We start from the raw sequence: 55,140 nt of genomic DNA on the forward strand, positions 1-55,140 counted from the left end.
CGGGTCGAGGAACAGCGCCAGGAAGCTCGCCGACGCACCGGCCTGCGCCACCAGTGCCGGCCGCACGAGTGCCACCGCGATGTCCGGGTTCTCCTGCGCGAACCGCGCGACCTCGCTCTCCACTTCGGACTTCCCCGCACCGTAGCTGGAGCCGGGAATGCCCGTCGTGGCGGCACTTTCGTCCACCGGTGCCGGCGCGGGCGCGTAGGCCGCGATCGAGGACCCGTGCACGACCTGCCGCACACCGGCCCGCCGCGCCGCCCTGAGCACCGCTGTGGTGCCTTTGAAATTGGTGCGCTGCAAGCGTTCGCCATCGCGCACCGGCTGGAACATCCACGCCAGGTGCACGACGGCGTTGGCCCCGCGCATCGCCTCCTCCAGCACGTCCGGCGCCGAGTCGTCGGCCAGGTCGCACTCCACCCAGCGGACCGCGGCGTAGGGTGCGACGGCATCCGGTGGCCGGCGGCAGACGCCGATCACCTCGTGGTGGGTGCTGTCGGCGGCCAACGCGCGCACCAGCCCGGTGCCCACGTTCCCCGACGCACCGGTGATCACGACCTTCACGATCGACCTTGATCCGCTCCGGCGTCCACTTCCGTCCTACGGCGTGTACCCGTGCGATTTCCCGGTATGCGCCGTCACCCCGTCCGGGTGCGAGTCCCGCGCGCCGTCCAGCACGGCGACCGCCCAGGACGACTCCGGCCCGCTCTCGACCGGCACCTCCACCAGGCCCTCCCCGCTCACGGCCGGGCTCACCCCGGTCTCACGGGCCCGTTCGGCCAGCTCCCGCAGGTTCGCGCCGACCGCCGTGTAGAACCGGTGCTGCGCGCCCCGGCCGAACACCGCCCACCCCAGCCGCACCAGCGGGTGCGCCCGCGGGTTCACCTGGTTGTAGCTGTTCACCTCCAGGGTGACCACACCGGACTCCAGGTGCTTGACCACGCGGTAGTCGACCCGTCCCCGTTCGAGGTGCCCCTGCAGCGTCTCGTAGCTCCAGCCCCAGCTGTACCGCACACCGTCCTCGTCGAACGCCGTCTCGGTGATCCGCACACCCATCAGGAACCGGGCGAACGCGAACCGGCCCACGAGCAGCAGGTTGCGCCCGAGCAGCGGCTCCTCGGGCACGTAGTGGGCGCGCAGGAGCTTCTTCGGCGTGAACGTGTACGCACCCAGCTCGCGGCAGGCGTGCCACCACAGCGACCCCTCCTCCGGCCGTCCCGCCGGGTCCTGCCCGAGCACGAACCGGTGGTGGTCGAAGTGCCAGGTGGACGCCCGGATCTCGGCCGGGTCGTAGTTGAGGCTCTTCTCCCGCAACCCGAGCACGACCTCGCGCACTGGCACGTTCCCCGCCCGCATCAGGCGCATCGTGGGCATCTCCTCGGCTCGTCCTGGTCGGCCGGACGACTGCGGGTACCCGCTGCCCGCCGAACGACTCGGCTTCGCGCCAGCGGGTGCACCGGTTACCGTCGAAGATCCACACCCGAGCCCGGAGGACACCCGTCGTGGACGACCTGCTGGAGATCGCCGCCGCCCTGCTGCCCGGCGTCAACCTCGACCGGGCCGTCCTCGCGACCGAGGGCAACGTCCACCGCGTGCTGCTGGTCCCCGGCACCGCCGCCGTCCGCGTCAGCAAGCGTCCGCTGGCCGCGGCCACCATGCCCCGGCGCGTCGCCGTGCTGCACGCGCTGGCCGCCGCCGACCTGCCGTTCCAGGTCCCGGTGCCGCTGACGCCGGTCACCCCGTTCGGTGACCGGACCGCGGTCGCCGTGTCGTGGCTCGACGGCACTCCGCTGCCGAAGGGCGAGGGCTCACCCGCCCAGGTCGCCGAGGTGCTGGAGGCCGTCCGCTCCGTACCGCTCGACGCCGGCCTGCTGGCCGCGGTCGACGGCCGCGCCGAAGGCAGGCACTGGTCGGACGTCATCGGCACCGACGTCGTGCCCCGCCTGCCTCGGCGCTGGCAGGCCGAGGTCTTGCGCCGCCTGGACGCCGCGCTGGCCCTCGACCCCGTCCCCGACGCCTTGGTGCACGGCGACCTCGGCGGCGGCAACGTGCACTGGTCGGCCGACGGCAAGCTCCTCGGTGTCCTCGACTGGGACACCGCCATGCCCGCCGACCCCGCGATCGACGCGGCGCTGATGGCCTGGCACGGCTGGGACACCGTGCGCAGGGCCGTGTCCGCGCAGACCTACCACCGGGCCCGCACCTGGGACGCGCTGCTCGGCGTCGGCCACCTCGTGGCGTGCCTGAACGGACGGCCCATGACCAATCCCGACGGTTTCGTCCAAGCGGTCGTGCCGTGGCTGGAGGCCGACGGTCAGCCTGCGGCGGAGTAGGGCGTCACGCCGGTGGGCTCAGCGCGGTGATCCTCCTCAGCCCGACCCGAAGGCGGTCCGGCGTGTCCTCGGCCAGCGCCGCGGTGAGCTCGTCGAGCAGGTCCCAGTAGCGCCACTTCTCCCGCCACTCCAACGGAATCGACGCAACCCGCACAGCGCACATGCGCACCGCCACCCGCGTGCGCACGACCGCGTGCTCCCCGTCGTACGCGGGTGCCTCCCACAGGCTCTCCGCCGCGGACAGTTCCGAGACCAGCGCGGCGTGCTCGTCCCGGACAGCGCTGTGCCGGCCCTGCCTGGTGCGTTTTCCCAGCACGTGGTCCACGCTCATCTGCAAGGCGGCGGCGACCAGCGCGACGACCCCCGTCTTGACGACCTCCTTGAGCACCGACTCGCTCACGGCGAACGCGCCCGAGGCCGCCGAGGCGAGGACGACGAACCCGAGCAGGACGAACTTCGACACGAACGCCAGCAGCCGGTCGAGCAACGAGTGGTCCCGGGTGGCCACCACCTGCCGCAACTGGCCGCGCAGCCACCTGATCTGCTCCAGCGCCCGCTGCCGCTGGGCGGGACTGATGCCACCGTGCCGGGCCAGCGAGTCCAGCACGGCCGCGACCCGGTCGGGTGGCAGGTCGAGGAACTCGCCCACCTCCGCCCAGGGCAGCGCGGAGATCGCGGAGATCGCCACGAGGTGCGGCATGGCCTCCCGCACCCGTTGCCGCGACCTGCGGCGGGAGGTCTGGCGCAGGTGGTCCTCCACGCTGTCCAGCAACACGTCCAGGTCTTGGACGACCCCGACGAGCGCGGTGGCCGCGAGCCGCAGGTCACCGGAGGCCCGCGCCGCCGCGCGCTCTTCCTCGTGGTGCAGCAGCAGTTCGAGCACGGGCGGCGCAGCGGCAGCCGGCTCCTCCTTCTGCCGCAGCGGTCGTGCGACGACCCTGTCGTCCGCGGGAGGTGCGGGGAGCTGCTCCGCCGCCTGCCGCGCCTGGGCGACCACCGACGTGTCCTCCTGCCGCTTCTCGCGGTGGAAACCGTCGTCGCGCCGGAACGGGGTGGAGTAGCTCATCGCGCTCCTCTCACAGCACGCCCAGCCTACTGACCGGCGCTCCGGTTCGGAGGCGAACGATCGTTCCGGGGCATCCACCTGACGGGGACGTCCCCCACCACTCGGGGGTCCCCTTACCCCCTGAGGTGTACCGCTCTTCAGACCGCGGACCGATGTGCGCGCAGCGGCTGCTCCGGTGAACTGTCCGCAAGTCCACCGTCGAGCCACCGCGCCGACGCCTGCCGCGGGAGAGTTCATGGCCTTCTTGACCGACGCCCTCGAAGGCCTGGCCGGTCTGCCGCAGCCCGCCGTGCTGGCGGTGACCGGTGCGCTCACGCTGGCCGAGTGCACGCTCGGCGTGGGGTTCCTCGCGCCGGGGGAGACCGCGTTGCTGCTCGCCTCGACGACGGTGACGAGCGTGCCCCGGTTCGCGGTGATGTGGCTGGTGGTCACGGTGTGCGCGGTGGCGGGCGACAGCATCGGCTACTACCTCGGGCGCCGCTACGGCGACCGGCTGCGCGACAGCCGGCTGGTCCGCAGGATCGGGCGGCAGCACTGGGACAAGGCGAGCGACCTGCTGCGGCGGCGCGGGGCGTGGGCGGTGTTCGTCGCCCGGTTCATGCCCGTCGTGCGGACGCTCGTGCCGGCGTCGGCGGGTGCGTCGAAGCTGGAGTACCGCAGGTTCCTGCCTGCCTCGGTCGCCGGTGCGGCGTGCTGGTCGGCGCTGCACATCGGCATCGGCTCGGCGGCGGGTGCCTCCGCGAAGTACGTCGAGTCCGTCTTCAACGGCGCGATGTGGGTGCTGCTGGGCATCGCGGTGGTGGTCGGCGCGGTCGTCGTGCTGCGCCGCCGCGGCAAGGCAGCGGCGGAACCGCGGGAGCTGGAAGAGGTCGCCTGAGCCGTCGCTCACGCCGGGGCGAGGTGCTCCCAGGCTGGGCCGGGCGTGGTGAGGCTCAGCAGGAGGGCCTCGAGGTCGACCAGCGGCTGCCGGTCGGGGTGGTGGTGCCAGGTCGGGATGGCGCTGATCCCGTCGGCCGCGGCCATGACCAGTGCGGTGACGTGCGGCGGGAGGCCGTCGGCCGCGAGGTCGCCGTGCCAGCGCAGGGTGTCGTCGCGAGCGAGGTCGATGATCTCCGGGATCGCGACCAGGTGGCTGAGCAGCGGCACCAGGTCGCGGAAGTTGCCGGGGTCCTGCGAGAAGGCGGCGCTGACCCGGACGTAGGCGCGGGTGAGGCGGCCCGGCCCGGTGTCGGCGGGGTCCACGGCGGCGAGGACGTCGGCGCGGAACCGGTCGAACAGGTCCTGGGCCAGGGCCCGCACCAGGTCGTCCTTGGTGGCGAAGTGGTGCAGGAGACCGCCCTTGGACACGCCCGCCTCCCGCGCGATGTGGTCGAGGGTGGCGGAGGTGCCGCGGGCGCGGATGCACACGCCCGCGGCGTCCAGCAGCGCGCGGCGGGTGTCCTCGGGGGTGCGCCCGGCTACACGCGGCATGGACTACTCCTCGATCGGGGCCGTGGTGGTGCCGCTCTTCCTACCGGAGGGGATCGTGCGCCAGGCGATGAGGGCGGCGATCACCGTGGTCGCCGCGGCGACGACGGACGTGACCTGCATGGCGGTGGTGAACGCCACCCGTGCCGCCTCCAGCACGCCCGCGTTGTCACGGACGGTGTTGACGGCCGCCGCCAGCGAGTCCTCCACGGCCGCCCGTGCCGTGCCGGTCAGGCCCGCGGGCAGCTCCAGCGCCGCCCGGTAGACCAGGCTCACCGTCGAGCCGAGCAACGCGATGCCGAGCGCGCCGCCCAGCTCGAAGGCCGTCTCGGAGATGGCCGAGGCCGCACCGGCGCGTTCGGACGGCACCGCGGAGACCACGGCGTCGGTGGTGAGCGTCATCGCCACGCCGATGCCCAGCCCCAGCGGGACCAGCGCCGCCGCCAGCCACAGGACGTGGTCGGAGCTCTCGGCGACGGCGACGAGCGCCAGGCCGAGCGCGGCGAACAGCAGGCCCGCCGCGACGGCACGGCCGGTGCCCAGCCGTGCCACCAGCACCCCGACCACCGCCACGGCCAGGATGGACGCGACCGTCGTGGGCAGCTCGACCAGCCCGGCGGCGAGCGGGCGCAGGCCGCGCACGAGCTGCAGGTACTGGGAGAAGAAGAACAGCACGCCCATGAGCGCGAAGATCGCGACGAAGTTGGCCAGCACCGCTCCGCTGAACGCCCTGTTCCCGAACAGCCCCACGTCGATCAGCGGCGTCTCCAGCCGCCGCTGGCGGCGGACGAACAGCACGCCCGCGGTCACCCCGGCCGCCGCGGTCAGCACCGCGGCGAGGTCCACCCCGGAGCCGATGGCGTGCTTGACCGCGTACACCAGCGGTACGACCGCGGCCATCGACAGCGCGGCGGACAGCAGGTCGAACCGGCCGGGCCGCGGGTCGCGCGACTCCGGCAGCAGCACCGCGCCCGCCACCAGGAACACCAGCACCACCGGCACGTTGATCAGGAACACCGAGCCCCACCAGAAGTGCTCCAGCAACACCCCGCCGACCAGCGGCCCCAGCGCCATCCCGCCGGCGGAGGCCGCCGACCAGATCGCGATCGCCCTGGTGCGTTCGGCCTGGTCGGGGAACATGTTCCGGATGATCGACAGCGTCGACGGCATGATCGTCGCGCCCGCCACGCCCAGCAGCAGCCGTGCCGCGATCAGCATCTCCGCGTCCGGCGCGAACGCCGCCAGCGCCGACGCCGCACCGAACGCCGCGGTGCCCGCCAGCAGCACCCGCTTGCGCCCGAGCCGGTCGGCCAGGGTGCCCGTCGTCACCAGCAGACCTGCCAGCGCGAGCGCGTAGACGTCGCCGATCCACAGGACCTGCGTCGAGCTCGGGGCCAGGTCGGCGGTCAGCGACGGCACGGCCAAGTACAGCACCGTGCCGTCGATCGCCAGCAGCAACATCGAGCCGACCAGCACCGCCAACGCCGCCCACCTGCGGCGATAGAGAGTTGGCACCGTCGCCGCCGCAGGGGTGTTCTCAGGAGTCACGGACTTATTGTACCGGCTGGACGGTTTAATACCGTGGGTGTCGCCGGTCCGTTCGCCCTGACGAGTGTCAGCGGATCAGGACGAGGAACTTCAGGCGGGCCTTGCCGAACGCCACCCGCGGCAAAAGCGGTGGACGGAGAACGCGCCGGGCTTGTAGCTTCCCGGCGAACGTGACGCTGACCGAGGAGGTGAGACCCATGACCGCAACGCCGTGGGCGCTCTCCCTCCCGTCACGGCCGGGCGACTGACGCAGGTGTCGCCGGGAGCGCCTCGACCACCGAGCCACTCCCGAAAGGCCCCACTGATGCATCCCACCGGCCATCCCACCGACCACCCCGACGTGATCATCGCCGGCTGCGGTCCGACCGGCGCCGTGCTGGCCGCCGAGCTCCGCCTGCACGACGTGCGCGTGCTCGTCCTGGAACGCGACACCGAACCCGCCTCGGTCGTCCGCATCGTCGGCCTGCACGCCCGCACCCTCGAACTGATGGCCATGCGAGGCCTGCTCGACCGCCTCCTCGACCGCGGCCGCCGCCGGCCGGCCTCCGCGTTCTTCGCCGCCATCGACAAGCCGGCACCCGCCGGCCTCGACACCGCGCACCCCTACCTGCTGGGCATGCCGCAACCGGTCGTCGTCGACGTCCTCGAACGGCACGCGGCCGACCTGGGTGCCCTGGTCCGGCGCGGCTGCGCGGTCACCGGACTCGACCAGGACGACGACGGCGTCACCGTCGAGCTGGCCGACGGCGAACGGCTGCGCGCCCGCTACCTCGTCGGCTGCGACGGCGCGCGCAGCACGGTCCGCAAGCTGCTCGGTGTCGGCTTCCCCGGCGAGCCCTCGCGCAACGACACGCTGATGGGCGCGCTGGCGGTGAGCGCCCCGCAGGACGAGATCGACGCCAAGGTGGCCGAGGTCAGGCGGACCTGCCGGTTCTTCGACGTCAACCCGTTCGGCGACGGCGTCCACCGCGTCGTCGTCCCCGCCCCGCACGTCAGCGACCGCAGCGAACCGCCGGTGCTCGACGACTTCCGGCAGGCGCTGCTGGCCATCGCCGGCACCGACTTCGGCGTGCACTCACCGCGCTGGCTGTCCCGCTTCGGCGACGCCACCCGGCTCGCCGAGCGCTACCGGGTCGGGCGGGTGCTGCTGGCCGGCGACGCGGCGCACGTCCACCCGCCCGCCGGTGGCCAGGGCCTCAACCTGGGCGTGCAGGACGCGGTCAACCTCGGCTGGAAGCTCGCCGCGCAGGTCCGCGGCCAGGCACCGGAGGGGCTGCTGGACACCTACCACTCCGAACGGCACCCGGTCGCCGCGGACGTCCTGGACAGCACCCGCGCCCAGGTGCTGCTGGCGTCCCCCGAACCGGGCGCGCGGGCGTTGCGCCGGCTGCTCACCGAGCTGATGGACTTCGACGTGGTCAACCTCCACCTGACCGAGAAGACCACGGCGATCGGCCTGCGCTACGACCTCGGAGGGGGTCACGACCTGGTCGGCCGGCGGCTGCGCGACCTCGACGTGGCACAGGGCCGGCTCTACGACCGGCTGCACCGCGGCCGCGGCCTGCTGCTCGACCGCACCGGGCGCCTCGGCGTCGGCGGCTGGGCGGACCGGGTCGACCTCCTCGCCGATCCCTCCGTGGACGTGGACGCGCCGTGCGTGCTGCTGCGTCCCGACGGGCACGTGGCGTGGGCGGGGGAGGACCAGCACAACCTCGACGCGCACCTGGCCCGCTGGTTCGGCCCGGTCACCGCACCAGCCTCTCCCTGAACGCCGGCAGTGCCTTCACCCCGGGGGTCTCCGACTTGATCGCAAGGCCTTGACCGCCGTCCTCACCGTTGTCACCCGCCGAACCCGATCGGCGTCCGCGGAGAGCCCGAGGTGCTGTTGGTAGTAGCTACGAGCCTGTTGATGTTGAGTTGGTGGTACTTGCAGATGCCGGTAGAGGCAGGGGTGGGCGCGGCGCTCGACCCGCCCCAGCGCGTCACCAGGGAACGGGGCCTCCGTCGTCGAAGAACCCGCCGCGCGGTCCGTCGTCGGGCAGCGTGGCGAGCCTGATCGCGATCGCCGCACCCTGCTCGGGCGTCCGCGGTGCGTTGAACCCGGTGAAGTCCGTCGCGACGTAACCCGGACAGACGGCGTTGACGATGACGTTCGTGCCGGCGAGCTCGCGCGCGTACTGCGCGGTGATGCTGTTGAGCATCGACTTCGACGGCGCGTAGGCGGCCAGCACCGGCCCGGTCTGCAACGTCAGCGAGCCCATGGTGCTGGAGATGTTGACGATCCGCGGCGACTCGGCCCGGCGCAGCAGCGGCAGCACCGCGTTCGTCACGCGCACGACGCCGAACACGTTGGTGTCCAGCACGGTCCGCATGACATCGAGGTCCAGTGTGGACGGGTTCTGCGCGCCACCGTCGAAGCGGCCGGCGATGCCCGCGTTGTTGACGAGCACGTCGAGCCCGCCCGCGGTCTGCTCGATCGTCTTCGCCGCAACGGTGACGCTCTCGCCGGACGTGACGTCCAGCGCCACCCCGAACGCGTCGATGCCCTCATCTTCCAGGCGCGCAACGGCTTCCTCGCCTCGTGCGCTGTCCCGTGCAGCCACCGCCACCCGGAACCCGATCGTCCCGAGCCCGCGCGCGATGGCGAAACCGATTCCCTTGTTCGCGCCGGTGACCAGCGCGGTCTTCTTGTTCACACCACCCATGCTCAGCGCCGCCGCGGACGGTGTCCAAGATCGATCCAGTACCTCGTGGTACTCCACGGGTATCAGCGCGCGTACGCTGGACGGGGTGCACGACGTCGAGACCCGCGAGCTGCGCTACTTCGTCGCAGTCGCGGAGGAGCTGCACTTCGGTCGCGCCGCCGACCGCCTCGGCATCGCCCAGCCGCCGCTCTCGCGCGCGATCCGGCAGCTCGAACACCGCCTGGGCGTCCAGCTCCTCGACCGCGACCGCCGCGGCGTGGCCCTCACCGAACCCGGTCGCGTGCTGCTGCACGAGGCCCGCCTGGCCCTCGACGCGGTCTCGGCCGCCGTGCGCCGCACCCGCCAGGCCGCGGGCGAACGGCGCCCGCTGGTGCTCGTGACGAAGGCCGGCGCGTCCCACGACCTGCTGCGGCGCCTGCTCGACGCCGTCGGCGGCGCCCCCGAACCGGTGCCGGTCGAGGTGCTGCTGTGCGAGGTCGGCGAGCAGGCCGGGCTGCTGCGCGACGGCAGCGCGGACGTGGCGCTCATGCACCGCCCCTACGACGACCTGGCCGGGTTCGACACCGAGGACCTGGTGGTGGAGGGGCAGGTCGCGATCCTGCCCGCCGCCCACCCGCTCGCGGCCCGCGCGGAGCTCACGCTCGCGGAGGTCCAGCACGTGCCGGACCTGCCGATCGCGCGCTGGCCGCGGCTGGACGGGTCCTATCCGGACGGTCCGGGGCCGGAGGTGCGCACCCAGTCGAAGCTCGCGCAGCTCGTGGCGCTCGGCAGGACGCTGCTCGTGATCCCCGCGTCCAGCCGGGCGTGGCAGTGGCCGGAGCACGTGGCGGTGCCCGTCGTGGACGCGCCGGAAGTCACGACGGTGCTCGCCTGGCGGCCCGGCAACCGGTCGCCGGCGCTCGCGTCGTTCGTCCGCACCGTCACCGAATCGGTGCGAATCCCAGGGTGAACCGTTTCTGAGTCGATTTCTCGGGTATCGCTATAGCGGCGGATGACCCGGTCGTGTCGAGAGGAGACGGGAATGTCCCGTGATGGTGCCGGTGTGGTCATGACACGTGTGCTGGGTGCGGTGACCGCCGCGTACAGCGCCGCGTTGATCGTGTCCCCGCGGATCTTGGCCAAGCCCACGGGCCTGACCACGCGGGGAGATGACGTGCCGGGACCGGTGCGGACGCTCGTCGCCGCCATCGGGGCCCGTGACACCGCGATCGGCCTGGCGATGGTCCTCGCACCTACGGGGCGACCGCTGCGCACGGCCGTGGCCACGCGCGTCGCTGCGGACCTCTCGGACGCGGCGGTGTTCGGCCTGACGCTGCCCGACCCCGCGGCACGGCGCAAGGTCGCGGTGTTCGCCGTGACCTGGGCGGTGCTGTGCGGGTTCTTCGGCCTGCGCCGCTGATCACCGCGCGCACCGGTCGTCCGCGTCCGCCAACGCGTTCACCTCAACCGCAGGGAGTTCCGAGCATGAGCACGATCACCAAGTCCGTCGACGTCGAGGCGGACGTGACCAGCGTCTACAACCAGTGGACCCAGTTCGCGGAGTTCCCGCGGTTCATGGAGGGCGTCGACCGGATCGACCAGCTCGACGACACCCACACGCACTGGACGGTCAGCATCGCCGGCGTGAAGCGCGAGTTCGACGCCACGATCACCGAGCAGCACCCCGACCAGCGGGTCGCGTGGCGCTCCGACAGCGGCCCCGACCACGCCGGTGTGGTGACCGTGCACCGCCTTGACGACCGCCACACGCGCGTGACGGTGCAGATGGACATCGACCCGGAGGGCTTCGTCGAGAACGTCGCCGACAAGCTCGGCGTCCTCGACCGCCGCGTGCAGGGCGACCTCGACCGGTTCAAGACCTTCATCGAGGAGCGCGGGGGAGCCGAGACCGGTGCGTGGCGCGGTGACGTCGACCGCCCCGGCCAGACCGCGCCCGGCCAGACCGCGCCCGGTACCGGCCAGCTCTGACCGGGTCGCACGAGTCCGCCGCGGTGTTCCGGCCACGGCCAGGTGGGGCCTTTCCGTGGCCCTGGGAACACCGCGGCACCCTCGTGTCCCCGGCCGGTGTCTTGCCGGCCGCTTCCCGGCCCGCCACCTCGGCGGCCCGTCAGCCTGACCCCGGCTCGCCCCCACCGCCCTGACCGGCGCGGGCGCGGGCCTTCTCGCCGAGCTTCGCCTCGATCCGCCGCAGCGTCGAGATCATCGACTCCACGTCGTCCTCATCGGACACCGCGTCGTCGAGCAGATCGCTCCACAGCACGCTCAACCGCCGCAGGTTCTCCTGCGCGCGGGCGGTGGGGTAGAGGCGCACGCGCCGCGCGTCCTCCGCGTCCGCCTCGCGGTGCACGAGCCCCTTCTTCTCCAGGCTGCGCAACGCCCGGCTGAAGTTGCTGGAGATCTGGTGGGTGGCCTCCGCCGCCACCCCCGCCGACGTGCCGGGGTTGCGGTCGATGAACCGCATCGCGGCGATCTCCACCGGTGTCAGCGGTTCCCGGTGCAGCACCTCCTTGGCGGCGTGGATCTGCCGTCCGACCGCCGCGATCAGGTCGGCGAGCTCGAACAACCGCGCCTTCTGGTCCTCGTCCACGGCCACATGATAACTTCGCTGTCAGATGATAGCTATCAACCGATAGGAGAGTGCGTGGACACCCCCGCGCGCGGCGCCGTCCCCACGCCGCTCCTGCTCGTGCTGGCCCTGCTGGCAAGCGTCGCCCCGTTCGGCATCGACCTCTACCTGCCCGCGTTCCCGCGCATGGCCACCGACCTCACCACCACCGACACCGCCGTCCAGCTGACCCTCACGACGTTCCTGCTCGGCCTCGCCGCCGGCCAGCTCGTCTTCGGTCCCCTGTCGGACCGCTGGGGCCGCCGCGGCCCGTTGCTGGCAGGCTCGGCGGTGTTCGTGGCCGCGAGCCTCCTCGTCGCCACCGCACCGACGATCGAGGTCCTGCTGGCCGGCCGCCTCTTCCAGGGCCTGAGCGCCGCCGCGGGCATGGTCATCGGCCGCGCCGTCATCGCCGACCTCGCCACCGGCCGCACCGCCGCGCGCGCGTTCAGCCTGATGATGATCGTCAGCGGTGTGGCACCCGTCGTCGCCCCGCTGCTGGGCAGCCTGCTCATCGACGGCATCGGCTGGCGCGGCGTGCTGTTCGTCCTGGCCGGTCTCGCCGTCGCGATGCTCGCCGGTTCCGCGGTCGTGGTGCGCGAGACCCACCCGCGCTCACGTCGGGGCTCCGCGCGGTCCGGCGGCTTCCGCGCGTTGGGGCGCAAGGCCTATCTCACCGCCACGGCCACGTTCGTCTTCTCGTTCGCCGTCCTCATGGCCTACATCTCGGCCTCGCCGTTCCTGTACCAGGTCGTCATCGGCATGGGGCCGGTCAGCTACGGCCTGCTGTTCGGGCTCAACGCGCTCGGTCTGATCACGAGCAGCGCGGTCGCCTCCCGCCTGCTGCGTCGCGGCAACCCCCGCCGCATCCTCACGATCGGTGTCACGTGGCTCTTCTCGGCCGCGGTGGTGCTGCTCGTGCTGGCGCTGCTGCCCATCGGCGCGGGCTGGCTGGTGGTGCCGATCTTCTTCGCGGTCGCGTCCCTCGGGTTCGTGCTCGGGCCGGCCACGGCACTGGCCCTCGACGCCGTTCCGCAGGCGGCGGGCACGGGGTCGGCGGTGCTGGGGGCGTCGCAGTTCGGGCTTGCCGCGGTCGTGTCACCGTTGGTGAGCGCGGGGGAGGGCCACTCGACGTGGCCCATGGCGGTCACGATCGCGGTGCTGGCCACGATCGCGGCGGGTTTCTGCGCGCTGCTGCGCCGTGCGCCCCGGCGGGTGGACGCGCCCGAGGTCGACCGCCTGCCCGTGCGGACGTGACGGGGCCGGACGCGCGCGAAGCCTGACCGCAGCGCACGCCGGCGGCGTCATGGAGACGTGGTCCCGGCAGTCGGCGGCTCAGCGGTTCGAGGACGGGAACTGACCACCGGCACTGCCGAGCGCGAGGAGGTCGGTGTACTGCTCCTGCCAGGACCTCTCGGTGGCGAGCAGGTCCGCGAGTCGTTGCACCCATTTCGCGTCGACCGGGGCGCCGACTGCCGCCGCCAGGTGCCGTTCGGTCTCCCCGCGAGCGCTGAGCCACTCGGACAACGTGGGACCGAGCGTGGGACCGCCCTGTGCATCAGTCATGGGGCGACAGTACTGCCGGCGCCTTCAGCGGGCGCGCGAGGAGGGGCCGTCCGCCACCGGCGAACCGGCGGAGAAAGCGGACCACCCGGTGGTGGCCCGCTTTCGGATGCCTTGTCCTGTCAGAGAAGGCGGACCGACGTGGCCTGCGGCCCCCTGTCGCCCTGCCTGATCTCGAACTGCACCGGCTGGTGTTCCGGTATGCCCTGGTAGGCGTACTCGTGGACCTCGGAGTGGTGCACGAACACGTCCGGTCCGCCGCCCTCGGGGGCGATGAAACCGAACCCCTTGCTGCCGTTGAACCACTTCACGGTTCCCTGGGTCATCGACGTGCTCCTTCGGTCGTCCGGTGCACGCCGAGCGCCTCCGGGGAAGTCGTGGTCTTCTGCTCGTCCCGCGTCGGACCTGCGGTACGCGGTGCGAGTTCGGACAGGCCCAGCATCGCGAGCAGGTCGCGGCAGTCCTGCGCGTCGTGGCAGTGCTGCGCGACGAGGCGGGCCGCTTGGCGTTGCCGGACGACCCCCGTCTCGTCGGCGGCGAGCCTGGCCTCGGTGAAATCCGCGGCGGCACCGGTCTGCCTGCCGATCTGGCCGGTCCGTGTCATGAGCGCACCTGCTCGTCCGGTGCGGTGCGGTGGCTTCGGGAGGACGAGGTGAAGAGCTGGCGGTCCGGCGGCAAGCCGGTGCTCCGATCTCCGGCCGAAGGCGACAGCGCCGGATTGGATCGGGGCCCGCGGCGGCTGGATGCGGCAACTGGAACCCCAACCCCGCCGACAGTACTCCATCGCGCACCGGTCTGCTCCTGACCGGTTTCCCCGCACCGGCTCTCGTCGCCGCGATGTCACGGGCGTGGGGCGGGGGAGTGCGCGGAGACCGGCTGCCCGGCTCACCCCCGCGAACGGCGAGAGCCGGGTCGCGCTGCTCCGCGAACACGACCGGTGGCGGGCAGGAAGACCCCGATCACGGCACAGGAGACGGGTGACCCGCGATGTCAGTCCACTTCGGACGATGAGGGCTGGGTGCTCCTCCGGCTCGACCTCGCGGGGACGTGCGGTGGCGGCCGGACCGGCGCCCGCGTTCAGCGCGAACGCGGTGCGCCGCGCTCGGAGGAACCCGCCGGGCCCTGGCGCGGGGTGCGCCGGGGGCCCGGTCGCGGCGCTAACTGTCCTAACAGGACCGAACTTCGCCGCGGACTCGCGGGTGCGTCGCGCTGTGCGGCGGCACCGGCGAGCCGGGCTCCGGGACTGGCGTAGACTGGGGAACACCGAGGGCATGTCGTGCAGCAGCGGTCGAGCTGGTGCCGCCTTGGGCGCATCACGAGACCCGGCCGTTCGGCTGGAGGTTGGGAGCGCCGGGGCGACCTCGGACCCGTTTCGCGGCCCTGGTGTCCTCGCGCCTCTTCCACCGGCGTCCTCTTCCTCGCAGCACCGTTCATCGGAGTTCCCGCATGACCACGTCCGAGCCACTGACCATCGACACCGAAGCCGAAGCCGGTCGCGTGTGCGGCGTCTGTCCGCACCTGTGGCGCGAGCACGACCCCCTCGGGGTGCGGTACTGCACCGCCACTGCGGCCTCCGCGTTGCCCCGGGGGTGCATCTGCTCATGACGACCACCACCGTGCTCACCACCGGGCGGCTGACCCTGCGCCCGTGGAAGCTCGAGGACACCGCCGCGGCACTCGCCGTGTACGGGCGCACCGAGGTGACGCGCTGGCTCAGTCCCGAGATGGACCAGGTCCCGGACCGGGCGGCCATGCGGCTGCTGTTGCAGCAGTGGGCCGCGGAGAGCGTGCGGCTGCCCGCGCCGTCGGGCCGCTGGGCGATCCAGCGCGACAGCGACGGCCTGGTGATCGGCGGGGCAGTCCTGCTGCCGCTGCCGCCGGGCGAGGAGGACCTGGAGATCGGCTGGCAGCTGCGTCCCGACACCTGGGGCAACGGCTACGCCACCGAGACGACCCACGCCCTGGCCTCCTGGGCGTTCAGCCAGGACGTGAACGAGGTGTTCGCCGTCGTCCGGCCGGGCAACACCCGCGCGGCGGCCACCGTGCGCAACAACGGCATGCACTGGGTCGGCGAGACCACGAAGTACTTCGGCACCGAACTCCAGGTGTTCCGCCTCCGCGCGGCGGACCTCGACGCGGCCGCGCCGACCTCGCCCCACCCGCCAGACCGCGACTGACCGCATCGGCACCGAACGCACCTCGTGCCGGCGGACCTGGCCCCCACCAGGCGTGCGGGTGGTCAGCCCCGGCCGCGGAGGTGGAAGCCCAGGAGGCTCGTATGACTGCAGGCGCAGGGCAAGCCAACCACTTGGCGGAGCTGTTGCGGACCAACGCCGAAAGGGTGGTCGAGGAGTGGGTGGACGCCGTGGCGGCCCCGCTGCGCGGGCGTTCGACCAGGGCGGAGCTCACCATCGACTTCCGTGAGCTGTTGCAGCTCGTGCTGCCGCTGGCGGGATCGGACGGCCGGGACGTCTCCGGACCGGCGTTCGACGAGGTCCGGTCGTTCCTCCAGGAGTACTCCCGCTCCGGCGTGCGGGGCGGCTTCACGCCCACGGAGACCGCGTCGAGCGTCTTCTCGCTCAAGCGCGGGGTCTTCGCGCTGGTGGAGAACGGCGAAGATCCGGCTTTGTTCCGGCAGGCGCTCGCGTTCTCCGCGCTGCTGGACGCATTGGGGTTGTGGACGTTCGAGTCGTACGCGCGGGCGCGCGAGGAGATCATCCGCGAGCAGTCGGAGCAGTTGCTGGAGCTGACCACGCCGGTCGTCAAGATCTGGGAGGGCGTCCTCGCCGTGCCGCTGGTGGGCACGCTGGACTCCGCGCGCACCCAGGTGGTGATGGAGAAGCTGCTGGAGATGCTGGTCGAGACCGGCTCCGAGCACGCGATCATCGACATCACCGGCGTGTTCGCCGTCGACACGCAGGTCGCGCAGCACCTGCTCAAGACCGTGGTCGCGGCCCGGCTGATGGGTGCGGAGTGCATCGTGTCCGGCATCCGCCCGCAGATCGCGCAGACGATCGTGGCGCTGGGCATCGAGTTCGGCGACATCGTCACCAAGGCCTCGCTCGCCGACGCCCTGAGGCACGCCCTGCGCCACGAGGGCGTTGGCGTCCCGGACCACGAGACCGTGTGATGGAACGCGTCCCGATTCTCGAGATCGGTGGCGTGCTGCTGGTCTCCGTCCAGATCGACCTGCGGGACCAGGGAGTGCTCGCGCTGCAGGAGGACCTGGCCGAGAAGATCAGCTCGACCGGAGCCCACGGTGTCGTCATCGACATCTCCGCCGTCGAGATCGTCGACTCGTTCATCGGCCGGATGTTCGCCACGATCGCGTCCATCTCCCGGCTGTTCGACGCCGACACCGTCGTGGTCGGCATGCGCCCGGCCGTGGCGATCACGCTCGTCGAGCTGGGCCTCGCGCTCGATGGTGTGCGCACGGCCCTGGACCTCGAACAGGGTGTGCGGCTCCTCGGGCGACCGGGCCGGGGTGCGCGCTCCGGTCACGCCGCGCAGGACGCCTGAGGTCGCCCGGCCGGAAGCGCCCGCCGGGGTCTGCCCGGTCGGCATGAAGAGCTACGGCCGTGCGCCGACGTTCCTGTCGCTGACCGGCTCCGGGCGGGCCCGGTCTGCCGCTGGCGCGGTCTCCGGTGACCTCGCGGCCACCCGGCGGGTCGAGCTGGCGCTGCCCGAGGCCGGTGTGTGCGGCGGTGCCGGTGTGTTCGACGCGCCCGATGAGCAGGCCGACGGCGGAGGGTGCTGCGAAGCGCCCGGAACGGCCCGCGTTGTGGACGCGGACGACCAGCACCTCGGGGGTGTCGGCCACGGCGGTCCTCCTCGGTCCCGGTGAGGTCCTCCGTCGCAGGTCACACCTGTTGTATCGACTTTCGTCAATCCAAGTGGCCAGGGGCGTGGCCATGACGAGTCCGGAACGGCGTGCTGAGCGGGGGAGGCGCGGGACTTGAGCCGGTACCGCGTCGAGAACACCGCCATCAGCCGCAGGCTGGGGGAGCGGTCGAAGGGCCGGGAGTCGTACGAGTCGGAGTACCTGCCGCGCGGCGGCCCGATCGCCCTGTACGGGCTGCTGTTCACGATCGTCGTCCTGTTCGCGCTGCAGGGCGGGGCCGTCACGAGCCGCCCGCTCGACGTCGTCCGGATCGCGGTGCCGCTGCTGGTCTACTTCGCGATCATGTGGGCCGGTTCGTACGCGCTGGGCAAGGCGTCCGGACTGTCGTACGAGCGGACCACGACCCGCTCGTGTGCGTGAGCCTGTGGCTGCGCCGTCGGTGGAGGAAGCGGGAGCAGGCCTGACGGCGTGGTGGCTCCTCGCTCGACAGCCTGGCCGCCACCTCTGGGACGCACCACACGGGATCGCGCCGACGTGATCGGCCCGAACTCGACGCCGCGCTCGCCGACCAGCCCACCCGCCGGTCGGCGCTTCCCGGCACTTCACCGCTCTCTCCGGCTCCGCCCGGTCGTCGCGGTAGGAGCGCAGGCGGGCACCGAGAGCCGCCAGGCGCTCGACGACCCAGTCGCGTTCGGACGCCGGGAAGCCGATGGCCAGGTGCAGGCGCTGGTCGACCGCGGACGCGTCCCGTCCGCGGACACGGCGTTCGTCGGCGTCTCCCCAGGACCGGTCATCGTGCTGTGCCGCGCAGCGGCGCACCCGCGTCGTGCAGGTGCCGCAGGACCTCGGCGTACGACCGGACCATGGTCGTCTTGCTGTACGGGATTCCGTGGCGTCCGCAGAAGTCCTCGACGACGGGTTGCGCGTGGCGCAGGTTGGGGCGGGGCATGTGCGGGTAGAGGTGGTGCTCGACCTGGTGGTTGAGCCCTCCGAGCAGCGCGTCGACCCACCGGCCACCGGTGACGTTGCGGGAGGTGAGCACCTGCTTGTGCAGGTGGTCGAGTCGTTGTTCACCGGTGATGATCGGCATTCCCTTGTGGTTGGGTGCGAACGAGCACCCGAGGTAGACGCCCATCAGGCCCTGGTGCACGGCGATGAACACGACCCCCTTCAACGGTGAGAGGACGGCGAAGACCGCCAGCAGGTACGCCGCCAGCGGCACGATCTGGAGCGCGGTCTCGCGCCACGGGTTGCGCAGCTCGTTGCGGCACAGGGCGACGATGCCGGAGATCCGCAGCACGACCGCTTCGGCGAGCAGCAGCGGGAAGAACAGGAAGGCCTGCCGTTTGGTGATCCAGGCGTTCAGGCCGCGTTTGTCCTTGGCCTGGGCGCGGCTGAAGGCGAGGGCGTGGATCTCGATGTCGGGGTCGTGGTCCTCGTGGTTGGGGTTGGCGTGGTGGCGGTTGTGCTTCGCGACCCACCACTGGTAGCTGATGCCGGTCAGGCTGCCGTGCAGATGCCCGACCACGTCGTTGGAACGGTGGCTGCGGAAGATCTGCCGGTGACCGGCGTCGTGCCCGATGAACGCCAGCTGGGTCGAGGCCACGGCCAGGGCCACGGCGAGCAGCACCTGCCACCAGGAGTCGCCCAGCAGCACGAAGGCGGCGGCGATGGCGCCGAGCAGGACGCCGTTGACCGCCATCCGCAGCACGTAGTAGCCGCGACGGCGCTCCAGCAGTCCGGCGGCTTTGATCTCTTTGGTCAGAAGGGCGAAGTCGCTGCCGCGAGGACGGTCGGCCGTCTTCGTCAGCACGTCGTGCGTCGAGGTCATCTGCCTGCTCCGGGTTTCGGTGTGTCGGCTTCGGTGTCCAGTCCGGGTTCGTCCGGTCCGGACTCTTCGGGTTCGCTGGTGTGCACGTCGGCGGGTGCCACGTGCTCGTCGGCCTCGCTCAGCAGGGAACGGATCGCGGAGTTGAGCACCGCCAGCAGCGGTACCGCGAGCAACGCGCCGGCGATGCCCGCGACGAGGAGCCCGCTCGCGATGGCCAGCACCACCGCGAGGGGGTGCAGCTTCACCGCCCGTCCCAGCAGGAACGGTTGCAGGACATGGCTTTCCAACTGGTTCACCGCGATCACGATGACCAGCACGATCGCCGCGGTCACCGGGCCGTTCGCGACGAGCGCGACGAGGACGGCCACACCACCCGCCACCACCGCGCCGAAGATCGGGACGAACGCGCCGATGAACACCAGCGCCGCCAGCGGAACCGCGAGCGGTACCCCCAGCACGGCCAGTCCGATGCCGATGCCGAGCGCGTCCACCACGGCGACCGCCCCGGTCGCGCGGACGTAACTGACCAGCGCGGCGAGACTGCGCCTGCCCGCGACGTCCACCCTGCGGCGAGGGCCGTCGGGGACGACGCGGATGAGGAACTGCCAGATCCTCGGGCCGTCGTAGAGGAAGAACGCGAGTGCGAACAACACGAGCAGCATCTCCACGAGGGTCTCCCCGACCGTGGCGGCCGTGGTGATGGCGCTCGACGTGATGCCGGACTGGTTGTCCTGCAAGGTTTTGACGACTCGGTCGGCGAACTCGCGCAGCTGGGTCTCGCTGAGGTGCAGGGGGCCGTCGACGAGCCAGCCGGACACGGCGTCGATGCTGCGGACGAGCTGCGCGGCCAGGGCCGGTATGCCGTTGACGAAGGTCGTCACGACGAACGTGAGCAGTCCGCCGAGGACGACGAGCCCGCCCACGAGCACCACCAGCGTCGCGACACCTCGCGGAAACCGCTTCGACATGAGGAAACCGACCGCCGGTGTGAGCAACGCGGCCAGCAGCAACGCGATCGCGAGCGGCACCACCAGCGATGCCAGCCGGCCGAAGATGACACCGATCACGTACAGCGAGGCCACGACGACGAGGAAGCGCCAGCCGAGAGCCGCGCTGACGCGCAGTGTGAAGGGGACTGCGGTCCGCGTGGGCGACGAGTCCCCGCGGTCGGTGGTCACGACGGCTGTACCTCCGGTGTCGGTCGCCGACGCCGGGTTCGGGGTCATCGGTGGGGCAGCGGTCCGCCCGCGCACCTCTGCACGGGATTCCCCGCCGCCCGGACCACAAACCCGGATGAGCTGTGGCGTTGTCGGGCCTCGGCGGCGCCGGGCATCCGGGGGATCGACGTCCCGCCGGGGGCAGGTGGGAGGAAGGACCGGCTCCAACGCCGAGTCCGGCGGCTCGAGGAGCCGGTGGAGAAGATCGGCGCACGCTCCACCCGCGGTCAGCCGAGCACCCCGGTGCCGACCAGTCCTGCCAGCAGCAGCGCTGCGCTCACGAAGGCGCCGAACAGCTCGACCGGCACGAGCCGCCTCCCGGCCCACCGCACGAGTCCCGTGTTCACCAGCAGGTGTGCGAACGCCGTCACCACCACCCACCACGGGCCGGTGCTCAGCAGCAGCGTCGCACCGAGGTGGAACGACATGGTCGTAATGCCACGAGCTGCGCTGTGCGCGGGGTGCGTGCTGACGAACCCGCCCTGTGCCTTCAGCTGTTCGGCGGCCAGCCGTCCGACGGGCCCGCTGAACCTGGTCAGCTCGGTGGCGGCGAGGAAGACGAGCTGAGCCAGCGCCCAGCCGAACCCGGCCCAGAGCGCGGACTCGACACCGCTGACGACGATCACGACGAGCGCGAGCCGGACCACCTCGTCGGTGGCACCGGACACCACCGCGATGATGGTCTCGCGCCGCCGGAGGGCGTGCAGCCGCCCGGCTGAGCCCAGCACCGGGAGCCGAGCCGCCAGGGCGACCAGCCAGCCCAGGACCCCCAGCAGCACCACACCGGCCTGGTCGAGGCCGAGCAGCACCGCCAGCACCGCCGCGAGGAGCGCGAGGAGGACCGCCACCACGGCGACGCCCGCGCGGATCCTCCCCCTGACCTGAGTCGGGCCCGCGGCCGGTCGTTCTTCGTGCTCGGAGTCGTTGATGCCTCCGACGCTACTCCACCTCCGCGGGACCGGTGTCCTCGATCATCCACTGTGGATCTTCCGGTGCGGCGGGGGAGACGTCGCGGCACGCGGAGCTTCCGCCTCGGTGGTACTGCGGTGCAACGTCAGCGGCACGTGCCCTGGACCCGGCGTCGCGCCAGCCGACGAAGGAAGTTCCTGTGGTGCACATCGATCTCACCGGTGCCGGCGGCCTGCGGTCGGCCCGGCCGAGCCGGTGCCCTGCCGAACTGCTCACCACCACCGCGCGGACGACCCCACCGGAACGGTCGTGGTCGCCGTGCGCGGTGAGGTGGATGGGATCACCTGCGCGGTGCTGCACGATCAGCTCTTCTGGCAGTTGCGGCTCACCCACCACCTCGTTCTCGACCTCGGAGGGGTGGACTTCCTCTGCGCGGCCGGACTCACCGTCCTCGTCGCCCTGGAGAAGACGGCACGGCAGGCCGGCGCGGTGCTGTGCGTCGTCGCGCGCAACCGCCAGGTGTGCACGCCCCTGACGATCACCGGCCTGTCGGCCGTCCTCGACCTCCACCTCGACGTCGCCGGGGCGGTGGTGTGCGAGCACGCGGCCCCGGCGTCGCCACCGGCGAGGTCGCGGCTGGCCGCCCCCCGCCGACCCGGCGACCTCCGTTGATCCGCCGGGCGGCTGTTCCCCCCGTCGGCGAGCCCGATGAACGTTCGGCTCGTCGGCGATTTCTCGCGAGAACGGAACGGCCGCCGACGTCCGGCGATTTTCCGGCTCGGCCAGGAAATCGCCGGCCGAAACCTCCTCGGATCATTTCGCGCACCGTGGCGAGAACGTTCCGGTGGGGCGCGGTGGAATTCTGCGGGCGGACGGCCGCGCAACGGGTTTGCTCCTGCGTGCCACCTGCCGGCAGCGCTGTCGGCAGGTGGTGGCGGTCAGAAATCAGTGGACGTGCAATCGGTTGAGTGCGAAAAAAGGGTGTAGTGTCAATTGTGCCGAGAACATCTCGTACCTGAGCGGTCAAGCTCACGTCGTACTCGGCGAAACCAGAACCGGCCGTTTCGGCCGGAGACGGGAGTCCCGGCATGACGTCGGCTCCGCACCGGTCCATCGCCCCGCCGGCCGTCACGGCCACGGAGCAGCCTCGGCATCACCAGCTGCGACTGCGGTTGCGGCCGAAGGCGCTCGTCACGGGGCATGTCGACGGTGCGTGGTGGCCGCGTTCCCGGGACCTCGCCGCCGAACTGCCGGCACTGCTCTCGGTGCTGGCAGTTCGGCTGGGCGACATCCCGCGGGTGAGCTACGACCTGACCGGCTGGGACACGGCGCCGCGCCAGATCGCGGTGGACGGCGTCCGCGTCCGCCTCAACGGGTTCTGGTCCAGGCCGGCGCACACCCTCGACCTCGTCGCGGGTGACCGGAGCCGCCTCGCGCTGCTGGTCGTACCGCCCGGCACCGACCCGTCCGCCGCCCACCACACGATGATGCGCGCTGTCCGGCGCGACAACACCGACACCGTCGAAGACCTGTTCCGCATCGGTGCCCTGGAAGCTGAGGAGTCCACTGTGGACTTCTGGGAAGCCGAGGGCGGCCGGGTACCCCAGCAGAAGACGAGAGATGCAGAATGACTGAATCGACCTTCACGTCCGCCTACGACCGCCGGCTCAAGATGGTGGAGGACGTGCTGACCGGCCGCACCGAGCTCGGCGGCAAGGCCGCGCGGGCTCTGGCTGTGCACGTGTTGCACGCGCTCGACCACATCCCCGAGCGAGTGCGGTGACCTTCCGCCACAGCGGCGAGGCACGACCGACGCGGAGCACTCGCCTGCTCCGCGTCGGCTGCGTGTTCACCTACCGCGCCGAGGTGCCGACCCCGGCGGTGTTCCTGGTCGGACCGGACCGGCGGGACCACGTGCGGGTGAGCGGTGAGGACCTGTTCACCGAACCCGACCTGCCGGTGCGGGAGCACTTCGACGTGTACGGCAACCGGCTCGCGCGCCTGGTGCTGCCACCCGGACTGTCCACTGTGAACTACGTCGGGTGGGTGGACGTGCCCGACCGCGTCGAGGACGTGGACGAGGACGCGCCGGAGCTGTGGCCCGACGACCTCCCCGATGACGCGCTGCTCTACACGTTGCCCAGCCGCCACTGCGCGTCCGACGCGCTGGGCGACGAGGCCTGGTCGAGGTTCGGCGCCCATCCGCCGGGATACCGCAGGGTGCGAGCGATCTGCCGGCACGTCCACGAGTCGCTGGAGAGCGGCTGCGGCACCTCCGCGGCGTTGTCCGCCGGCGTCAACGCCGCGGAGATCGGGCTCTGCCGCGACTTCACGCACCTGGCGATCTCGTTCTGCCGCGCCCTCGACATCCCCGCCCGCTACGTCTTCGGCTACCTGCCCGACCTCGACGCGCGGCCGGACGGGGCGTCGATGGACTTCGCGGCGTGGATGGAGGTCTGGCTGGGAGACCGCTGGTGGACCTTCGACCCGCGCAACGGCGGGCCCCGCAAGGGCAGGGTCGTGGTCGGCCGCGGCAGGGACGCCGCCGACGTCGCGATGGTCACCACGTTCGGAAGTCCTGTGCTGGAGTCGATGGTCGTCCACGTGGAGGAGGACCTGGCGCCCGCCTGGCGGTGAGTCAGGTGGTGGCCACGACCCGCCGGCCGTGGAGCCGCCACGTCGACCCCGCCGCCGCGGAAGGACGACCGCCTCGCCCAGCGCGATCCGCGGGTGCCCGGCGAGCACCACTTCCGCCCGGTCGGCGAGCACCCTGCTGCGCAGCGCGTGCCGCACCCGGCCGGATCGTCCACCCCCTGCGCCCGGAGCCGGTGGACCGGCGCGACGTCCGCCGCACCGCGCCAAAACCCGCCGCCACCTGCGGTCGTCCTCGCGGAGGCGGGCGGGTCGACCGGAACGACCGGGCCGGTACGCGGACCTCGGTGCCGCGACCGGCCGCTCGTCGCTCACGACGCCGGTGGCGTTCCCGAGTCGATGCGGTGGGCGAGGTCGAGCGCCCCGGCGTGGGACGGGTGGCTGCGCGCCTGCGCGGCGAGGGGGCGGAAGCGGTCGCGCACCCTGGCCGAGCCGACCGCGGTCGCCGACTCGACGGCCCGCAGGCCGGTGGCGACACCGACATCCAGGTCTCCCCCGACGAGCTGACCGGCAGCACCAGGCTGAGCACCCGGCTGCGGAGCATGTCCTCGCCGTAGCCGTCGACCGCCGTGAGGAGCAGCGGAACGGCGGTGTGCGTGGTGCCGGCCAGCACGGTGTGCACCGCTCCGCCCATGGCCGACAGGTCGGGCTCGGTGAGGAACCGCGCCCAGCCGACCACCTCGGCGCGGTCCGCGGCGCCGAACTCCTCCCGGCCGCGGTCGAGCAACGTGAGGGCGTTGTGCTCGACGCCCTTCTGCGCACACGCCCACGCCGAGTTGACGGCCAGGACGCCGGTCGAGAGCCGGTCGCCGGAGCGCGCGGCCGCGAGACGGCCGAGGTCGAAGTACCGCAACGCTTCGTCGAGCTGCCCGTGGCGCAGGGACACCCGCCCGAGCCGGTGGCACGCGTTGGCGATCAGCCCGTCGTCGCGGGCCACCTCGGCCGGCGCCGGCGCGTGCGAGAAGTGGTTGCGCAGCGGTGACCAGGCCGGCGTCGAAGCACACCCAGCCTGCCAGGTTCCGCAGGTCGGCGAAGGCGACGCGCAGGCGGCGCCGCACCTGTTGCGGTGCCGGCGCGACGAGCAGTGGCAGGCTCTCCCGGCTCCGCGCGACCGGCACCGGAGCGGCGATCCCGGTCGTGCGGAACAGCTCTCCGGCGAGCGCTCGTGCCGGTCAGGCCGGTCGCTCGGGTGCCGTCGCGGCACGCGCGCAGGACGGTGTCACGGGACCATCGCGGCGATCACCTCGGTCACCGACGTCGTGGCCAGAGCGATGGTCGCGTCGCTCGCGCCGTACGGGATCACGAGGGTGTCTCCGTGCAGCAGGCCGCCGCACGAGTAGACGACGTTCGGCACGTAGCCGTCGCGCTCGGAGGGACTCGGCGTCAGCAACGGTTCCGGCAGTGCGCCGAGCACCTTCGAGGGGTCGTCGAGGTCGAGCAGCATCGCGCCCATGGAGTAGAGCCGCATCGGACCCACTCCGTGGGTGAGGACCAACCAGCCCTCGGGCGTCTCGATCGGCGAGCCGCAGTTGCCGACCTGGACGAGCTCCCAGTCCCTGGCCGGTGCCGCCACGGCCTGGGGTCGCTGCCACGTCCTGAGGTCCGCGGAGGTGGTCACGGCCGTGCTCTCGCCATCTCCGCGGGACAACGCGGCGAACCTGCCGCCGATGCGGCGGGGGAACAGCGCCATCCCCTTGTTGCGCGCGGCGGGACCGGTCAGCTGCGTGACCTGGAACGTGCGGAAGTCGTCGGTCTGCAACAGTTGCGGCGCCACGTCGACACCGTCGTAAGCGGTGTACGTCGCGTAGTAGGTCTGCGAGCCGTCGTCGTCGGTGAAGCGCACGAACCTGGCGTCCTCCATGCCGTGGCGTTCCGACGGGCCGGCCGGCCAGAGCACCCGTCCACCCACCGACGACTCCTGCGGGAACTCGGTGGTGTAGTTGCACGCGGCTATCCACCTGACCAGCTCGACGGTGCGGTGAGCGGCCTGCCGCTCGACCAGCTTCGGGTGCAGACCGGTCAGCAACTCGTCGAGCTCCGCTCCGGTGAACCGCACCGGCAGCCAGCGGTTCAGCACGGCGGAGACCTCGTCGTCATGACCGCGTTCGGCGAGCTTGCCCTGGAAGAGGCCCTTGTCGTAGACCGAGTCCCTGCGCAGACTGGTGCTGGTGGTGCCCGGCTGCGGGTCCACGGTGAGAACGCCATCCGGACCGGCCGTGCCGGTCCGGAAACCGATCGAGGACAGGTGCCCCTCACCGATCCCGCGCACGCTCAGCACGAACCTCAGCTGTCCCTGCGCCATCCCGCTCTGGTCGGGGTGGGGGACCATGGACGGGTTGCACAGCGCGGCACCCTCGACGGCGTACTCGTGGGTGAAGTACGCGCCGATCAGCAGACGGCGGGACTCGGACAGCTCGACGTCCGGGGCCAGCCGGTGGCTGACGCTCGCGAAGTTGTCCGCGAAGGTCGCGCGGACGTCGCGGTGCCGTCCGGCGAACAGCCGGACCGTGCGTTCGAGCGCGGCGCACGCGGTCGTCTCGTCCAGCGCCATCACCCGCCGGATGACGGCCGCCGACCGGGACTCGTGTTCGGGAACCTCCTCTCCCGGCACGAACAGCTTGGTGATCACCCGGCGGGGGTCCGGGCGCAGCCGCACTGGGCTGCGCGTGACGCGGGCGTTCACCCGGCGCTCCGCTGGAGCGTGCGGAGGTGTTGCCGGGTGGAGATCAGCGCCAGGGTCGACTCGGCGCCCTGGTTGGTGTTCGGGCCGTGCGGTGTCAGGCCGTCGTAGCCGCCCCCGGTGTGCTCGTCCTGCATCAGCGAGCCCAGGTCGTTGTCCCCGCTGAACCACGCGATCGCGCGGCGGACACCGGTGAGCCACGCGGAGTCCCCGGTGACCCGGTAGGCGCGGGCGCAGGCGTCGGCCAGGGCGGCCGCCTCGATGGGCTGCTGGTCGAACGCCGGTCGCGGCTCGCCGAGGAACCACCCGCCGGTCGGGACCGGCGAGAGGTGGCGGTCCTTGGACTCCACGGCCAGCAACCAGTCCAGCAGCCGCAGCCCGTCGTCGCGGACCTCGTCGCTGCCCAGGAGGTCACCCGCGGCGATCAACGCCTCCGGCAGCACGGCGTTGGCGTAGAACAGCCGGTTCTCCGGCCACGGCCAGTTCGGGTCCGGACGGGGACCACCGATGTAGGAGGTGATGTCGCCGAGCAGGGCGGCGGCGGGCGCGTGGAGGGGTTCGGAGCTCAGCACCTCGGCGGCACCGAGTGCGGCGAACGCCATCGTGCGCACCGACGGTGGCCTGTGGTGGGCGCTGCGGTCGAAGCACTCCAGCGCGGTCCGCCGGATCGCGGGCACCGTGCTGCGCGCTGCGGCGGTGCCGAGCCCCCACAGCGCGCGTCCCCACCAGTCGCCCAGTCCCGGTTCGTCGATCCACCGACGATCGGGGCTGAGCCGGTTGTGGAAGCGCCCGTCCTCGGCCTGCGCGTAGGCGGTGAAGGCCAGGAAGTGTTCGGCCAGAGCGGCCAGCTCGGCCGACAGGGCTGGTTCGCGGCTCAGCACGACCAAGCCCCGCGCGACGTCGTCGAGGCAGTAGCCGTGCTCGCGGCGCGGCAGCGGGCCGTCGGCGTGCTCGTGCAGACCGGTGTCGTCGCTCAGCCGGATCAGGTGGGCGAAATCGAGGCCGCTCATCGCGTCACGGCGACGCGGTCGGCGAACAGCCTGTCCGCCACGAGGGTGTCGCAGAGGCTGCGGTAGCGGTTCGCCACGGCGGGCCAGCTCAGCACGGCACCCAGTTCCGCGGACCGGTCGCGCATGCCCGCGGCGACACCCGGTTCGGTCAGCACGCGGCGCAGCGCCGCGGCGATGGCGGCGGGATCGCGGTGCGGTACCAGCAGTCCGGCGCCGTCCGCGAGCAGTTCGACCGCGTGCGGGAACACCGTCGCGACCACCGGTTTGCGCGCGGCGAGGGCTTCGACGAGCACTCCGGAGGTGACCTGTTCGGACGAGTCGTACGGCAGCAGCACGACATCGGCCCTGCCCACCAGGTCCGCCAGCGCCTCGGCGCTGAGGTAGGCCGGGTCGAACTCGACCAGGTCGGTCACCCCGGCGGCGGCGGCCTGCTCACGCAGGTGCGTCCGGTACGCCTCGCCCTCGTGTGCCAGCACCTTGGGATGGGTCTGACCCGCCACGAGGTACCGCGGCCGCAGGTCGCGCAGCGCGGCGAGCGCCGCGATGCCCCACTCGACGCCCTTGCCGCGTCCGAGCAGGCCCCAGGTGAGGACCAGCGGGCCACGGCCCGGTGCTGCGGAGGCCGGCCTGTCGGCGGGCACGGCGCCGTGCGGGATCACCACGACCTCGCCCGGCCGTTCGACCGCGTAACCCGCCAGGAGGCGGCTCTTGGCCGCCTCCGACATGGTGATGACGGCGTCGGCGCGGTCGACGACCGCCTCCAGCACCCGGCGCTGTCCCGGCGTGGGCGTGGTGAGCACCGTGTGCAGCACGACGGCCACCGGGACCCGCAGCCGGGCGAGCACGTCCAGCGCCTCCTCGCCGTCACTGCCGGCGTAGATCCCGTACTCGTGCTGGACCAGCGCGACGTCGCACCGGTTGAGGACCGCGGCCGCGGCCTCCACCCCACCAGGACGCATGGGGTGCCCCGCCGACGGTTCCGCTGTGTGCGGTTCGACGTCGCTGAGGACGCGGACGACGCGGCTCCCGCTGCCGGGGGTGACGGCGGCGAGGTGGCGCTGGAGGGAGGCGGTGAACGTCGCGAGCCCGCATTGTGTTGGTGGATAGGTGCTCAAGAAGCCATAGGTGCGAACCATGGAGCGGTGGGCCTTTCGGATCGGGGCAGACGGCTTCGCGCCCCGGCGTGAGGCCGGGGCGGGGCGGTGTCTGTTCAGGAGTGAGGCGGTGCGGAGGTCAGACGAGCCGGGTCACGGCCGCGTGCACCAGGTCGGCGGGTTCAGCGCCGGAACGGTGGTGGCGGGGTCGGTGGCGAGAGGTCGCCAGCCGCCGGGGAACCGGCCGCCGGACAGGGCGTCCGGCTTCCTCGTCACCCGCAGCCCGCGTGGCGCGGTCAGTTCGGTGCTGGGACTGGTGCTGGTCGGGCCCGAGATCATCCCGGTGCTCCCGCCTCCGTCCGGACCAGCCGGGCGGGGTCGCTGACACTCCGGAGGGGGCACCTGGCTCGGACGCCGATGCGCGAGGTCCCCTCGGACCACTCACTCTACGCCCCTGACCGGGACGCGCCGGTCGCGCCGGAACGACGTCGGCGGCGGCACAGGGCACCGGGACGTGGCCCTCGCCCGGTGCCCCGTGCACCGCCACCTGCCGCCGAGACCCGGCAGCACCAGGACCAGCTCCGGTGCTCTGCCGCCCTGGCACGTCACCCGCAACACCCGCCCGGCGCACCGGGCGGGGCAGGCGGCTTCGCGGACCGGCGCCGTCCCCGAACCGCCGAGGTGCGCCGAGGCGGTCAAGCGGAACCTGCGCGGAGCCACCGGTGTGCCCGAGGCGGTCGCGACAGTGCCGCGCGCGTCCCCGTGGACGAGCGACCGGCTCAGGTCCCGCAGTCACCCGGTCCGCCGGTTCCACCACATCGGCGACACCGAGGTGCACGGCGAGTTTCGGCGGCCCGATTGCGGCTATTCGCGTGGGGAAGCTTCAACAGCCGCCCGGACCCGCGACTTCGTTGATCCAGCACGTGGACGCACCGAGCTTCCGGGAAGGCCTCGACAGATGACACGCACGGCCACCGCACCACTTCACCGCGACCCGTCCCTGCCGCTGCCGGTCGCGCAGGCCGCGGGCTGGACCGACGCGGACGTCCGTGCCGTGGACACCGTCCGCGTGCTGGCCGCCGATGCCGTCCAACAGGCGGGGAACGGCCACCCCGGCACCGCGATGAGCCTCGCACCGTTGGCCTACCTGCTGTTCCAGCAGGTGATGCGGCACGATCCCGCCGACGACCAGTGGCTCGGCCGCGACCGGTTCGTCCTGTCCTGCGGCCACACGAGCCTGACGCTGTACGCGCAGCTCTACCTGAGCGGCTACGGGCTGGAACTGACCGACCTGGCCTCGTTGCGCACCTGGAACTCCGCCACGCCGGCCACCCGGAGTACCGCCACACCCGCGGTGTGGAGATCACCACCGGACCACTGGGCCAGGGGTTCGCCTGCGCGGTGGGCATGGCGCTCGCTGCTCGCCGCGAACGCGGACTGCGCGACCCGGACGCCGCGCCGGGGCAGAGCCCGTTCGACCACCACGTGTACGTCCTGGCCTCCGACGGCGACCTGATGGAGGGGGGCACCGCCGAGGCCTCCTCGCTCGCGGGGCATCAGGAGCTCGGCAACCTCGTCGCGTTCTACGACGCGAACCACATCTCCATCGAGGACGACACCGACGTCTCCTTCAGCGAGGACGTGGCCGCCCGCTTCGCCGCCTGCGGCTGGCACGTCCAGTCCGTCGACTGGACCAGCACCGGCCGCTACGTCGAGGACGTGGACGCGGTGCTCGCCGCGGTCGAGGCGGCGAAGGCGGACACCGGCCGTCCGTCCCTGATCGTGCTGCGCACCGTCATCGGCTGGCCCGCGCCCACCCTGCAGAACACCGGCAAGGCGCACGGGTCCGCGCTCGGCGCCGAGGAGGTCGCCGCCGTCAAGACCCTGCTCGGCTTCGACCCGGAGCGCAGCTTCGCGGTGGAGGACGAGGTGCTCGCGCACGCCCGTGCGGTGCTGGACCGCGGTGCGGCCGCCCACGAGCGCTGGGAAGCCGGCTACGCGCGCTGGCGCACCGCGAACCCGGACCGCGCGGCGCTGCTGGACCGGTTGCGCGATCAGCGGCTTCCGGACGGCTGGACCGACGCCCTGCCGGTCTTCCCCGCCGACCCGAAGGGGATGGCGACCCGCACGGCGTCGGGCAAGGTCCTCTCGGCACTGGCTCCCGTGCTGCCGGAGCTGTGGGGTGGATCGGCCGATCTGGCCGGGAGCAACAACACCACGATGGACGGCGAGCCGTCGTTCGTCCCGATGGGCAAGCAGACCACGAAGTGGCAAGGCGGTCCCTACGGGCGCACCCTGCACTTCGGCATCCGCGAACACGCCATGGCCGCCGCGCTCAACGGCATCGCGTTGCAGAGCCTGACCCGCCCGTACGGCGGTACGTTCCTGGTCTTCAGCGACTACCAGCGGCCCGCGATCCGGCTGGCCGCCCTCATGCAGCTGCCCGTCACCCACGTGTGGACCCACGACTCGATCGGGCTGGGGGAGGACGGACCCACGCACCAGCCGGTCGAGCACCTCGCCGCGTTGCGCGCGATCCCCGGTCTGGACGTCGTGCGCCCGGCCGACGCCAACGAGACAGCGGTGTGCTGGCGGCGGATTCTGGAGAACCGGGACCGTCCCGCCGGTCTGGTCCTGACGCGGCAGGACGTCGCCGTGCTCGACCGCGGTCCCGGCGGCCTGGCCCCGGCGGAGGGCGCCGCGCGGGGCGGATACGTCCTCGCCGGACCAGGAGAGCCGGACGTGGTCCTGGTCGCGACCGGGTCCGAGGTGCAGATCGCCCTCGACGCCCGCGCGTTGCTCGCAGAGGACGGCGTCGAGGCCCGCGTGGTCTCGATGCCCTGCCTCGAGTGGTTCGCCGCGCAGGAACCGTCCTACCGGGACGAAGTGCTCCCGCCGGGCGTGCGGGCCCGCGTGAGCGTCGAGGCCGCGGTCGCCCAGGGCTGGCGCGACGTCGTCGGCGACGCCGGCCGGATGGTGTCGCTCGAACACTTCGGCGCCTCCGCCGACCACCGCCGCCTCTACGAGGAGTTCGGCGTCACCGCCACTGCGGTCGCGGAGGCCGCGCACGACTGCCTGCACGACGCGGTCACGTCGGTCCGCCCGGGAGGTGTGCAGCGCAGCACCGCGCCCACCACCGGCGGCACCGGCGACCGCCCCGCCTGAACCACCAGGATTTCCCGACCACGGAGGCATCATGGCCACGGGCCACGACCCGCTCACCGAACTCGCCGCCGCAGGCGTGTCCATCTGGCTCGACGACCTGTCCCGCGAGCTCCTCTCCGACGGCCGCCTGAAGGCGCTGGTCGCGGACCGCGGGGTCGTCGGCATCACCACCAACCCGACGATCTTCGCCTCCGCGCTGGCACGCGGCGAGCGCTACACACCGCAGCTCAGGCGCCTCGCGGAGGCAGAGGCGAGCGTCGAGGACACGGTCTTCGCCATCACGACCGACGACGTCCGGGCGGCCTGTCAGGTCCTGCGCCCGGTGTACGACCGCACGGGCGGTGTCGACGGCAGGGTGTCGCTGGAGGTCGACCCCGGCCTCGCCCACGACCCGCAGGCCACCGTCGACCGCGCCCGTCTGCTCTGGTCGGTGGTGGACGAGCCGAACCTGCTCATCAAGATCCCGGCCACCACCGCCGGACTGGACGCGATCACCGCGGTCATCAGTGAGGGCATCAGCGTCAACGTCACGCTCATCTTCTCCCTGGACCGCTACCACGAGGTGGTCGACGCCCACGTCACCGGTCTGGAGGCGGCCCGGCTCAACGGGCACGACCTGGCCGGCATCCACTCGGTGGCCTCGTTCTTCGTCTCCCGCGTGGACACCGAGATCGACGCGCGCCTCGACGCCATCGGCACCGACCGCGCGCTCGCGGCCAAGGGAAAGGCGGCGATCGCCAACGCCCGCCTCGCCCACGAGATCCACGTGTCGAGCCTGACCACGCAGCGCTGGCGCCACCTGGCCGAGGCGGGAGCCCGGCCACAACGGCCCCTGTGGGCCTCCACGGGGGTGAAGGACCCCGCCTACCCGGACACGATGTACGTGTCCGAACTGGCCATCCCGGGCACCGTCAACACCATGCCCAGGCCCACCCTGGAAGCCTTTGCCGACCACGGCTCGGTACCACCTCTCGTGCCGGGGGAGCTCTACGGCCCCGCCCGCGACGTGCTCAGCGAGATCGGCCGGCTCGGGATCGACTACCGCGAGGTCACCGACGAGCTGGAACGCCAGGGGGTCCGCAAGTTCACCGACAGCTGGGACGAGCTCGCGGACACCGTCCGCGGTCAGCTCGGCCGTGACCTGACCGAGGAGATGTCATCAAAGCGCTGACATGGCAAGGCAATGAGAACGTCGAGGTCGTCGACGTGCCGGACCCGCGCATCGAGGAACCGACCGACGCGGTCGTCCGGGTCACCTCGACCGCCATCTGCGGATCGGACCTGCACCTGTACGGGGTGCTGGGGCCCTACCTGAAACCGGGTGACGTGCTCGGCCACGAGGCGATGGGCGTCGTCGAGGAGGTGGGCGCCGAGGCGGCCGGCCACCTCAAGGTGGGCGACCGGGTCGTGGTGCCGTTCAACATCTCGTGCGGGCACTGCTGGATGTGCGAGCGCGACCTGTTCGCGCAGTGCGAGACGACGCAGGTGCGCGGCGAGGGCAAGGGCGCGAGCCTGTTCGGCTACACCTCGCTCTACGGTTCGGTGCCCGGCGGCCAGGCCGAGTACCTGCGGGTGCCGCAGGCCCAGTTCGGGCCGATCGTCGTTCCGGACGGCACGCCCGACGACCAGTTCCTGTTCCTGTCCGACATCCTGCCGACGGCGTGGCAGGCGGTGCGGTACGCCGACGTGCCACCGGGCGGCACCGTCGCCGTGCTCGGCCTCGGCCCGGTCGGGCAGTTCGCCGTCCGGATCGCGCGGCTGCTCGGCGCCGGCCGTGTGATCGGCGTGGACCGGGTGCCCGAACGTCTCGCGCTGGCCGAACGGCACGGCGCGGAACCCGTCGACTTCGACGAGTTCGGCGGCTCCGACGAACTCGCCGCCGCGCTGGTCGAGATGGTGGACGGCCGCGGGCCGGACGCCACCATCGACGCCGTCGGCATGGAGGCCCACGGCGGGGGACTGGTCGCCGCGGCGCAGAAGGCCGCTGGACTGCTCCCCGACGGCATCGCCCAGAAGGTGATCGACAAGGTCGCACTGGACCGCCTTGACGCCCTGCACACCGCGGTGAAGGGAGTGCGCCGCGGTGGCACGGTGTCGGTGTCCGGCGTGTACGGCGGAGAAGCTCGACGCGATGCCGATGATGGAGATGTTCGACCGCGGGATCCAGCTGCGGATGGGCCAGGCCCACGTGCGCCGCTGGACCGACGACATCCTGCCGTTCGTGCTCGACCCGGCCGATCCGCTCGGCACCCTGGACCTGACCACGCACCGCCTCCCGCTCGCCGACGCCGCGCACGGGTACGAGGTGTTCCGCGCCAAGAGCGACGGCTGCGTGAAGGTGGTGCTGAACCCGTGACGGGGCGCGTCGTGCTCGTGGTCGGGGCCAGCAGCGGGATCGGGCTCGCCGCGGCGACGGCGTTCGCCTTCCGCGGGGACGACGTCGTGCTGGTCTCCCGCAGCGGAGAGGCGCTCGACGCCGCGGAGAAGGCCTGCCGCGCGGTGGGCGTGGCCGCGGTGGACGTCGTCGTCGACGACGTCGGAGATCCCGCCGCCGCCGACCGGATCGTCACGAAGGCGCTGGAGCTGCACGGCCGCATCGACGTCGTCGTGCACACCGCCACGGTGATGGCCTACGGACCCGTCGAGTCGATGCCCGCGGCCGTGTTCACCTCGGTCGTCGACACCGCGGTCCACGGCACGCTCCACCTCGCCCAAGCGGTCCTGCCGGTCCTGCGGCGTCAGCGCACGGGGGTGTTCATCGGGGTGAACTCACTGCTCGGCTCGATCACCGTTCCGCGGATGGGCGCCTACACCGCGGCCAAGTGGGGCCAGCGCGCGCTGCTGCGCACCCTCCAACAGGAAACCCGCGACGAACGAGGCGTGCACGTGTGCATCGTCAGCCCCGGCAGCGTCAACACCCCGGTGTACGACCAGGCCGCCAACTACGGCGGACGTGCGGCACGCCCACCGGTCCCGGTGCTGAGCCCGGATCGCGTCGCCGCCGCGATCGTGCGCCTGGCCGACCGGCCGCGCCGGCACGTCTCCGTGCCGGTCGGCCCGGCGAACCCGTTGATCGTCTCGGTGTTCCGCTGCCTGCCGGAGCTCTACGACCGGCTCGTCGGGCCGCTGTTCCGCCTCGCGGCACTGACGAGGGAGACGGTCTCACCCACCTCCGGCAACGTGTTCGAGCCGGTCGCGGCACGGGAGAGGGCGTACGGGCGTTGGCCGGCCAGGCGGCGCCGGTGGTGACGGCGGTGCCCCCGTGACGTGCGGTGGTGGTCGGGGGCGGTGGCGTCCGGCGTATCGGTGTCCGGGGCGGCGGCGGGGGAGCCGCCGCGCTCACCTCGGTGTCGACCCCGTCCGCGCGCGGGAGGACCGCGACCCGACCACCGAGGTACCGGCACTGCGGGCGTTCACCGCCGTGGAGTAGGTGCGCACCAGGTCGGAGGCGACCCGCTGCCACGAGTACCGCGCCTGTGCCCTGTCGTGTCCTGCGACGCTGAGCAGATCGCGGTACGTGCCGTCGGCGAGCAGGGCCCTCAACGCCTTGGCGGTCGCCTCCGGTCGGTCGCGCGGGACCAGCACCCCGGTCAGCCCGTCCACCACGAGGTCGACCAGACCGCCGACCGGGGTGGCGAGAACAGGAGTGCCACAGGCCATCGCCTCCAGCGCCACGCCACTGGACGACTGGTGCCTCGGCGTGCACACCACGACGTCAGCGGACCGCAGCAGCACGGGCAGCTGCGCGTAGGGCACGTGGCCCGCGAACACGACGCGGTCGCCGACACCCGTCGAACGGGCCAGCGCGAGCAGCCTCCTGCTCTCCGCGTCACCGCGGACGTCGCCCTGCGCGCCCCCGCCGGCGATCACCAGCTCTGTGTTGTCCACAGTGGACAGGATGCGGATCAGGTCGTCGAACCCCTTGTGCGGCAAGAGCCTGCCCACCGAGACGATCCTGCGCGGAGGATTCCGGTCGGTGGTCCCCTGTCCTGCCGCGAACAGGTCGAGATCGACGCCGGTGGGCACCACGACGAGCTTCGACCGGTCCACGCCCATCCCCAGCACGGCCCGGGCCTCCGCGGACGAGGTCGCGACGACGCGGGTGGCCTCGTGACCGACGAGCCGCTCCACGGTGCGGCGTTTGGTGGAGTCGCGGTCCGTCGCACAGCGGTCCTGCGGTTGCGCCGGGCCCAGCGAGTGGTACGTCTGCACGACGGGCACCAGGCTCCTCCGCGCGCTCAGCACGGCCGCGATGCCGGACTGCCAGCCGTGGGCGTGGACGACGTCGGGGCGCTGCGAGGTCCAGGCGCGTTCGAGGAACTCGACGAAGTCGCCCGCGTGGCCGAGGACCTCCTCCGCGTCCAGCGCCGCGGCCGGCCCGGCCGGCACGTGCACGACCTCGTAGCCCTGCGGGGTCTGCACGTGCTGCGGAAGGTGCGGGTGGTCGCGCCGCGTGTAGACGACGACCCTGTGGCCGAGCGCGGCCAAGGCGGCGGCGAGCCCCGCCACGTGGCGGCTCTGGCTCCCGGAACCGGTCGCACCCGGATCGGTCAGCGGACTGGCTTGCTGGGACACGAGCGCGATCCTCTTGCGCGTGAACGCGATCGACTCGGTGCTGACGCCCACGGCGTTCTCCTCACGACGAGGTGATGAGACCGCGGGTCCGGGCGGTTGTTCCTTGTTACCAGCGAGATCAGACTACCCGGACCCGGTGGGTCCCACACGCGGTGACGCGGTGAGCGCAGCCCGCGGTCGGCGTGCGGGCGACGTGAGTCGGAATCACACGTCGGAAGGACGACGCCGCACCGAGAGCAGGTCCTCGGGCCGCAGCTCTCCGACGACGAGCTCCCTGGCCACGTCGGCCAGGCGGCGACCGCCGTTGCGCGCATAGCTGCGCAGTGTGTGGAACGCCTGCTCCATCTCAAGATCCCCGGCGAACGCCAGCACCCCCTTGGCCTGCTCTATGGCGACCCGGCTGTTCAACGCCGTCTGCAGCTGCTCGGTGACGACCTCACCGCGCCGGATCGCGCGCTCCTGCAAGATCCCGATCGTCGCCGTGTCCGCCAGCGCGCGCACGACCAGCAGGTCCTCGTCGTTGAGCAGCCCGGTCTCGCGGCGCAACCTCATCGGCACCGCGTGCACGGAGGCGAAACCCTCCTCGACGGCGCGCGGTGCGAACCGGGGCCACCGCCGCACCTCCGTCGTCAGGTCCGCGACCAGCACAGCCTCACCGCTGTGCACGCAGTCCATGCACGGGCCCTCGCTCGCCTGGAGCTGGAACAGCTCGAGCATGTGGGTCTGGGCCGACGAGTAGGCCACCACCCGCAGGCCGCCGTGCTGGTCGGACAGCATCAACCCGGCCGCCGTCGCATCCAGCAGGTGGACGCAGTGCTCGACCAGCCGGTGCAGCACGTCCACCACGTCGTAGTCGTCGACGAGCGTGTCCGCCAGCTGGACGAGCGCCCTGAGCAACCGCGACTCCCGCTCTGTCGTGGACAGTGCGTTATCGCTCATCACCAGCTCCTGTCTTGGTCTTCCTGCGGTGGGTGCCGCCCAGGACGGGAGTGCTGTGTCGTACGTGGTCATGTGGCGAGCTCCAGCGGTGACAGCTTGCGGCTCGTGATGTCCCTGGCGATCTCGTCCAGCGACCTGCCCCTCGCGAAGGCGTAGCCCCGCAACCGGGACAGCGCCTCCTCCGCGGGGACGCCGAGGGCGGCGATGAGCATGCCGGTCGCCTGGTGGACCTGTTCGCGACCGGGTGCCATGACGCTGCGGAGGCCGGTGGTGTCGTCGACCTCGCTCAGGAGCAGACCGAGCAGCACCGCGGTCACGACGTCGACCACCTCCAGCGCCATGGTGAGCTCGTCAGCCGAAAGCCAGCCGGGCTGCCTGCGGTAGAGGTCGAGCGCGCCGATGCCGATCGCCCCCGCCTGCAGCGGGAACGCGAAGATCGCGCCGATGGGCAGCGCGGCGATGGCAGCCGCGAACACCGGCCACTCCAGGACCGACGCACGGGGCAGGTCGGGAACCAGCACGGGTTTGCGGCTCGCTAACGCCTCGAAGCACGGGCCCTCGCCCAGGGTGAACTGGACGTCCTCGATCTTCGTCGCGATCTCGTCGCTGGCGTACAACGTCTCACGTTCCCGCGGGCTGCTCATCACCGAGATCGAGGCGCCGTCGACCGGCAGCACGTCCACGCACGCGCGGATCACGCGCGCCATGGTGTCGAGCCCGCTCCCGCTGTCCCGAAGCGCGGCCATCACCGCCGCTCGTGCGTCGCTCACCGACCGATGCGGCCCATCAGGTGCGCGCACCTTCGCTCACACCGCCGAACAACGGCCGGTCGTCCACGGCTGGCACAGCATTCCTCCACCACGTCGACTGATTCCAGTCGCTCGTGGACGTAGCGAGGTCTGGGCCCACGCCTTGCGTGACCGCATCAGGTTTAACTTCTTCTCCGTACTGCGCGCATGCCCGCGGCGCGCAGTACGGTCTCGCCGGCGGCTTGCGGGCGCGTCGCCGGGCAGGCTCCGCGGTCGCCACCCCGCCGTTCCTCACCCGCCGACCAGGTCGTGCCGTGTTCTCGCACTCCCGGTGCGAGAACACCGACAGCGGCATCAGCGGGGAAAGGTGTGGGGGTCGCGGCCGCGGGGGTAGACGTCGTGCTCGCTGATCACCCCGTCGCGGCCCCGGACGATGTGGTCCACCGCGTGCACGATCGCCATCTCACGACCGTTCGCGGCCGCGTCCTGCTTGGTGAGGTGTGTGCTGGAGACCTGGTCGTTGCCCTGGACCTTGTTCTTCCACCGGCCGTCTTCGAAGTAGGTCTCGATGTCGCCACGCATGGGCTCTCTCCCGTCGGGGTCGCTCGGTCGAGTACCCCGGACGTCGAGCGGCACACCACTCGCGCTCCATCGGCGTGATCAGCCGTGCCGGCGGTGAACGAGGAGTCCGCGAAGTCGGTGGCCTGCTCGACCAGCGCACGACGCTCGGTCCGGCTCGGCGCGGCGGGTGGTGGCACCGGAGCCGGCGAGCGGCCACCGCGCACGTCAAAGCCCGGCCGGGATCGGTGGACCCAGGCCGGGCTTCGGTGTGACCAGCTCAGTCCGACGAGCGGACCGGCAGCCGACGCAGAACTAGGCGGGAACGACGTTGTCCGCCTGCGGGCCCTTCTGACCCTGAGTGACCTCGAAGGAGACCTTCTGGCCCTCCTGGAGCTCCCGGTAGCCCTGCGCGGCGATGTTCGAGTAGTGGACGAACACGTCGGCGCCGCCGCCGTCCTGCTCGATGAAGCCGAAGCCCTTTTCGGCGTTGAACCACTTCACGGTTCCGGTAGCCATGTGCACTCCTGTGATGAGTTGGCATCCGCACTGTCGCGGGTGCCTGGGGATCATCCGCCACGGCCTGCGGAAACGCTGAAACAGCAAAAAGCCCGTGATACTGATCACGGGCGAGTTCTACTTCGTAACCATGACTGATGGGGACCACCCTACACCATGATCTCCGGTTGGCGCGAACGCCCGGCCGAATTCGATCAAGTCCGCAGGTCGTGGTCGTGTCGTACGCCCTCGCCGACTGGAGCCGCTGGGGCCGGTGGTGACCTCAGGTCGAGGGTCACGAGGACCGAGTTCGACACCGCCGCCGCACCGAGGCGGCAGCGCGGGACCCGACGTCCCGCTTCCGCATCGCGCAGGCGACGTGGTGTTCGGCGGTGCGTGGTGACAGGAACGGCTCGTCGGTGACCCGCCGGTCGGTGCGCCCTGTGAGGCCGTGGAGCACCCACCGGTACCGGCGCGTCCGGTGCGCGTCCAGTCGAGGGCCGCCTCACCTCGGGCGCCCGGCGCGGGCCTCTACGGTGATGCCGTGGCCGACACCCGACAACGCCTGATCGACGGCGCGATCGAGACCATTCGCACGCACGGTTTGACCGGCACCACGGCGCGCAGCATCGCGGCCACCGCCGGGGTCAACCAGGCGCTGGTCTTCTACCACTTCGGCACCGTCCACGACCTGCTCCAGGCCGCGTGCCTGGCCGCCACGCAGGCGCGGGTCGAGCTGTTCGCCGAGCGGCTCGAGCAGATCACCGACCTGCGCCGGCTCCTGGAGCTGGGCCGCGCGCTGCACGCCGAGGAACGGGCGCAGGGCAACGTCATGGTGCTCGCCCAGCTGCTGGCCGGCGCCCAGACCGACCCCCGGCTCGCCGAGGCCACCGCGGCGTCCCTGCGGTTGTGGATCAACCCGATCGAGCGGGCGCTGACCCGGTCGCTGGCCGGCTCCCCGGTCTCCGACCTGATCGACACGGCGGGTCTCGCCCGTGCGGTGAGCGCCGGGTTCATCGGGCTGGAGCTGTACGAGGGCGTCGACCCGGACGGGTCGAAGGCGGCCATGGACGCCCTCGACCGGCTGGCCGTGCTCATCGAAGTGGTGGACGACCTCGGGCCGATCGCGGTGCGCGCGCTGCGCTCCAAACTCCGCAAGACGGCCGGGAAGGCGAAGTAACCCCAGCTCAACGCCCTGTTTGAGCATCTGCTCAAATCCGGCTACCCTCCTGTTTGAGCAACTGCTCAAACAGGAGGGAGTGCCATGGCGCGGCGGCGGACGCTCTACGTGGAGACGGTGATCAGGGCCGACCTCGACGACGTGTGGCTGCGGACCCAGGACCCGCACCAGCACCAGCGGTGGGACCTGCGGTTCACCACGATCGACCACCTGCCGAAGGCGGACCAGGACGCGGAGCAGCGCTTCCGGTACTCGGTCCGCGTCCTGCCCGGTCTGGAGGTGGACGGGACCGGGGTCAGCGTCGGTGAGCGGGTCAAGGCCGACGGCTCGCGGACGTCGGCGCTGCGGTTCAGCTCGGCGCACCCGCTGTCCCCGATCCGCGCCGGGTCGGGGTACTGGCGGTACGTGCCGACTGCCGCGGGGGTCCGGTTCCTCACCGGCTACGACTACCGGCCCGGCTGGGGGCGGCTGGGAGCGCTGGCCGACCGCCCGTTCCGCCTGCTGATGGGGTGGGGGACGGCCTGGTCGTTCGACCGGCTCCGGCTGTGGCTCGAACGCGGCGTCCGGCCCGAGGTGTCGTTGCGGTGGGCGCTGCTGGACGCGGGCACGAGGGCCGGTGTCTGCGCCGTGGCCTGGCTGTCCGGGCCCGCCGTGCTCGCCGCGGCCCTCACCCTCGCCGCCCTGCTGGCCCCGCCGCTGCCGTCCACCCCGGCCGCCAGGAGGTGCCGGCGCACGCCGCCGGACCGCCGGTCGTCGACGGCGCCCTCGACCCTGCTGACCTTGGAGCACCCGTGACGTCGATCTTCCAGCGCGCCCTCGGCGCCGACTTCGACCGCCTGCACCCGCAGCTGCAACGCCGGTTCGGCTTCACCAGCGACGACGGCATCGCCTGCGTCGGCACCGGCACGATGGACCGGGTGTGGCACGGGCGCGGCTTCACCCGGCCGTTCCTGTGGCTCGGGGCCAAGCGCCACATCCTGCTCCCCGGCCACGGCAGCGACGTCCCCTTCACCATCGAGAACTACCCCTACCGCGACTCGCTGGGCCGGGAGACGATGACGTTCGTCCGCACCTTCGCCTTCGAGCGGCCCCGGCGGTGGGACGCCACGATGATCTACAGCCCCGAACGCGGCCGTGTCGTGGACTACCTGGGCACCCACCAGCACGTCTCGGTCGACCTCGACCTGTCCGTGGACGACCGCGGCGGGCTGCTGATCCGCAGCGGTGAGCAGCGCTTCCACGAGGGCCCGCTCCACTTCCGCGTCCCCGGCCTGGTGACCGGCGCCGCGACGGTCCGCGAGTCCTACGACGAGGACCTCGGCCGGTTCCGCATCGACGTCGAGGTGACCAACCACCGGTTCGGGCCGCTCTTCGGCTACCGCGGCACCTTCACCTGCGCCTATCCCGAAGGCGGGCGCGTGCCGGACGCCGTCAGGCCGGTCCGGGAGCAGGCCAGGGTCTGACGGCGCTCAGGGTCGCGGGAGCGCGGCGAGCGCGCTCTCCGCGACCGCCTCCAGGAAGCGCGCGTCCTTGCCCGCCTTGCCCAGGGCCTCCATGCCGCGCAACACCGTGAGCACGAGCGCGGCCAGCCGGTGCGGGTCGGCGCCGGGGGAGAGGTCGCCGTGGCGCTGGCACGCCTCGATGTCGGCGACCAGGAGGCGTTCGAGCTCGTCGAACGTCCGCAGCGCGCGGGCCGCGACGACCGGGTCGTGCTCGGCCAGCTCGGCGGTGCCCTTGGCGAGCAGGCACCCGCGGTGCGCGGTGTCCGCGGCGACGGAGGCCGCGATGCCGTGCACGTGGGCGGTCAGGCGCGCGAAGGCCTCCTCGTCGGGGCCGGTCAGCTCGCGGCGGACCCCGTCCTCCGCCTGCGCGCAGTAGTCGTCGAACACGCGGTGGAACAGCTCCTGCTTGCCGCCGAAGGCGCCGTACAGGCTGCCCTTGCCCAGGTCGGTGGCCGCGGCGACGGCGTCCATCGTGGTGCCGGCGTACCCGGCCGACCAGAACTGGTCGCGTGCGGCGGCCAGGACGGCTGACTCGTCGAACTTCCGCGGACGTGGCATGCCTCATCGTACCCAGTTCTTGACTGAATCGTCCATAAGTGCCTAAGTTATGGACGAACCAGTCAAGAACTAGGGAGTGGTGCTTCATGTCCGGTGTGCTCGCCGACAAGGTGGCCGTGGTGACCGGCGGCAACAGCGGGATCGGGTTGGCCATCACGCGCAGGTTCGTCGCCGAAGGCGCACGGGTCTTCGTCACCGGCCGCAGGCAGGAGCAGCTCGACGCGGTCGCGGCCGAGCTGGGTGACGCGGTCGTGCCCGTGCGGGCCGACGTCGGGAAGCTCGCCGACCTCGACGCCCTCTACGCCGTCGTGCGCGAGAAGGCGGGGCGGATCGACGTGCTCGCCGCCAACGCGGGCGGTGGCGTGATGGCGCCGTTGGAGGAGATCACCGAGGAGCAGTTCGACAGCACGTTCGCCGGCAACGTCAAGGGTGTCATCTTCGGACTGCAGAAGGCGCTGCCGCTGCTGTCGCCCGGTGCGTCGGTGATCGTCACGGGCTCGACCAGCTCGCTCCGGCCGGACCCGGGGCTGGAGGTCTACGGCGCCTCGAAGGCCGCGGTGCGCAACCTCGTCCGCAGCTGGGCGCGCGACGCCAAGGCGCGCGGCTTCCGCGTCAACGTGCTCAGCCCCGGCCCGACCGAGACGCCGGGCCTGGTCGGCCTGGTGGCGGAGGACCAGCGGTCCGGGTTCCTCGACGAGCTCGCGAGCGCCGTGCCGCTGGGCCGGGTCGCCGACCCGGACGAGATCGCCGCGGCCGCGCTCTTCCTCGCCTCGGACGCCGCGAGCTTCGTCAACGGTGCGGAGCTGTTCGTGGACGGCGGCTACGTCCAGGTGTGACCGCGGCACCGGGTGCCGGTGTCCTCCCCGGTGGGCAGTGGCGGCAGGTCGCAGGGGCCGCTCCGGTGGTCGTGCAGGGCCGGCCGCCGTGCTCGCGGTGCCGCACCCACGCCGGTTTCGTCTTGTCCGTGCGGGACATCTCGTTCCTCCGGAACCAGCCACCCGTGCTCCCGGACCCTCCGGGCGGGCGGCTGGGGCGTCCGCTTCACCGCGCCCACCTCCTGCCGATCCGCACCGCCCACGTCACCGGCGTCGCCGTGCCGGTCAGAGCCCGTCGAGGAGACCTTCGAGGTCGCGTTCCCCCTCGCGGGTCTGCACGCCGGCGGCGAGCTGGCGGTGGGCGGACGCGACCATGTCCTCGGTGAACAGCGAGTACAGGGCGGCGTTCTCCACGGCGTAGGCCTCGTGGGGGATCTTCGGCGCGATGGTCTCGACGGTGGCCTTGATCGCGGCGACGACCTCGGGGCGCAGGCGGGCGATCCGGCGGGCCAGCCGGTCGACGAACGCGTCGATCTCGTCGGCGGGCAGCGCCCGGTTGACCAGGCCGTACCGCTCGGCCAGCTCGGCGTCGACCAGGTCGGTCCCGAGCAGCACCTCCAGCGCGCGTTCCCGGCCGAGCAGCCGGGTCATCAGCACGGTGCCACCGCCGCCGGGGAGGATGTCCATGACGGCCTCCGGCTGCGCCTGACCGGACCGGCCGATGGCCGCGAAGCGCAGGTCGAGCGCCATCAGGAACTCGTTGCCCGCGCCACGGGCGAAGCCGGCGATCTTGCCGATGGTCACCTGCGGCAGCCTGCGCACCTCGTCGGCAACGGCCTGGAGGATGTTCATGCCGTCCGGGACGGGCACGTCCGGCGCGGCGGCGATCGCGGCGGCGGTGGCGGCGGGCAACGCCGCTAGGTCGGTCAGGTAGGCCATGTCGCCGTGTGCGCTGAAGAACTCCGGGTCCGCGCTGTCGAACACCACGACGCGCACGCCGGTGTCGTGGCGCACCCGGTTGACGAAGCCGCGCAACGACGGCACCAGCACGCCGTCCATCAGGTTCAGCGGCGGGTGGTCGAGCGTGGCGGTGGCGATGCCGTCGGCCACGGAGATCCGCAGCCCGGTCAGGTCGTCGTAGGTCATCTACACTCCTGGGACAAGTGGGGAGCTTCCCCGGATACGAGTATGTGGGGACACTCCCCACTTTGTCGAGGAGGAGTTGCGTTGGCTGGAACACGCCCTCTTCGCGCTGACGCCCAGCGCAACCGCGACGCGATCCTGGCCGCCGCGCGGGAGACGTTCGAGGCGGAGGGAGTGCTCGCCTCGCTCGACGCGATCGCGTTGCGCGCCGGTGTCGGCAACGCCACCCTCTACCGGAACTTCCCCACCCGCGACGACCTGGTGGCCGCCGTCATCGAGGGCTTCTACGCCCGTGCGCTGGCCGAGGCCGACGAGCTGTCCCGTGCACTGCCTCCGGCCGAGGCACTGGCCGAGTGGCTGGTGCGGGTGGGCTGGGGACTGCGGATCTGGCACGACCTGCCGGTGTGCCTCGCGACCGCGCACGACGACGACAGCTCGGCGTTGCACTCCGCGAACGCGCCGCTGGTGGAACGGGTCGGGGTGCTGCTGGACGCGGCCGAGGAGGCAGGGCAGGTGGCGGGGGAGATCAGCGCCGACGAGGTGTTCGAGCTGGTGCTGGCGCTGTCCTGGGCCATCGACCGGTTCGGGGACGACGAGGAGAAGGCGCGGCGGCGGGTGGTGATGGCGACTTCGGGGATCTTCCGGTGGCCGGAGGCCGGCCGCGGCTGAGGTCAGCTCGCCCGGCGCAGCAGCCGGTGGATGCGGCGCACCGCGGCCAGCCGCTCCTCGCCGTTGAGCGCGAGCGCGCGCACCACCGGGTCGTCGGGGCCACGACGCCGGCGGATCTCCGCGAGCCGGGCCTCGACCGTGATCGCGTGGCCGTCGGGGCAGGTGGACATGTCGGCGTACCAGAGCGCGTCGCGCAGCCGGCCGCGTTCGTCGGGGAACTCCGTCAGGGCGCCGGCCAGGCCGGTCAGCTCGGCGACGGCGGCGGCACCGGAGTGGTGGGCGACGAGACCGCACAGCAGTGGGGACATCCCGGCGCGGCGCAGGTAGCGGGCGCCGTCGACCGGGTGCAGGCCCGTGTCGGCCAGCTCGGAGGCGTAGCCGATGTCGTGCACCCAGGCGGCCGCCACCAGCAGGTCCCGCTGGCCGGCGGGCAGGACGCGGGCCACCTGCTCGGCGCGGCGGGCCACGCCGGCGGTGTGCGACCAGCGGCGGGGGAGCTCGGTGGCGAGCAGGCGGCGGGCGGTGTTGCGGGCCCAGGCCGACAGCCACGTGCCCGGCAGCTCCGGTGAGCCGGAGGAGAAGCCCTGCGCGGAGGCCCGCACCGAGCGCTCCACCAGCAGCGGGACGTAGTCGCGCACGCGCGCGCCGCCGAAGCGGGCGATGGCGCGTTCGACCCACTCGTGCACGAGGCTCGGTGGCACCTCGTCGTGGTCGCGGACCAGCCGCGCCTCCAGCCGCCTGATCCGCTCGGCCACCTGATGCCCGGTCGCAGGCGACGTGGTCGTCAGCACGCCGACCACCGTAACCCACGGACCGCTGATCGCCGATGATCCAGTCGGCCGCTCCGCCGCGCTCTCACTCCGCGTTGACCCATCGGCCTCGAACGGTGTCGCAAAGTAGCGGGAAATGCGTGTTTCAAACTAATTCAGATCGCTGACCTGGAGCAAAAGAAAAACTTCCACTTTCGAGTGAACCGGCACCCGTGGGGCACCGAATGCCTCGATGACAGGTGCTGATTCAGCGAAAGGGGGTGATACGCATGAAATCAACATGTTCCACAACGCTGCGGCGAACTCTGGGAGTGGCCGGGTTCCTCTTGGGATTCGGCTTGCTCTCGGCGGGAGTGGCGAATGCCGACGAGAACGACTCGGGCTTGCTGGACGCGCTCGTGTCCCCGGTGGCCGAGGTGGTGGCGCCGATCGCCCAGGTGACCGCACCGCTGCTGACACCCGTGGTCGACACCGCGGTGCAGACCCTGGACCCGGTGCTGGAGCCGCTGCGGCCCGTGACCGCGCCGGTGCTCGCCCCCGTGGTGGGCGTGGTGCGGGACGCTCCACCTCCGCAGGTCGTGGAACCGCTGGTGCCACTGCCATCGGCCCCGCCGGAGGTGGTCGCACCCGTGGTGCCGGCCGTTGTTCCCGAGGCGCCCGCGGTGGCGCTGCCCCAGCAGGTCGTGCCGGCGAAGGCCGAGCAGACCTCCGCGCCTGACGTGGCGCCACCGGCCCAGACGCCGGTCCAATTGCCGGTCCAGTCGCCGGAAGGGCAGTCGCCCGCTGTGCCGCTCGCTTTGCCCGGCACGACGGGATCGGCGTCGTCGAGCGGATCGACGGGCACCGCCGTCCCGGACCTCCCGGCTCTTTCGGGAGTGCACCCGGACAACGCGTCGCCGATGGCGAGTGGAAAACAGCAGTTCCGCGGCTCGTGGTGTTATTACTACGGCCGAAATCATCCCAGCTGAGCAGTCCCGCCGACCAAGCCGACCAGATCACCAGCTTGATTGACGGGAAGGTTCGACATGCACAGCTCTGTGCGACGCGGTCTCGTGGCCGCAGCGTTCTCGGGAGGATTCCTCCTGTTCGGAACAGCGATGGCCAGCGCCGACACGGGTGACCACGGTCTCCTGGGCGGGGTGAACGACATCGTGAGCTCGGTCGTCAAGGGCGGCAACGGCGGTGACTCGGGCAACGGCGGCAACGCCACCAGCTCGAACAACGCCACGTCCGGCAACTCGGGCAACTCCGGGAACTCGGGTGCCACCGGCGGCAACAGCGCCTACGGGCTTTGTGTGCTGGCGGAGTGCCACACGAACGTGAGCTCGGGTGACTCCGGGAACACCGGTGCCACGGGTTCGACCGGTGACGCTTCCAATCACAGCAACACCGTGGGCGGAAAGTCCGGCGCCGCGGGCAACGGGGGCGACGCCACCGCCACGGGTCGTGCGCGGAACACCTCCGCGACCGCCGGCAACGGTGGTGACTCGGGTCAGGGCGGCAACGCCACCAGCTCGAACAACGCCACGTCCGGCAACTCGGGCAACTCCGGGAACTCGGGTGCCACTGGCGGCAACAGCGCCTACGGGCTCTGCGTGCTGGCGGAGTGCCACACGAACGTGACGTCGGGCGACTCCGGCAACACGGGTGCCACCGGTGCGACCGGGGACGCGGCCAACCACAGCAACACCGTGGGCGGCAACTCCGGTGCTGCGGGCAACGGTGGGGATGCCACCGAGGGTCAGAAGTGGGGCCACCACAGCAAGTCCGGCTCCGCCAAGGCCACCGCGGGCAATGGCGGCAACTCGGGTGACGGTGGCAATGCCACCAGCTCGAACAACGCCACGTCCGGCAACTCGGGCAACTCCGGGAACTCGGGTGCCACCGGTGGCAACACGGCGGTCGTCCGCACGATCGGGTCCGAACGGGGCCACGGCTGGTCCTGGGACGGCACGAAGTCCTGGACCGCGGTGACGTCGGGCGACTCCGGCGACACGGGTGCCACCGGTGCGACCGGTGACGCTGCCAACCACAGCAACACCGTGGGCGGCAACTCCGGCCCGGCCGGTGACGGCGGCGACGCGTGGGCCGTGACCGAGCAGAAGAAGTCCTGGAACCACCACGGCGACAAGTGGGGCCACCACAGCAAGTCCGGTTCCACCAAGGCCACCGCGGGCAACGGCGGCAACTCGGGTGACGGTGGCAACGCCACCAGCTCGAACAACGCCACCACCGGCAACTCGGGCAACTCCGGGAAGTCGGGTGCCACCGGCGGCAACACGGCCGTGGTGAAGGACGAACAGCAGAAGTGGGCCGGCCACCGCGGCGACAAGTGCCACGGGTGGAAGGGCCACGACTGGAAGCACGGCTGGACGAACCACGGCACCCAGTCCTGGACCGAGGTCACCTCGGGCGACTCCGGGAACACCGGTGCCACGGGTTCGACCGGTGACGCGACCAACCACAGCACCACGGTCGGTGGCCACTCCGGTCCCGCGGGCGACGGCGGCGACGCCACGTCCTGGGCGCACGGGAAGCACTCCGTGAAGGCGTGACCACCAGGTGATCACGAGGCGGGGTCGGCTCAGGCCGGCCCCGCCGCTGTGTGCGCCGGGCAGTTCCACCAATCGTGAGAGCGTTCTCATCGAATTCGACTCAGCGGTGTCCGAGGCCGAGTACGTTGGCGCACATGGCACACGTGCACGCGTTGACGCTGTACCCGATCAAGGGGTGCGCCGGTGTCGCCGTGGACCGGGCAGAGCTCACCCCGGCCGGGCCGGCGGGCGATCGGCTGTTCGCCGTCGTGGGGGTGGACGGGTCGACCCAGTGGCAGGGTGAGCTGCCGCGGCTGGCCCTCGTCCGCGGCCGGGTGCTGCGCGAGGGCGCGGAACTGGAGCTCAGCGCACCCGGCGCCGGTGAGCTGGTGCTGACCGTCGTGACGGGTGGCGCCACCCGGCCGGTGGCGGTGGAGAAGTGGCCCGACACCGGGATCGACCAGGGCGACGAGGCGGCCGCGTGGCTGTCCGAGGTCGTCGGCAAGCCGGTCCGCCTGGTGCGGGAGCCGGACAGGGCCGCTCGGGCCGCCGCGGGCACGGACCCGACCGCGGTGCACGTCCTCTCACTGTCCTCAGTGGACGACCTGAACGCCCGGATCGCCGAACGCGGTGGGAACCCGGTGGCGCTGGAGCGCTTCCGGCCCAACGTCGTGGTCAGCGGCTGGCCGGAGCCCTGCACCGAGGACAGGGCCGAGCGGATGGCCGTCGGCGGTGCGGAGCTCGGCTTCGGCGAGCTGGCCGTCCGGTGCGCCGTCACGCTCGTCGACCAGGACGAGGGCGTGCGGGCCGGACCGGAACCGCTGCGCACGCTCGCGACCTACCGCCGTGGACCCGACGGCGTCGTCTTCGGCCTGAAGGCGGCCGTGCTGCGGCCCGGCACCATCGCCGTCGGCGACGACGTCACGATCACCGGCTGGCGCTGACGTTCAGCGCACCCGGCCGAGCCCGCGCCGGGCCGGTTTGGGCGCGGGTTCGTCGTCGGACTCGACCGTCGGGCTGATCCGGTCGTACTCGGCCAGCCAGCCCGTGGCCCGGTGGTCACCGCGGCGGGTGAACACCGCGGCACCGGACGCGGCGCCCAGGTCGGGGTCGCCCTCGTCCACGACCGGGTAGCCGATCTCCGTGGTGGCCCTGGTGATCGTCACCGCGGTGCGCTTGCGGCCGGTCCACGCGATCGCCGCCGCGCCCGCGATCCCGGTGACCGCAACGCCTTGCGCGCTCACCGTCAGCGCCGCCGAGGTGGTTCGCTCGCGCAGCAACGCGGTGTAGGACGCCTGGTCGAGCTGGCAGTGCGCCGGTGGCCGGCCGGGGGCCCAGTCGGGTGCGCGCACACCGCGGCTGACCGCCGAGCGCCACATGCCCGGCACGAGCTCCTTGGCGTGCGCGCGGGTCGCCATCTGCTCGCACATCCACAGCAGGCGGCCCGCGCCACGGCCGGGAGTGCAGGAACGCCACCGCACCCGCCGGTCCAGGTCCGCCGACACGATCGCCACCCACGGGTGCACGGTGCCCAGATGTCCTTGTGCCGCAAGCCAGGCGAGGTAACGCGGTGCCTGCTCCAGCACCGGGTGCAGGGAACCCAGCGGGATGCCCGCGACGGCCCGGCGACCTCGGCCCGCGAACAGCTCGGGTGAGCGGGCCACGAGCAGCAGCGCCGCCCACGCCAGGTCACCGCGCTGGACGTTCGCCGACGAACCCAGGCCCTGCACGGCGGTGGTGTCGGTGATCCGCGAGGTGCGGCCGCGGGCCCGGATCGCGGTGGCCACGGCCGGGCGGTTGGCCTCGGCGACCGGTGCGTCGGCCAGTTCGGGAACGGTCACGCCGAGCACGCACGTCAGCGCTTCCTCCGCCGTGTCGGCGTCCTCCGGTGCCGGCAGCAGGCCGAGCACCTGCCGCAGCCGGGCGCCGGTGTAGGTGGAGACCATCAGCTGCGCGGTCAGCCGGCCGAGGTCGGTGACCGTCAGCGTGGTACCGCGCTGCACCAGGTAGTCCTTCTCGACGAGGAACGCCACGGCGTCGTGCACCGGTTCGACGTCCTCGTCGCCTTGGGCGAAGGCCAGCGTCTGCCGCCACCACGCCTCGGCCTCGACGACTGTGGTGATGCGGCCCTGCAACACCTCGGCGAGCACGTGGTCGGCCAGGCTGTCGTAGATCTGCGAGTAGACGGCGTACCCGGCCATGAGCCGCCGCTGCCAGTCCGCGCGCTCGGTCTCGTCGGTCACGAGGTACGCCCAGCCCTCGGTCTCGCCGGCGCCGACGCGACCGGCCCGGCCGAACATCTGCATGACCGTCGCGGTGTCCATCGGGTCGGTGCCGATCTTCGTGTCGCGCACGACCACGGCGCGGGCCGGCAGGTTCACGCCCGCGGCGACCGTGGTCGTGGCGACCAGCACGTCGGCCTCGCGCGCCCGGAACGCCTGCTCGGCCGCGTGCTTGCCGTCCCAGTCGGCGTAGTGCAGCCGCACCCCGACCTCGGCGCACACGGTCTCCAGCTTGTCGAAGTCGGTGGCCCCCACCAGGTGCACCGGCGCACCGCGCTCGGCGGCGATCATCAGCGCGGTCGAGCGGACCTTCGGCTTCGACCCGCAGAACACCAGCACGCTGCCCTTGTCGGCGGTGTGCCGCTGCACGAGCTCCGCCACCGCCTGCTCGCGCATCCGCGACGCCTCGGCGTGCCGGGAGGTGGCGGGCAGCATCGGCAGCTGCCAGGTGAGCCGAGACGGCCGCCAAGTCGTGGTGACCAACTCGCCCTCCAGCCAGTCCGCGACCTCCTGGGCGTTGGCCACGGTCGCCGACAACCCGACGATCCGCACCGGCGACTCGGCCCCGCGCACCCGTGCGAGCAACGCCTCCAGCAACGCACCGCGGCCCGCGCTGCCGAGCAGGTGGATCTCGTCCACGACCATGCAGCCGACCTCGGCGAGCGCCGTCTGCAGCGACGACGCCCGGCAGATCGCCTCGAACTTCTCCGTGGTCGCCACCCACAGGTCGGCGGCGCGCACCCGTTCGACGTCGACGGTGTACTCGCCGGACAGCCGTTCGACGCGCAGCCCCTGCCCGCGCCACGTCTCCAGCTCGCGGTCCAGCTCGTCGGTCAGCGTCCGCTGCGGCACCAGCCACGCCGCCTTGCGCCCCTCTTCGAGGATGCTGCGCAGCACCGCGAGCATCCCGACCACCGTCTTGCCCGCACCGGTCGGCGCCGTGACCACCACGTGCCCGTCACCGTCCACAACGGACGGGCAGGCCTGCGCCTGCGCGGGGTTCAGCGTGGAGTAGGGCAGGAACCGCAGCCAGTCGCGCGGCACCAGGTCCGCCGCGGGCACCGGTCGTGGTTCGGTGGCGCGGTCGACCGGCTCGTGCAGGTCCCACAGCAGCTCGAACGCGTCCCGCGCCGCCCGTGCACCGGCGTCGGTGAGCGGCGCCGTCGGTTCGGCGACCATGCCCGCCATCCCGGTCAGCGACGGCGTCACCCGCAACGGCCCCAGCGCGTCCTCGTCGACCGAGCTGATCCACTCCTCCTCGACCCAGTGCGGCACCGCGCGGAACGGGACCCCGGCGGCGCTCAGCCGGGCGCGCAGGTCCGCGAACCCGTCCGCGTCCGGGAACACGACGCGGACGTCGGTGCCCTCCGGCAGCCGCGGCACGGTCAGGTCCGGGTCGACCGTCTTGCACCAGAACAGCATCCGGTGCTCGGTGACGTCCTCGGCCGGGGCCAGCGGCACCGCGACCGGGTGGCTGCGCTCCTCCGCGCCGTCGGCGTCGGCGAGGATGCGGCGGATCTTCGCCGCGATGACCGTGGTCGACGTGCGCCGCGGGGGAGGGGCGACCGGCTCCGGGGAGATCGGCTCCGGAGAGATCGGCTCTGTCGCTGCTGGTTCGGGTGGCGCGGGCGGCTGCGGTGCCGGTTCCGCGCGCTTCCCGGTGGGCTTCCCAGCGGGTTTTCCGGTGGGTTCCTCGGCAGGCTTTTCGGCGGGCTTTTCGGTGGGCCGAGGGCGTTCCACGACCGGTGCCGCCCGAGGCTCCGGCGGCGCGGGCCTGGTCCACTGCTCGACGGCCAGCTTCGACAACCGCTCGTCGTCGGCGAGCCGCCGGGCCACCGCCTCCGGCCGCAGCTCGCCGAGCACCGCGCGCTGCGCCAGGTGCAGGTCGCTCAGCTTGAACGACGCCGGGCACCCCGGGCACACCACCGCCGCCTGCAGCCGCGGTTTGCCGACGTTGCCCGCCACCCGGTACAGCCCGTGCAGCTCGCCGGAGCACCGCGGGCACGGCCGGTCGATCGGGTGGGGCGAGGGCTGCCAGCCCGGTTCCGCGTAGCGCGGGATCGCGGGTGCCGGCTCGACGCCCCAGAGGCGGCGAGCAACACCGGCGACGGACGTGTCGCGGCCGGAGCGGTCATCGGCGTCAGTCATGCACCAGTACCTGTACGAGGTGAAAAACGCGACGATACAGCGAGCGGACCCGCCGGGGTGGGGACCGGCGGACGGCAGCGCAGCGTGTCCGGCCGTAACGGTCCGTGACCACCTCGGTAAGGTGGCGGCGTGAACGGTGTCAGGACCCGGTTCGCCGTGCTGGGAACCATCGAGGCGCGGTCCTGCGACGGGCCGCTCGACCTGGGCCCCGCGATGCAGCGCAAGGTGCTCGCGGTGTTGCTGGTCGGGGCGGGCGAGGTCGTGCCGGTCGACCAGGTCGTCGACGCGGTGTGGCACGACGACCTGCCGCACCGGGCACGGGCCACGCTCTACACCTACGTCGCCCGGCTGCGGCGCGTGCCGGGCGTGGTGATCGTGCGGCGGCCGGGTGGCTACCTGCTCGACGTCGCGCCGGACCACGTCGACGTGCACCGGTTCCGCGCACTCGTGCGGCAGGCCCGCGACCTGCCCGACGACGCGGCGGCAGGACTGCTCGCGGAGGCGCTCGGGCTGTGGCGCGGCGAAGCGTTCGACGGCGCCGACACGCCCTGGTTCGCCGCGCAGCGCGCCGTGCTCGCGGACGAGCGGTTCGCCGCCCGGTTGCTCGGCACGGACATCGCGTTGCGGCGGGGCGGGCACAGCGCGCTGGTACCGGAGCTGATGGCGCTGGTCGCCGAGCGCCCGCACGACGAGCGGCTGACCGGGCAGTTGCTGCTCGCGCTGTACCGGGACGGGCGGGCGGCGGAGGCGTTGCGGTGCTACGAGGACCTGCGCGTGCGGCTCGCCGAGGAGCTGGGCGTCGACCCGTGTCCCGAGCTGCGGCGCCTGCACCGGCAGATGCTCACCGACGACGCCGCGCTCGCCCTGGTCGCGCCGCCGGCGGTGCCGCGCCAGCTGCCGGCGCCGCCGCCCGCGTTCGTCGGGCGGGAGGGGGAGCGCGCCGAGCTGGACGGCGTGGCCGGCGGGGTGGTCGTCGTCGGCGGGCCCGGCGGGGTGGGGAAGACCTCGCTGGTCCTGCGCTGGGCGCACGACCACGCGCACGCGTTCCCGGACGGCCAGCTGCACGTGAACCTGCGCGGCTTCGACCCGTCCGCGCCGCCCGCCGCGGCCGGTGTCGTGCTGCGCGGGTTCCTGGGCGCGCTGGGCGTGCTGCCCGAGCGGATGCCCGACGACCTCGACGCCCGCAGCGCGCTGTTCCGGGAACGGGTCGCGGGGCGGCGGGTGCTGGTCGTGCTCGACAACGCGCTCGACGAGGACCAGGTCCGGCCGCTGCTGCCCGGCGGGACCACCTGCCTGGTGCTGGTGACCAGCCGCAACCGGCTGACCGGGCTGGTCGTGGCCGAGCAGGCCCGGCCGGTCACGGTGCCGGTGCTCACCGACGACGAGGCGGCCGCGCTGCTGACCCAGCGGCTCGGTGCGGCGCGGGTCGCGGACTCCGGCGCGGTGCACGACCTCGTCCGGCTCACGGCCGGGCTGCCGCTCGCGCTGTCCGTCGTCGCGGCACGGGCGCTGGCGCACCCCGCGTTCGGGTTGGGGGTGCTGGTGACGGAGCTGCGCGACGAACGCAGCCGCCTCGACGCGCTCGACGCCGGGGACCCGGCGTCGAGCGTGCGGGCCGTGCTGTCGTGGTCCTACCACCGGCTCCCGCCCGCCGCGGCCCGGTTGTTCCGGCTGCTCGGCGCCCACCCCGGCCCGGACGCAGACCTGGCCGCCGCGGCCGCGCTCGCCGGTGCCGACCCCGGCGTCGTCCGGCCGTTGCTCGCGGAGCTGACCAGGGCGCACGTGCTGGACGAGCCCGCGCCGGGCCGGTTCACCTCGCACGACCTGCTGCGCGCCTTCGCCCGTGCCGAGGCCGAGCCGGAGGAGACCCGGCAGGCGCTGAGCCGGGTGCTCGACCACTACCTGCACACGGGTTTCGCGGCCGAGCGCCACCTTTCGCCGCACTGGCCGCCGATCGACCTGGCCCCGCCGTGCGACGGCGTGACACCGTTGACGATCGACTCCTACGACGACGCGGTCGAGTGGTTCACCGCCGAACGCCCGGTGCTGCTCGCCGCCACCGCACTGGCCGCGCGGTCCGGCTGGGACGTGCACGCCTGGCAGCTGGCCTGGGTGCTGTCGACCTTCCTGACCCGCGTCGGCCAGTGGGACGACCGGGTCGCCACGCAGCGCACCGCCCTCGCCGCCGCACACCGGCTGGGCGACCGCACGGCACTGGCCGAGGTGTCGCTGCTGCTCGGCCGCGGCACCAGCGTCGCGGGCGACCAGCCGCGCGCCGTCGAGGAGCTCACCGAGGCGCTGGCGTCGTTCCACACCGTCGGCAACGACACCGGCGCGGGCATCGCGCACTTCTCGCTCAGCGTCGCCCACGCCCGCGGCGCCGAGCCCGCCGCGGCACTGGAGCACGCCCGGCGGGCGCTGACCCTGTTCCGCGCCACCGGCGACCGCGCGTGGGAGTCGTTCAGCCTCAGCGCGGCCGGGTGGTTCCACGCACTGCTGGGCGACCTCGACCTCGCGGTCGAGCACAGCCTCGC

The 55,140-nt window shown here is 72.5% G+C and carries 54 protein-coding genes and 4 pseudogenes (2 of these 58 only partly in view); 31 read left to right on the plus strand and 27 right to left on the minus strand.

Going from position 1 to position 55,140, the window contains the following annotated elements; translation table 11 throughout:
• Together ACVDFE_RS20585 and ACVDFE_RS20590 are read right to left on the minus strand one after the other, a co-directional pair.
• Positions 1 to 564: the 5' portion of an NAD-dependent epimerase/dehydratase family protein gene (locus ACVDFE_RS20585; RefSeq protein WP_458431474.1), read on the minus strand. It extends 477 nt beyond the left edge of the window; 564 of the gene's 1,041 nt are visible here — the first part of the coding sequence; the start codon lies at positions 562 to 564; its stop codon lies beyond the left edge, outside the window.
• A 36-nt stretch (positions 565 to 600) separates the two neighbouring features.
• Positions 601 to 1,374 (minus strand): DUF1990 family protein, encoded by a 774-nt coding sequence (locus ACVDFE_RS20590; protein ID WP_458431475.1) that lies wholly within the window; start codon positions 1,372 to 1,374, stop codon positions 601 to 603.
• Between the two features lie 128 nt (positions 1,375 to 1,502).
• On the opposite strand from ACVDFE_RS20590, the gene ACVDFE_RS20595 reads away from it, so the two are divergent.
• Positions 1,503 to 2,333, plus strand: coding sequence for a phosphotransferase family protein (locus ACVDFE_RS20595; RefSeq protein WP_458431476.1), 831 nt, complete (start codon positions 1,503 to 1,505; stop codon positions 2,331 to 2,333).
• Between the two features lie 4 nt (positions 2,334 to 2,337).
• Here ACVDFE_RS20595 and ACVDFE_RS20600 read toward each other — a convergent pair whose 3' ends face one another.
• Positions 2,338 to 3,399, minus strand: coding sequence for a hypothetical protein (locus ACVDFE_RS20600; protein WP_458431477.1), 1,062 nt, complete (start codon positions 3,397 to 3,399; stop codon positions 2,338 to 2,340).
• Positions 3,400 to 3,634: 235 nt separating this feature from the next.
• On the opposite strand from ACVDFE_RS20600, the gene ACVDFE_RS20605 reads away from it, so the two are divergent.
• Positions 3,635 to 4,276, plus strand: coding sequence for a DedA family protein (locus ACVDFE_RS20605; RefSeq protein WP_458431478.1), 642 nt, complete (start codon positions 3,635 to 3,637; stop codon positions 4,274 to 4,276).
• An 8-nt stretch (positions 4,277 to 4,284) separates the two neighbouring features.
• Here ACVDFE_RS20605 and ACVDFE_RS20610 read toward each other — a convergent pair whose 3' ends face one another.
• Both ACVDFE_RS20610 and ACVDFE_RS20615 read right to left on the minus strand, forming a co-directional pair.
• Positions 4,285 to 4,869, minus strand: coding sequence for a TetR/AcrR family transcriptional regulator (locus ACVDFE_RS20610; protein ID WP_360393053.1), 585 nt, complete (start codon positions 4,867 to 4,869; stop codon positions 4,285 to 4,287).
• 3 nt (positions 4,870 to 4,872) lie between these two features.
• Positions 4,873 to 6,327, minus strand: a complete 1,455-nt coding sequence (locus tag ACVDFE_RS20615; protein ID WP_458434367.1) for an MFS transporter — start codon at positions 6,325 to 6,327, stop codon at positions 4,873 to 4,875.
• 391 nt (positions 6,328 to 6,718) lie between these two features.
• Here ACVDFE_RS20615 and ACVDFE_RS20620 point away from each other — a divergent pair, with 391 nt between their 5' ends.
• Positions 6,719 to 8,182 carry an FAD-dependent monooxygenase gene (locus ACVDFE_RS20620; protein WP_458431479.1) on the plus strand — a complete coding sequence of 488 codons (1,464 nt, stop codon included), beginning with the start codon at positions 6,719 to 6,721 and terminating at the stop codon, positions 8,180 to 8,182.
• 214 nt (positions 8,183 to 8,396) lie between these two features.
• Here the strand turns inward: ACVDFE_RS20620 and ACVDFE_RS20625 are convergent, their stop codons facing one another.
• On the minus strand, positions 8,397 to 9,119 hold the full coding sequence (locus tag ACVDFE_RS20625) for an SDR family oxidoreductase (RefSeq protein WP_458431480.1): 723 nt from the start codon (positions 9,117 to 9,119) through the stop codon (positions 8,397 to 8,399).
• Positions 9,120 to 9,204: 85 nt separating this feature from the next.
• Between ACVDFE_RS20625 and ACVDFE_RS20630 the strand changes: the two genes are divergently transcribed.
• The 3 genes from ACVDFE_RS20630 to ACVDFE_RS20640 all read left to right on the plus strand — a co-directional run bounded on the left by ACVDFE_RS20630 (position 9,205) and on the right by ACVDFE_RS20640 (position 11,087).
• Positions 9,205 to 10,068: a LysR family transcriptional regulator gene (locus ACVDFE_RS20630; protein WP_458431481.1), complete on the plus strand. Its 864-nt coding sequence runs from the start codon at positions 9,205 to 9,207 to the stop codon at positions 10,066 to 10,068.
• 99 nt (positions 10,069 to 10,167) lie between these two features.
• The gene (locus ACVDFE_RS20635) at positions 10,168 to 10,518 is read left to right on the plus strand and encodes a hypothetical protein (RefSeq protein WP_458431482.1); all 351 of its coding nucleotides are present in this window, start codon (positions 10,168 to 10,170) and stop codon (positions 10,516 to 10,518) included.
• 65 nt (positions 10,519 to 10,583) lie between these two features.
• On the plus strand, positions 10,584 to 11,087 hold the full coding sequence (locus ACVDFE_RS20640; RefSeq protein WP_458431483.1) for an SRPBCC family protein: 504 nt from the start codon (positions 10,584 to 10,586) through the stop codon (positions 11,085 to 11,087).
• 139 nt (positions 11,088 to 11,226) lie between these two features.
• Here the strand turns inward: ACVDFE_RS20640 and ACVDFE_RS20645 are convergent, their stop codons facing one another.
• Entirely contained in the window at positions 11,227 to 11,706 is a 480-nt protein-coding gene (locus ACVDFE_RS20645) for a MarR family winged helix-turn-helix transcriptional regulator (protein ID WP_360393073.1), read from the minus strand.
• A 54-nt stretch (positions 11,707 to 11,760) separates the two neighbouring features.
• On the opposite strand from ACVDFE_RS20645, the gene ACVDFE_RS20650 reads away from it, so the two are divergent.
• Entirely contained in the window at positions 11,761 to 12,981 is a 1,221-nt protein-coding gene (locus ACVDFE_RS20650) for a multidrug effflux MFS transporter (protein WP_458431484.1), read from the plus strand.
• A 78-nt stretch (positions 12,982 to 13,059) separates the two neighbouring features.
• On the opposite strand, the gene ACVDFE_RS20655 is transcribed toward ACVDFE_RS20650, so the two are convergent.
• From ACVDFE_RS20655 to ACVDFE_RS20665, 3 genes are all read right to left on the minus strand, one after another.
• On the minus strand, positions 13,060 to 13,290 hold the full coding sequence (locus ACVDFE_RS20655; RefSeq protein ID WP_360393079.1) for a hypothetical protein: 231 nt from the start codon (positions 13,288 to 13,290) through the stop codon (positions 13,060 to 13,062).
• 119 nt (positions 13,291 to 13,409) lie between these two features.
• The gene (locus ACVDFE_RS20660) at positions 13,410 to 13,613 is read right to left on the minus strand and encodes a cold-shock protein (RefSeq protein WP_360393081.1); all 204 of its coding nucleotides are present in this window, start codon (positions 13,611 to 13,613) and stop codon (positions 13,410 to 13,412) included.
• A complete protein-coding gene (locus ACVDFE_RS20665; protein ID WP_360393084.1) occupies positions 13,610 to 13,891 on the minus strand; it encodes a hypothetical protein in 282 nt (93 codons plus the stop codon). The genes ACVDFE_RS20660 and ACVDFE_RS20665 overlap by 4 nt, the downstream gene beginning before the upstream one ends.
• An 842-nt stretch (positions 13,892 to 14,733) precedes the next feature.
• On the opposite strand from ACVDFE_RS20665, the gene ACVDFE_RS20670 reads away from it, so the two are divergent.
• From ACVDFE_RS20670 to ACVDFE_RS20695, 6 genes and pseudogenes are all read left to right on the plus strand, one after another.
• The gene (locus tag ACVDFE_RS20670) at positions 14,734 to 14,892 is read left to right on the plus strand and encodes an RGCVC family protein (RefSeq protein ID WP_360393086.1); all 159 of its coding nucleotides are present in this window, start codon (positions 14,734 to 14,736) and stop codon (positions 14,890 to 14,892) included.
• On the plus strand, positions 14,889 to 15,464 hold the full coding sequence (locus ACVDFE_RS20675; RefSeq protein ID WP_360393089.1) for a GNAT family N-acetyltransferase: 576 nt from the start codon (positions 14,889 to 14,891) through the stop codon (positions 15,462 to 15,464). The genes ACVDFE_RS20670 and ACVDFE_RS20675 overlap by 4 nt, the downstream gene beginning before the upstream one ends.
• 101 nt (positions 15,465 to 15,565) lie before the next feature.
• On the plus strand, positions 15,566 to 16,417 hold the full coding sequence (locus ACVDFE_RS20680; protein WP_458431485.1) for an STAS domain-containing protein: 852 nt from the start codon (positions 15,566 to 15,568) through the stop codon (positions 16,415 to 16,417).
• Positions 16,417 to 16,806 carry an STAS domain-containing protein gene (locus tag ACVDFE_RS20685; protein ID WP_360393095.1) on the plus strand — a complete coding sequence of 130 codons (390 nt, stop codon included), beginning with the start codon at positions 16,417 to 16,419 and terminating at the stop codon, positions 16,804 to 16,806. Before ACVDFE_RS20680 ends, ACVDFE_RS20685 begins: the two co-directional genes overlap by 1 nt.
• Positions 16,807 to 16,849: 43 nt before the next feature.
• Complete coding sequence (locus ACVDFE_RS20690) at positions 16,850 to 17,131, plus strand: hypothetical protein (RefSeq protein ID WP_458431486.1); 282 nt, start codon at positions 16,850 to 16,852, stop codon at positions 17,129 to 17,131.
• Positions 17,132 to 17,272: 141 nt separating this feature from the next.
• Positions 17,273 to 17,533: pseudogene (locus tag ACVDFE_RS20695) on the plus strand (arsenic resistance protein); the annotation flags it as partial.
• Between the two features lie 385 nt (positions 17,534 to 17,918).
• Here the strand turns inward: ACVDFE_RS20695 and ACVDFE_RS20700 are convergent.
• The 3 genes from ACVDFE_RS20700 to ACVDFE_RS20710 all read right to left on the minus strand — a co-directional run bounded on the left by ACVDFE_RS20700 (position 17,919) and on the right by ACVDFE_RS20710 (position 21,024).
• Entirely contained in the window at positions 17,919 to 18,959 is a 1,041-nt protein-coding gene (locus ACVDFE_RS20700) for a fatty acid desaturase family protein (protein WP_458431487.1), read from the minus strand.
• Positions 18,956 to 20,137, minus strand: coding sequence for an AI-2E family transporter (locus ACVDFE_RS20705; protein WP_458431488.1), 1,182 nt, complete (start codon positions 20,135 to 20,137; stop codon positions 18,956 to 18,958). The genes ACVDFE_RS20700 and ACVDFE_RS20705 overlap by 4 nt, the downstream gene beginning before the upstream one ends.
• Positions 20,138 to 20,403: 266 nt before the next feature.
• Positions 20,404 to 21,024, minus strand: coding sequence for a hypothetical protein (locus ACVDFE_RS20710; protein WP_360393103.1), 621 nt, complete (start codon positions 21,022 to 21,024; stop codon positions 20,404 to 20,406).
• A 316-nt stretch (positions 21,025 to 21,340) separates the two neighbouring features.
• On the opposite strand from ACVDFE_RS20710, the gene ACVDFE_RS20715 reads away from it, so the two are divergent.
• The 4 genes from ACVDFE_RS20715 to ACVDFE_RS20730 all read left to right on the plus strand — a co-directional run bounded on the left by ACVDFE_RS20715 (position 21,341) and on the right by ACVDFE_RS20730 (position 23,722).
• Positions 21,341 to 21,757: an STAS domain-containing protein gene (locus tag ACVDFE_RS20715; RefSeq protein WP_458431490.1), complete on the plus strand. Its 417-nt coding sequence runs from the start codon at positions 21,341 to 21,343 to the stop codon at positions 21,755 to 21,757.
• A 416-nt stretch (positions 21,758 to 22,173) separates the two neighbouring features.
• Positions 22,174 to 22,716 (plus strand): DUF5994 family protein, encoded by a 543-nt coding sequence (locus ACVDFE_RS20720; RefSeq protein WP_360393109.1) that lies wholly within the window; start codon positions 22,174 to 22,176, stop codon positions 22,714 to 22,716.
• Complete coding sequence (locus ACVDFE_RS20725; protein ID WP_360393111.1) at positions 22,713 to 22,868, plus strand: DUF6307 family protein; 156 nt, start codon at positions 22,713 to 22,715, stop codon at positions 22,866 to 22,868. The genes ACVDFE_RS20720 and ACVDFE_RS20725 overlap by 4 nt, the downstream gene beginning before the upstream one ends.
• 62 nt (positions 22,869 to 22,930) lie before the next feature.
• Positions 22,931 to 23,722 (plus strand): transglutaminase-like domain-containing protein, encoded by a 792-nt coding sequence (locus ACVDFE_RS20730; RefSeq protein ID WP_458431491.1) that lies wholly within the window; start codon positions 22,931 to 22,933, stop codon positions 23,720 to 23,722.
• Between the two features lies 1 nt (position 23,723).
• On the opposite strand, the gene ACVDFE_RS20735 is transcribed toward ACVDFE_RS20730, so the two are convergent.
• The 5 genes from ACVDFE_RS20735 to ACVDFE_RS20755 form a co-directional block, all read right to left on the minus strand.
• Entirely contained in the window at positions 23,724 to 24,674 is a 951-nt protein-coding gene (locus ACVDFE_RS20735; protein ID WP_458431492.1) for a hypothetical protein, read from the minus strand.
• 282 nt (positions 24,675 to 24,956) lie between these two features.
• Positions 24,957 to 26,420 carry a glycoside hydrolase family 130 protein gene (locus ACVDFE_RS20740; protein ID WP_458431493.1) on the minus strand — a complete coding sequence of 488 codons (1,464 nt, stop codon included), beginning with the start codon at positions 26,418 to 26,420 and terminating at the stop codon, positions 24,957 to 24,959.
• The gene (locus ACVDFE_RS20745) at positions 26,417 to 27,427 is read right to left on the minus strand and encodes a hypothetical protein (RefSeq protein WP_360393123.1); all 1,011 of its coding nucleotides are present in this window, start codon (positions 27,425 to 27,427) and stop codon (positions 26,417 to 26,419) included. Before ACVDFE_RS20745 ends, ACVDFE_RS20740 begins: the two co-directional genes overlap by 4 nt.
• Positions 27,424 to 28,542: a glycosyltransferase gene (locus ACVDFE_RS20750; RefSeq protein WP_360393126.1), complete on the minus strand. Its 1,119-nt coding sequence runs from the start codon at positions 28,540 to 28,542 to the stop codon at positions 27,424 to 27,426. Before ACVDFE_RS20750 ends, ACVDFE_RS20745 begins: the two co-directional genes overlap by 4 nt.
• Positions 28,543 to 28,674: 132 nt before the next feature.
• Positions 28,675 to 28,860: a hypothetical protein gene (locus ACVDFE_RS20755; RefSeq protein WP_360393129.1), complete on the minus strand. Its 186-nt coding sequence runs from the start codon at positions 28,858 to 28,860 to the stop codon at positions 28,675 to 28,677.
• 619 nt (positions 28,861 to 29,479) lie between these two features.
• Here ACVDFE_RS20755 and ACVDFE_RS20760 point away from each other — a divergent pair.
• From ACVDFE_RS20760 to ACVDFE_RS20780, 5 genes and pseudogenes are all read left to right on the plus strand, one after another.
• Positions 29,480 to 30,528 (plus strand): annotated as a pseudogene (locus ACVDFE_RS20760) (transketolase); the annotation flags it as partial.
• 108 nt (positions 30,529 to 30,636) lie between these two features.
• Complete coding sequence (locus ACVDFE_RS20765; RefSeq protein WP_458434368.1) at positions 30,637 to 31,686, plus strand: transketolase-like TK C-terminal-containing protein; 1,050 nt, start codon at positions 30,637 to 30,639, stop codon at positions 31,684 to 31,686.
• Positions 31,687 to 31,717: 31 nt separating this feature from the next.
• Positions 31,718 to 32,857, plus strand: a complete 1,140-nt coding sequence (gene tal / locus ACVDFE_RS20770; RefSeq protein ID WP_458431494.1) for a transaldolase — start codon at positions 31,718 to 31,720, stop codon at positions 32,855 to 32,857.
• Positions 32,845 to 34,042 (plus strand): annotated as a pseudogene (locus ACVDFE_RS20775) (zinc-dependent alcohol dehydrogenase). The gene tal and the pseudogene ACVDFE_RS20775 overlap by 13 nt, the downstream one beginning before the upstream one ends.
• A gap of 17 nt (positions 34,043 to 34,059) precedes the next feature.
• Positions 34,060 to 34,935: pseudogene (locus ACVDFE_RS20780) on the plus strand (SDR family NAD(P)-dependent oxidoreductase); the annotation flags it as partial.
• Between the two features lie 90 nt (positions 34,936 to 35,025).
• On the opposite strand, the gene ACVDFE_RS20785 reads toward ACVDFE_RS20780, so the two are convergent.
• The 5 genes from ACVDFE_RS20785 to ACVDFE_RS20805 form a co-directional block, all read right to left on the minus strand.
• Positions 35,026 to 36,312, minus strand: coding sequence for a glycosyltransferase (locus ACVDFE_RS20785; RefSeq protein WP_360393141.1), 1,287 nt, complete (start codon positions 36,310 to 36,312; stop codon positions 35,026 to 35,028).
• A 153-nt stretch (positions 36,313 to 36,465) separates the two neighbouring features.
• On the minus strand, positions 36,466 to 37,200 hold the full coding sequence (locus ACVDFE_RS20790; RefSeq protein WP_458431495.1) for an ANTAR domain-containing protein: 735 nt from the start codon (positions 37,198 to 37,200) through the stop codon (positions 36,466 to 36,468).
• Between the two features lie 68 nt (positions 37,201 to 37,268).
• Positions 37,269 to 37,970: a GAF and ANTAR domain-containing protein gene (locus ACVDFE_RS20795; RefSeq protein ID WP_458431496.1), complete on the minus strand. Its 702-nt coding sequence runs from the start codon at positions 37,968 to 37,970 to the stop codon at positions 37,269 to 37,271.
• 333 nt (positions 37,971 to 38,303) lie between these two features.
• Entirely contained in the window at positions 38,304 to 38,531 is a 228-nt protein-coding gene (locus ACVDFE_RS20800) for a DUF2188 domain-containing protein (RefSeq protein WP_360393150.1), read from the minus strand.
• Between the two features lie 291 nt (positions 38,532 to 38,822).
• A complete protein-coding gene (locus ACVDFE_RS20805) occupies positions 38,823 to 39,026 on the minus strand; it encodes a cold-shock protein (protein WP_086661517.1) in 204 nt (67 codons plus the stop codon).
• Positions 39,027 to 39,549: 523 nt separating this feature from the next.
• On the opposite strand from ACVDFE_RS20805, the gene ACVDFE_RS20810 reads away from it, so the two are divergent.
• The 3 genes from ACVDFE_RS20810 (at position 39,550) to ACVDFE_RS20820 (ending at position 41,648) form a co-directional block, all read left to right on the plus strand.
• Positions 39,550 to 40,185, plus strand: a complete 636-nt coding sequence (locus ACVDFE_RS20810) for a TetR/AcrR family transcriptional regulator (RefSeq protein ID WP_458431497.1) — start codon at positions 39,550 to 39,552, stop codon at positions 40,183 to 40,185.
• Between the two features lie 84 nt (positions 40,186 to 40,269).
• Positions 40,270 to 40,980, plus strand: a complete 711-nt coding sequence (locus tag ACVDFE_RS20815; RefSeq protein WP_360393156.1) for a hypothetical protein — start codon at positions 40,270 to 40,272, stop codon at positions 40,978 to 40,980.
• On the plus strand, positions 40,977 to 41,648 hold the full coding sequence (locus tag ACVDFE_RS20820) for a DUF4166 domain-containing protein (RefSeq protein WP_360393159.1): 672 nt from the start codon (positions 40,977 to 40,979) through the stop codon (positions 41,646 to 41,648). The genes ACVDFE_RS20815 and ACVDFE_RS20820 overlap by 4 nt, the downstream gene beginning before the upstream one ends.
• A gap of 6 nt (positions 41,649 to 41,654) precedes the next feature.
• Here ACVDFE_RS20820 and ACVDFE_RS20825 read toward each other — a convergent pair whose 3' ends face one another.
• On the minus strand, positions 41,655 to 42,245 hold the full coding sequence (locus ACVDFE_RS20825; RefSeq protein ID WP_360393161.1) for a TetR/AcrR family transcriptional regulator: 591 nt from the start codon (positions 42,243 to 42,245) through the stop codon (positions 41,655 to 41,657).
• Positions 42,246 to 42,331: 86 nt separating this feature from the next.
• On the opposite strand from ACVDFE_RS20825, the gene ACVDFE_RS20830 reads away from it, so the two are divergent.
• Entirely contained in the window at positions 42,332 to 43,081 is a 750-nt protein-coding gene (locus ACVDFE_RS20830; RefSeq protein ID WP_458431498.1) for an SDR family NAD(P)-dependent oxidoreductase, read from the plus strand.
• 264 nt (positions 43,082 to 43,345) lie between these two features.
• On the opposite strand, the gene ACVDFE_RS20835 is transcribed toward ACVDFE_RS20830, so the two are convergent.
• Complete coding sequence (locus ACVDFE_RS20835; RefSeq protein WP_458431499.1) at positions 43,346 to 44,206, minus strand: enoyl-CoA hydratase/isomerase family protein; 861 nt, start codon at positions 44,204 to 44,206, stop codon at positions 43,346 to 43,348.
• 81 nt (positions 44,207 to 44,287) lie between these two features.
• On the opposite strand from ACVDFE_RS20835, the gene ACVDFE_RS20840 reads away from it, so the two are divergent.
• Complete coding sequence (locus ACVDFE_RS20840) at positions 44,288 to 44,872, plus strand: TetR/AcrR family transcriptional regulator (RefSeq protein ID WP_458431500.1); 585 nt, start codon at positions 44,288 to 44,290, stop codon at positions 44,870 to 44,872.
• 2 nt (positions 44,873 to 44,874) lie between these two features.
• On the opposite strand, the gene ACVDFE_RS20845 is transcribed toward ACVDFE_RS20840, so the two are convergent.
• On the minus strand, positions 44,875 to 45,663 hold the full coding sequence (locus ACVDFE_RS20845; RefSeq protein WP_458431501.1) for an HD domain-containing protein: 789 nt from the start codon (positions 45,661 to 45,663) through the stop codon (positions 44,875 to 44,877).
• Between the two features lie 332 nt (positions 45,664 to 45,995).
• Between ACVDFE_RS20845 and ACVDFE_RS20850 the strand changes: the two genes are divergently transcribed.
• From ACVDFE_RS20850 to ACVDFE_RS20860, 3 genes are all read left to right on the plus strand, one after another.
• On the plus strand, positions 45,996 to 46,610 hold the full coding sequence (locus tag ACVDFE_RS20850; protein ID WP_458431502.1) for a hypothetical protein: 615 nt from the start codon (positions 45,996 to 45,998) through the stop codon (positions 46,608 to 46,610).
• Positions 46,611 to 46,739: 129 nt separating this feature from the next.
• A complete protein-coding gene (locus ACVDFE_RS20855; RefSeq protein WP_458431503.1) occupies positions 46,740 to 48,197 on the plus strand; it encodes a hypothetical protein in 1,458 nt (485 codons plus the stop codon).
• Between the two features lie 134 nt (positions 48,198 to 48,331).
• Positions 48,332 to 49,120 (plus strand): MOSC domain-containing protein, encoded by a 789-nt coding sequence (locus ACVDFE_RS20860; protein ID WP_458431504.1) that lies wholly within the window; start codon positions 48,332 to 48,334, stop codon positions 49,118 to 49,120.
• A gap of 3 nt (positions 49,121 to 49,123) precedes the next feature.
• Here ACVDFE_RS20860 and ACVDFE_RS20865 read toward each other — a convergent pair whose 3' ends face one another.
• A complete protein-coding gene (locus tag ACVDFE_RS20865) occupies positions 49,124 to 52,606 on the minus strand; it encodes a DEAD/DEAH box helicase (RefSeq protein WP_458431505.1) in 3,483 nt (1,160 codons plus the stop codon).
• A 129-nt stretch (positions 52,607 to 52,735) separates the two neighbouring features.
• On the opposite strand from ACVDFE_RS20865, the gene ACVDFE_RS20870 reads away from it, so the two are divergent.
• Positions 52,736 to 55,140: the 5' portion of a BTAD domain-containing putative transcriptional regulator gene (locus ACVDFE_RS20870; RefSeq protein WP_458431506.1), read on the plus strand. Its footprint extends 319 nt past the window's final position; only the first 2,405 of its 2,724 coding nucleotides appear in the window; the start codon lies at positions 52,736 to 52,738; its stop codon lies beyond the right edge, outside the window.

It is taken from the genome of Lentzea chajnantorensis (assembly GCF_054300775.1).

Excerpts from the sequence above, each read along its gene's own strand:
- ACVDFE_RS20590 (WP_458431475.1), bottom strand. The coding sequence starts at position 1,374 with ATGCCCACGATGCGCCTGATGCGGGCGGGGAACGTGCCAGTGCGCGAG.
- ACVDFE_RS20600 (WP_458431477.1), bottom strand. The coding sequence starts at position 3,399 with ATGAGCTACTCCACCCCGTTCCGGCGCGACGACGGTTTCCACCGCGAG.
- ACVDFE_RS20605 (WP_458431478.1), top strand. The coding sequence starts at position 3,635 with ATGGCCTTCTTGACCGACGCCCTCGAAGGCCTGGCCGGTCTGCCGCAG.
- ACVDFE_RS20610 (WP_360393053.1), bottom strand. The coding sequence starts at position 4,869 with ATGCCGCGTGTAGCCGGGCGCACCCCCGAGGACACCCGCCGCGCGCTG.
- ACVDFE_RS20615 (WP_458434367.1), bottom strand. The coding sequence starts at position 6,327 with ATGTTGCTGCTGGCGATCGACGGCACGGTGCTGTACTTGGCCGTGCCG.
- ACVDFE_RS20620 (WP_458431479.1), top strand. The coding sequence starts at position 6,719 with ATGCATCCCACCGGCCATCCCACCGACCACCCCGACGTGATCATCGCC.
- ACVDFE_RS20625 (WP_458431480.1), bottom strand. The coding sequence starts at position 9,119 with ATGGGTGGTGTGAACAAGAAGACCGCGCTGGTCACCGGCGCGAACAAG.
- ACVDFE_RS20635 (WP_458431482.1), top strand. The coding sequence starts at position 10,168 with ATGACACGTGTGCTGGGTGCGGTGACCGCCGCGTACAGCGCCGCGTTG.
- ACVDFE_RS20640 (WP_458431483.1), top strand. The coding sequence starts at position 10,584 with ATGAGCACGATCACCAAGTCCGTCGACGTCGAGGCGGACGTGACCAGC.
- ACVDFE_RS20655 (WP_360393079.1), bottom strand. The coding sequence starts at position 13,290 with ATGACTGATGCACAGGGCGGTCCCACGCTCGGTCCCACGTTGTCCGAG.
- ACVDFE_RS20660 (WP_360393081.1), bottom strand. The coding sequence starts at position 13,613 with ATGACCCAGGGAACCGTGAAGTGGTTCAACGGCAGCAAGGGGTTCGGT.
- ACVDFE_RS20665 (WP_360393084.1), bottom strand. The coding sequence starts at position 13,891 with ATGACACGGACCGGCCAGATCGGCAGGCAGACCGGTGCCGCCGCGGAT.
- ACVDFE_RS20670 (WP_360393086.1), top strand. The coding sequence starts at position 14,734 with ATGACCACGTCCGAGCCACTGACCATCGACACCGAAGCCGAAGCCGGT.
- ACVDFE_RS20675 (WP_360393089.1), top strand. The coding sequence starts at position 14,889 with ATGACGACCACCACCGTGCTCACCACCGGGCGGCTGACCCTGCGCCCG.
- ACVDFE_RS20680 (WP_458431485.1), top strand. The coding sequence starts at position 15,566 with ATGACTGCAGGCGCAGGGCAAGCCAACCACTTGGCGGAGCTGTTGCGG.
- ACVDFE_RS20685 (WP_360393095.1), top strand. The coding sequence starts at position 16,417 with ATGGAACGCGTCCCGATTCTCGAGATCGGTGGCGTGCTGCTGGTCTCC.
- ACVDFE_RS20690 (WP_458431486.1), top strand. The coding sequence starts at position 16,850 with ATGAAGAGCTACGGCCGTGCGCCGACGTTCCTGTCGCTGACCGGCTCC.
- ACVDFE_RS20700 (WP_458431487.1), bottom strand. The coding sequence starts at position 18,959 with ATGACCTCGACGCACGACGTGCTGACGAAGACGGCCGACCGTCCTCGC.
- ACVDFE_RS20720 (WP_360393109.1), top strand. The coding sequence starts at position 22,174 with ATGACGTCGGCTCCGCACCGGTCCATCGCCCCGCCGGCCGTCACGGCC.
- ACVDFE_RS20725 (WP_360393111.1), top strand. The coding sequence starts at position 22,713 with ATGACTGAATCGACCTTCACGTCCGCCTACGACCGCCGGCTCAAGATG.
- ACVDFE_RS20745 (WP_360393123.1), bottom strand. The coding sequence starts at position 27,427 with ATGAGCGGCCTCGATTTCGCCCACCTGATCCGGCTGAGCGACGACACC.
- ACVDFE_RS20755 (WP_360393129.1), bottom strand. The coding sequence starts at position 28,860 with ATGATCTCGGGCCCGACCAGCACCAGTCCCAGCACCGAACTGACCGCG.
- ACVDFE_RS20765 (WP_458434368.1), top strand. The coding sequence starts at position 30,637 with ATGGCGACCCGCACGGCGTCGGGCAAGGTCCTCTCGGCACTGGCTCCC.
- tal (WP_458431494.1), top strand. The coding sequence starts at position 31,718 with ATGGCCACGGGCCACGACCCGCTCACCGAACTCGCCGCCGCAGGCGTG.
- ACVDFE_RS20790 (WP_458431495.1), bottom strand. The coding sequence starts at position 37,200 with ATGAGCGATAACGCACTGTCCACGACAGAGCGGGAGTCGCGGTTGCTC.
- ACVDFE_RS20800 (WP_360393150.1), bottom strand. The coding sequence starts at position 38,531 with ATGCGTGGCGACATCGAGACCTACTTCGAAGACGGCCGGTGGAAGAAC.
- ACVDFE_RS20805 (WP_086661517.1), bottom strand. The coding sequence starts at position 39,026 with ATGGCTACCGGAACCGTGAAGTGGTTCAACGCCGAAAAGGGCTTCGGC.
- ACVDFE_RS20815 (WP_360393156.1), top strand. The coding sequence starts at position 40,270 with ATGGCGCGGCGGCGGACGCTCTACGTGGAGACGGTGATCAGGGCCGAC.
- ACVDFE_RS20825 (WP_360393161.1), bottom strand. The coding sequence starts at position 42,245 with ATGCCACGTCCGCGGAAGTTCGACGAGTCAGCCGTCCTGGCCGCCGCA.
- ACVDFE_RS20830 (WP_458431498.1), top strand. The coding sequence starts at position 42,332 with ATGTCCGGTGTGCTCGCCGACAAGGTGGCCGTGGTGACCGGCGGCAAC.
- ACVDFE_RS20835 (WP_458431499.1), bottom strand. The coding sequence starts at position 44,206 with ATGACCTACGACGACCTGACCGGGCTGCGGATCTCCGTGGCCGACGGC.
- ACVDFE_RS20855 (WP_458431503.1), top strand. The coding sequence starts at position 46,740 with ATGGCCAGCGCCGACACGGGTGACCACGGTCTCCTGGGCGGGGTGAAC.
- ACVDFE_RS20860 (WP_458431504.1), top strand. The coding sequence starts at position 48,332 with ATGGCACACGTGCACGCGTTGACGCTGTACCCGATCAAGGGGTGCGCC.
- ACVDFE_RS20865 (WP_458431505.1), bottom strand. The coding sequence starts at position 52,606 with ATGACTGACGCCGATGACCGCTCCGGCCGCGACACGTCCGTCGCCGGT.